49 protein-coding genes and 1 riboswitch are annotated in these 57,096 nt (G+C 73.0%); of the genes, 18 read left to right on the top strand and 31 right to left on the bottom strand.

Annotated features, from left to right (window positions below; translation table 11 throughout):
- Nucleotides 1-622 precede the first annotated feature (622 nt).
- Nucleotides 623-1,891: a tyrosine--tRNA ligase gene (gene tyrS / locus AB0I21_RS42870; RefSeq protein ID WP_360569420.1), complete on the bottom strand. Its 1,269-nt coding sequence runs from the start codon at nt 1,889-1,891 to the stop codon at nt 623-625.
- A 108-nt stretch (nt 1,892-1,999) separates the two neighbouring features.
- Here tyrS and AB0I21_RS42875 point away from each other — a divergent pair, with 108 nt between their 5' ends.
- From AB0I21_RS42875 to AB0I21_RS42885, 3 genes are all read left to right on the top strand, one after another.
- Entirely contained in the window at nt 2,000-2,320 is a 321-nt protein-coding gene (locus AB0I21_RS42875) for an antibiotic biosynthesis monooxygenase (RefSeq protein WP_344503638.1), read from the top strand.
- Nucleotides 2,321-2,323: 3 nt separating this feature from the next.
- Complete coding sequence (locus tag AB0I21_RS42880; RefSeq protein ID WP_360569422.1) at nt 2,324-3,829, top strand: class I SAM-dependent methyltransferase; 1,506 nt, start codon at nt 2,324-2,326, stop codon at nt 3,827-3,829.
- A 95-nt stretch (nt 3,830-3,924) separates the two neighbouring features.
- On the top strand, nt 3,925-4,827 hold the full coding sequence (locus tag AB0I21_RS42885) for an NADP-dependent oxidoreductase (RefSeq protein ID WP_360569424.1): 903 nt from the start codon (nt 3,925-3,927) through the stop codon (nt 4,825-4,827).
- A gap of 705 nt (nt 4,828-5,532) precedes the next feature.
- On the opposite strand, the gene AB0I21_RS42890 is transcribed toward AB0I21_RS42885, so the two are convergent.
- Nucleotides 5,533-6,312 (bottom strand): SGNH/GDSL hydrolase family protein, encoded by a 780-nt coding sequence (locus AB0I21_RS42890; protein ID WP_360569426.1) that lies wholly within the window; start codon nt 6,310-6,312, stop codon nt 5,533-5,535.
- Nucleotides 6,312-6,683 carry a helix-turn-helix domain-containing protein gene (locus AB0I21_RS42895; RefSeq protein WP_360569428.1) on the bottom strand — a complete coding sequence of 124 codons (372 nt, stop codon included), beginning with the start codon at nt 6,681-6,683 and terminating at the stop codon, nt 6,312-6,314. The genes AB0I21_RS42890 and AB0I21_RS42895 overlap by 1 nt, the downstream gene beginning before the upstream one ends.
- Before the next feature lie 69 nt (nt 6,684-6,752).
- Between AB0I21_RS42895 and AB0I21_RS42900 the strand changes: the two genes are divergently transcribed.
- A complete protein-coding gene (locus AB0I21_RS42900) occupies nt 6,753-7,382 on the top strand; it encodes an NAD(P)H-binding protein (RefSeq protein WP_360569430.1) in 630 nt (209 codons plus the stop codon).
- A gap of 74 nt (nt 7,383-7,456) precedes the next feature.
- Here the strand turns inward: AB0I21_RS42900 and AB0I21_RS42905 are convergent, their stop codons facing one another.
- Nucleotides 7,457-8,071 carry a hypothetical protein gene (locus AB0I21_RS42905; RefSeq protein WP_360569432.1) on the bottom strand — a complete coding sequence of 205 codons (615 nt, stop codon included), beginning with the start codon at nt 8,069-8,071 and terminating at the stop codon, nt 7,457-7,459.
- Nucleotides 8,072-8,110: 39 nt separating this feature from the next.
- Complete coding sequence (locus tag AB0I21_RS42910; protein WP_360569434.1) at nt 8,111-8,746, bottom strand: hypothetical protein; 636 nt, start codon at nt 8,744-8,746, stop codon at nt 8,111-8,113.
- Between the two features lie 120 nt (nt 8,747-8,866).
- On the opposite strand from AB0I21_RS42910, the gene AB0I21_RS42915 reads away from it, so the two are divergent.
- The 3 genes from AB0I21_RS42915 (at nt 8,867) to recQ (ending at nt 12,285) form a co-directional block, all read left to right on the top strand.
- Nucleotides 8,867-9,949 carry a hypothetical protein gene (locus AB0I21_RS42915; protein WP_360569436.1) on the top strand — a complete coding sequence of 361 codons (1,083 nt, stop codon included), beginning with the start codon at nt 8,867-8,869 and terminating at the stop codon, nt 9,947-9,949.
- A gap of 71 nt (nt 9,950-10,020) precedes the next feature.
- The gene (locus AB0I21_RS42920; protein WP_360569438.1) at nt 10,021-10,371 is read left to right on the top strand and encodes a YciI family protein; all 351 of its coding nucleotides are present in this window, start codon (nt 10,021-10,023) and stop codon (nt 10,369-10,371) included.
- Between the two features lie 75 nt (nt 10,372-10,446).
- Entirely contained in the window at nt 10,447-12,285 is a 1,839-nt protein-coding gene (gene recQ, locus AB0I21_RS42925) for a DNA helicase RecQ (RefSeq protein WP_360569518.1), read from the top strand.
- Nucleotides 12,286-13,309: 1,024 nt separating this feature from the next.
- Here recQ and asnB read toward each other — a convergent pair.
- The gene (asnB, locus tag AB0I21_RS42930) at nt 13,310-15,229 is read right to left on the bottom strand and encodes an asparagine synthase (glutamine-hydrolyzing) (protein WP_360569440.1); all 1,920 of its coding nucleotides are present in this window, start codon (nt 15,227-15,229) and stop codon (nt 13,310-13,312) included.
- Between the two features lie 385 nt (nt 15,230-15,614).
- Between asnB and AB0I21_RS42935 the strand changes: the two genes are divergently transcribed.
- Nucleotides 15,615-17,780 carry a transglycosylase domain-containing protein gene (locus AB0I21_RS42935; protein ID WP_360569442.1) on the top strand — a complete coding sequence of 722 codons (2,166 nt, stop codon included), beginning with the start codon at nt 15,615-15,617 and terminating at the stop codon, nt 17,778-17,780.
- Between the two features lie 74 nt (nt 17,781-17,854).
- On the opposite strand, the gene AB0I21_RS42940 is transcribed toward AB0I21_RS42935, so the two are convergent.
- On the bottom strand, nt 17,855-18,709 hold the full coding sequence (locus AB0I21_RS42940) for a C39 family peptidase (protein ID WP_360569444.1): 855 nt from the start codon (nt 18,707-18,709) through the stop codon (nt 17,855-17,857).
- A 185-nt stretch (nt 18,710-18,894) separates the two neighbouring features.
- A riboswitch (cyclic di-AMP (ydaO/yuaA leader) is annotated at nt 18,895-19,037 on the bottom strand.
- A gap of 293 nt (nt 19,038-19,330) precedes the next feature.
- Here AB0I21_RS42940 and AB0I21_RS42945 point away from each other — a divergent pair.
- The 7 genes from AB0I21_RS42945 to AB0I21_RS42975 all read left to right on the top strand — a co-directional run bounded on the left by AB0I21_RS42945 (nt 19,331) and on the right by AB0I21_RS42975 (nt 25,817).
- On the top strand, nt 19,331-20,179 hold the full coding sequence (locus AB0I21_RS42945) for a hypothetical protein (RefSeq protein ID WP_360569446.1): 849 nt from the start codon (nt 19,331-19,333) through the stop codon (nt 20,177-20,179).
- A 109-nt stretch (nt 20,180-20,288) separates the two neighbouring features.
- The gene (locus AB0I21_RS42950) at nt 20,289-21,431 is read left to right on the top strand and encodes an Ig-like domain-containing protein (RefSeq protein WP_360569448.1); all 1,143 of its coding nucleotides are present in this window, start codon (nt 20,289-20,291) and stop codon (nt 21,429-21,431) included.
- A gap of 120 nt (nt 21,432-21,551) precedes the next feature.
- Complete coding sequence (locus AB0I21_RS42955) at nt 21,552-21,950, top strand: cupin domain-containing protein (protein ID WP_360569450.1); 399 nt, start codon at nt 21,552-21,554, stop codon at nt 21,948-21,950.
- 160 nt (nt 21,951-22,110) lie between these two features.
- Nucleotides 22,111-23,124 (top strand): LysR family transcriptional regulator, encoded by a 1,014-nt coding sequence (locus AB0I21_RS42960; protein WP_360569452.1) that lies wholly within the window; start codon nt 22,111-22,113, stop codon nt 23,122-23,124.
- Between the two features lie 7 nt (nt 23,125-23,131).
- Entirely contained in the window at nt 23,132-23,920 is a 789-nt protein-coding gene (locus AB0I21_RS42965; RefSeq protein ID WP_360569454.1) for a LysR family transcriptional regulator, read from the top strand.
- Between the two features lie 20 nt (nt 23,921-23,940).
- Nucleotides 23,941-24,138 (top strand): DUF3311 domain-containing protein, encoded by a 198-nt coding sequence (locus AB0I21_RS42970; protein ID WP_360569456.1) that lies wholly within the window; start codon nt 23,941-23,943, stop codon nt 24,136-24,138.
- A 38-nt stretch (nt 24,139-24,176) separates the two neighbouring features.
- Nucleotides 24,177-25,817, top strand: coding sequence for a sodium:solute symporter (locus AB0I21_RS42975; protein WP_360569520.1), 1,641 nt, complete (start codon nt 24,177-24,179; stop codon nt 25,815-25,817).
- Between the two features lie 6 nt (nt 25,818-25,823).
- Here AB0I21_RS42975 and AB0I21_RS42980 read toward each other — a convergent pair whose 3' ends face one another.
- The 5 genes from AB0I21_RS42980 to AB0I21_RS43000 form a co-directional block, all read right to left on the bottom strand.
- Nucleotides 25,824-26,435, bottom strand: a complete 612-nt coding sequence (locus tag AB0I21_RS42980) for a DNA-3-methyladenine glycosylase (protein ID WP_360569522.1) — start codon at nt 26,433-26,435, stop codon at nt 25,824-25,826.
- Nucleotides 26,417-27,064, bottom strand: a complete 648-nt coding sequence (locus tag AB0I21_RS42985; RefSeq protein WP_360569458.1) for a TetR/AcrR family transcriptional regulator — start codon at nt 27,062-27,064, stop codon at nt 26,417-26,419. Before AB0I21_RS42985 ends, AB0I21_RS42980 begins: the two co-directional genes overlap by 19 nt.
- A 7-nt stretch (nt 27,065-27,071) precedes the next feature.
- A complete protein-coding gene (locus AB0I21_RS42990; protein WP_360569460.1) occupies nt 27,072-28,574 on the bottom strand; it encodes an MFS transporter in 1,503 nt (500 codons plus the stop codon).
- Between the two features lie 98 nt (nt 28,575-28,672).
- Nucleotides 28,673-29,551: a GNAT family N-acetyltransferase gene (locus AB0I21_RS42995; protein WP_360569462.1), complete on the bottom strand. Its 879-nt coding sequence runs from the start codon at nt 29,549-29,551 to the stop codon at nt 28,673-28,675.
- Nucleotides 29,548-30,663, bottom strand: coding sequence for a M20 family metallopeptidase (locus tag AB0I21_RS43000; protein WP_360569464.1), 1,116 nt, complete (start codon nt 30,661-30,663; stop codon nt 29,548-29,550). The genes AB0I21_RS42995 and AB0I21_RS43000 overlap by 4 nt, the downstream gene beginning before the upstream one ends.
- Before the next feature lie 165 nt (nt 30,664-30,828).
- On the opposite strand from AB0I21_RS43000, the gene AB0I21_RS43005 reads away from it, so the two are divergent.
- Nucleotides 30,829-33,612 carry a BTAD domain-containing putative transcriptional regulator gene (locus AB0I21_RS43005; RefSeq protein ID WP_360569466.1) on the top strand — a complete coding sequence of 928 codons (2,784 nt, stop codon included), beginning with the start codon at nt 30,829-30,831 and terminating at the stop codon, nt 33,610-33,612.
- 27 nt (nt 33,613-33,639) lie between these two features.
- Here AB0I21_RS43005 and AB0I21_RS43010 read toward each other — a convergent pair whose 3' ends face one another.
- From AB0I21_RS43010 to AB0I21_RS43020, 3 genes are read right to left on the bottom strand one after another with little or no spacing between them, the layout of a single operon-like run.
- Nucleotides 33,640-34,335, bottom strand: a complete 696-nt coding sequence (locus AB0I21_RS43010) for a hypothetical protein (protein WP_360569468.1) — start codon at nt 34,333-34,335, stop codon at nt 33,640-33,642.
- A complete protein-coding gene (locus AB0I21_RS43015; protein WP_360569470.1) occupies nt 34,332-35,207 on the bottom strand; it encodes an ABC transporter ATP-binding protein in 876 nt (291 codons plus the stop codon). The genes AB0I21_RS43010 and AB0I21_RS43015 overlap by 4 nt, the downstream gene beginning before the upstream one ends.
- On the bottom strand, nt 35,204-35,563 hold the full coding sequence (locus AB0I21_RS43020; RefSeq protein ID WP_360569472.1) for a GntR family transcriptional regulator: 360 nt from the start codon (nt 35,561-35,563) through the stop codon (nt 35,204-35,206). Before AB0I21_RS43020 ends, AB0I21_RS43015 begins: the two co-directional genes overlap by 4 nt.
- A gap of 102 nt (nt 35,564-35,665) precedes the next feature.
- Between AB0I21_RS43020 and AB0I21_RS43025 the strand changes: the two genes are divergently transcribed.
- Nucleotides 35,666-36,148: a hypothetical protein gene (locus tag AB0I21_RS43025; RefSeq protein WP_360569524.1), complete on the top strand. Its 483-nt coding sequence runs from the start codon at nt 35,666-35,668 to the stop codon at nt 36,146-36,148.
- Nucleotides 36,149-36,266: 118 nt separating this feature from the next.
- Here AB0I21_RS43025 and AB0I21_RS43030 read toward each other — a convergent pair whose 3' ends face one another.
- Nucleotides 36,267-36,452, bottom strand: coding sequence for a DUF4236 domain-containing protein (locus tag AB0I21_RS43030; RefSeq protein WP_344503610.1), 186 nt, complete (start codon nt 36,450-36,452; stop codon nt 36,267-36,269).
- Between the two features lie 83 nt (nt 36,453-36,535).
- On the opposite strand from AB0I21_RS43030, the gene AB0I21_RS43035 reads away from it, so the two are divergent.
- Nucleotides 36,536-36,907, top strand: a complete 372-nt coding sequence (locus AB0I21_RS43035) for a PH domain-containing protein (protein WP_344503609.1) — start codon at nt 36,536-36,538, stop codon at nt 36,905-36,907.
- A gap of 61 nt (nt 36,908-36,968) precedes the next feature.
- Here AB0I21_RS43035 and AB0I21_RS43040 read toward each other — a convergent pair whose 3' ends face one another.
- The 15 genes from AB0I21_RS43040 to pheS all read right to left on the bottom strand — a co-directional run bounded on the left by AB0I21_RS43040 (nt 36,969) and on the right by pheS (nt 57,035).
- On the bottom strand, nt 36,969-37,865 hold the full coding sequence (locus AB0I21_RS43040) for an NADP-dependent oxidoreductase (protein WP_360569475.1): 897 nt from the start codon (nt 37,863-37,865) through the stop codon (nt 36,969-36,971).
- Nucleotides 37,866-37,887: 22 nt separating this feature from the next.
- Nucleotides 37,888-39,327: an argininosuccinate lyase gene (gene argH, locus AB0I21_RS43045; protein WP_360569477.1), complete on the bottom strand. Its 1,440-nt coding sequence runs from the start codon at nt 39,325-39,327 to the stop codon at nt 37,888-37,890.
- A 29-nt stretch (nt 39,328-39,356) separates the two neighbouring features.
- Nucleotides 39,357-39,863 (bottom strand): arginine repressor, encoded by a 507-nt coding sequence (locus AB0I21_RS43050; RefSeq protein WP_344503606.1) that lies wholly within the window; start codon nt 39,861-39,863, stop codon nt 39,357-39,359.
- 43 nt (nt 39,864-39,906) lie between these two features.
- Nucleotides 39,907-40,815: an ornithine carbamoyltransferase gene (gene argF / locus AB0I21_RS43055; RefSeq protein ID WP_360569479.1), complete on the bottom strand. Its 909-nt coding sequence runs from the start codon at nt 40,813-40,815 to the stop codon at nt 39,907-39,909.
- A complete protein-coding gene (locus AB0I21_RS43060; RefSeq protein ID WP_360569481.1) occupies nt 40,815-41,981 on the bottom strand; it encodes an acetylornithine transaminase in 1,167 nt (388 codons plus the stop codon). The genes argF and AB0I21_RS43060 overlap by 1 nt, the downstream gene beginning before the upstream one ends.
- Before the next feature lie 85 nt (nt 41,982-42,066).
- Complete coding sequence (gene argB, locus AB0I21_RS43065) at nt 42,067-42,951, bottom strand: acetylglutamate kinase (protein WP_360569483.1); 885 nt, start codon at nt 42,949-42,951, stop codon at nt 42,067-42,069.
- Between the two features lie 46 nt (nt 42,952-42,997).
- Entirely contained in the window at nt 42,998-44,173 is a 1,176-nt protein-coding gene (gene argJ, locus AB0I21_RS43070; protein ID WP_360569485.1) for a bifunctional glutamate N-acetyltransferase/amino-acid acetyltransferase ArgJ, read from the bottom strand.
- Nucleotides 44,170-45,180 carry an N-acetyl-gamma-glutamyl-phosphate reductase gene (gene argC, locus AB0I21_RS43075; protein WP_360569487.1) on the bottom strand — a complete coding sequence of 337 codons (1,011 nt, stop codon included), beginning with the start codon at nt 45,178-45,180 and terminating at the stop codon, nt 44,170-44,172. Before argC ends, argJ begins: the two co-directional genes overlap by 4 nt.
- A 550-nt stretch (nt 45,181-45,730) precedes the next feature.
- A complete protein-coding gene (locus AB0I21_RS43080; RefSeq protein ID WP_360569489.1) occupies nt 45,731-48,448 on the bottom strand; it encodes an AAA family ATPase in 2,718 nt (905 codons plus the stop codon).
- Nucleotides 48,449-48,550: 102 nt separating this feature from the next.
- On the bottom strand, nt 48,551-49,807 hold the full coding sequence (locus AB0I21_RS43085) for a hypothetical protein (RefSeq protein ID WP_360569491.1): 1,257 nt from the start codon (nt 49,805-49,807) through the stop codon (nt 48,551-48,553).
- 92 nt (nt 49,808-49,899) lie between these two features.
- Nucleotides 49,900-50,925: an NAD-dependent epimerase/dehydratase family protein gene (locus AB0I21_RS43090; RefSeq protein ID WP_360569493.1), complete on the bottom strand. Its 1,026-nt coding sequence runs from the start codon at nt 50,923-50,925 to the stop codon at nt 49,900-49,902.
- A 9-nt stretch (nt 50,926-50,934) separates the two neighbouring features.
- Nucleotides 50,935-51,777 (bottom strand): glycosyltransferase family 2 protein, encoded by an 843-nt coding sequence (locus tag AB0I21_RS43095; RefSeq protein WP_360569495.1) that lies wholly within the window; start codon nt 51,775-51,777, stop codon nt 50,935-50,937.
- Nucleotides 51,778-51,862: 85 nt separating this feature from the next.
- A complete protein-coding gene (locus tag AB0I21_RS43100; protein ID WP_360569497.1) occupies nt 51,863-53,032 on the bottom strand; it encodes a nucleotide sugar dehydrogenase in 1,170 nt (389 codons plus the stop codon).
- A 405-nt stretch (nt 53,033-53,437) separates the two neighbouring features.
- A complete protein-coding gene (pheT, locus tag AB0I21_RS43105; protein ID WP_360569499.1) occupies nt 53,438-55,924 on the bottom strand; it encodes a phenylalanine--tRNA ligase subunit beta in 2,487 nt (828 codons plus the stop codon).
- A 1-nt stretch (nt 55,925) separates the two neighbouring features.
- Nucleotides 55,926-57,035 (bottom strand): phenylalanine--tRNA ligase subunit alpha, encoded by a 1,110-nt coding sequence (gene pheS / locus AB0I21_RS43110; protein ID WP_360569501.1) that lies wholly within the window; start codon nt 57,033-57,035, stop codon nt 55,926-55,928.
- Nucleotides 57,036-57,096: the final 61 nt, after the last annotated feature.

Here is a 57,096-nt window from a genome sequence, read left to right on the forward strand (position 1 = left end):
CCTCGGACACGACAACAAAGCCATGTCACGGGGTCAATCAATTGGCACTGGCTTAACAAGCACCCTGTTGAGTTCTCAAACAACCAACACACACCGCAGACCCTGACCGCTATCCGGTCCCGATCTCCCGGGGCATTTTCCTTGCCGTTCTATCCTAGCATCTCCGTTTTGCGGTGTCAAGTCCGGCTCGCCGTACTTTGTCCCGTTTCGCGGACACACAACTGCTCTTCCGGTAACCCGGTCGAGTGTCGTATGGTTTCGGCAGGACGTCCGCTGCGGCTCGTGTGAGCGACCCGCGTGCCTCGTCCGTGTCCCTGCCGGGGTAAAACCTTACCCGCTCTGCGTCCCGCATCCAAATCGACCGTGTCGACTGGATGTCGTCCGCCTTACGGGCACGACCTTCGGCCGGTCACCCGGTCTCTGGCCGATCAAGCTTCCGGTAGGCCGTCCGACGCGTCTCGCGCGCCGCCCGTTTCCCTGCCGGTCATCTACATTACCCCGGCTTCCGATCTCCACCAAATCGATCACTCGCTTGGTGTGAAACGGGGCTCGGTCGTGCAGAGCGCCACCGGGCAGGTGCCCCGTGGCGCTCGCAAAAGCTACGTGGAGCGCGGCGACAGAGTCAAATCGCGCCGAGCTCGACGCCGGCGAACGTCCGCTTCCCCTTGCGCAGCACCAGCAGCCCGCCGGCGAGCGCACGGTCCGCGGCGACGACCTCCTCCGCGTCGCCCACCCGCTCGTTGTTCACGTACGCGCCGCCCTCCGCGACCGTCCTGCGTGCCTCGTTGCGGCTGCTCACGAGGCCCGCGGCGATGAAGAGGTCCGCCACGGACGTCCCGGGCGCCGCCCGTACCAAACCTGCCTCCGCCAACGCGGCGCGCAGTGTCGACGCGGAAAGGGTCGCGAGCTCGCCACGGCCGAAGAGCGCCTGCGACGCGGCGATCACCTGCTCGGTCTCGTGCGCCCCGTGCACGATCCGGGTGACCTCCTCGGCCAGCTTGCGCTGCCCCAGCCGGGCCGCGGGCCGGTCCGCCGTCTCCTTCTCCAGCACCTCGATCTCCTCCCTGGACAGGAACGTCAGGCGGCGCAACAGCCCGCCCACGATCGAGTCCTCGAGGTTCACGAGGTACTGGAACAGCGCGTACGGCGAGGTCATCGACGCATCCATCCACAGGCTTCCGCCGCCGGTGGACTTGCCGAGCTTCTCCCCCGCGCTGTTGGTCAGCAGCGGCGTCGCCAACAGGTGGACCGACTGCCCCTCGATCCGCCGGATGAGGTCGGTCCCGGCGGTCAGGTTGCCCCATTGGTCGCTGCCGCCCGTCTGCAGGCGGCACCCGTACCGGCGGAACAACTCCAAAAAGTCCATGCCTTGCAGGATCTGGTAGCTGAACTCCGTGTAGCTGATCCCCGCGTCGGAGTTGAGCCGCGCGCTGACGGCGTCCTTGGTCAGCATCTTGTTGACCCGGAAGTACTTGCCGATGTCGCGCAGGAAGTCGATCGCCGACATCGGCGCGGTCCAGTCCAGGTTGTTGACCATGGTCGCCGCGTTGTCGCCAGTGAAGTCCAGGTAGGGCTGGATCTGCCCGCGGATCTTGTCGACCCACTCCGCGACCTGGTCACGCGAGTGCAGCTGCCGCTCGGCGGTCGGCCGCGGGTCGCCGATGAGGCCGGTGGCGCCGCCGACCAGGGCGAGGGGACGATGGCCGGCCAGCTGGAGGCGGCGCATCGTCAGCACCTGGAGCAGGTGCCCGATGTGCAGGCTCGGCGCGGTGGGGTCGAAGCCGCAGTAATAGGTCAGCGGCCCCTTCGCCATCTCGGCGCGCAACTCGTCGAGGTCCGTCGAGAGCGCGATCAGGCCCCGCCACTGCAGATCATCAAGCACATCGGTCACGTCGCGATTCTCGCACCCGCCCCCGGACGCCTCCCACCGCATTGTCGGCGGCGTCGACCCCTCGCTGATGGGGAAGAACTGTCGGTGGGGGTCGCTAGTGTGGTTGGCATGGCGGTTGTGAAGATCAACGCGATCGAGGTTCCTGAAGGTGCGGGCCCTGAGCTGGAGCGCCGGTTCGGTGCGCGGCACGGTGCCGTGGAGGGGTCGAAGGGGTTCCTGGGCTTCGAGCTGCTGCGCCCGGTGGCCGGCGAGACCCGCTATTTCGTCTACACACGGTGGGAGACCGAGGAGGACTTCCAGGCGTGGGTGAAGGGCCCCGCGATGGAGGCGCACTCGGGTGAGCGGGCCAAGCCCGTGGCGTCCGGGGCGAGCCTGCTGGAGTTCGAGGTCGTGCAGAGCACCGGCCCGGCACCGGCAGCCGAGGGCTGACCTGTGGAGCGCTTCGTCCTGTTCCCCGGCCGACACCACCTGCTGACCAGGTTCCAGGCCGGTTACCTGCGCGAGCTCGCCGCCCCGACGGATGAGGACGGGCGCACGGTCGTGTGGGCGGTGACGAGCGCCAACCATCAGAACACCAAACGCAACCCCGTCGGCTATGACCGGCGGCAGGCGGCGATCGAGCGGTTCAGCGTCCAGGAGGGGCTGCGGTCCCTCGTCGTGCCGGTGTTCGACACCGCGCACACCGACCGGTTCGCCGAGGTCACCCTCAAGAGCGTCGAGTCCGTGCTCGGCCGCACCCTGACGCCGCACGACACCGTGGTGGCGTGCTCGACACCCGAGGTAGCGGCGATGTATGCCGAGCTCGGTTTCGCGATCGCCGGCGTCGAGGCCGAGCGGGACCCGGTGCCCGACCGGCCGTGGGACGTGCTGCTGCGGCTCGCCACCGGCGACCCCACGTGGCGGGAGCTGGCGCACCCCGCGACGCTCGACGTCTTCGACCGGTATCGGCTCGGTGAGCAGGTCGCCCAGGTCGTCAACGATCCGGTCGTCGGCGAGGAGGGCGGCCTCACCACGACCCGTGACTACCGCACCTATGCCGAGGCGTTCGAGGCGAGCGCCGAGCGCAAGTGGGACCTGGTCCGCCGGCACGTGCGGCCCGGCAGGATCGTCGACGTCGGCTGCGGCGCCGGCGCGGTCCTCGCCCTCGCCGACCGGGAGCCTGCGCTGCGCGAGAGCGACCTCATCGGCGTCGAGGTCGCCCGTCACCTGTTCGAAGAATGCATGCACCGCAAGGCGCAGGGCTGGTTCACCAACCCCAACGTCTACTTCTACTGCCGCAACGTGCTGGGCGGGGCCGTCTTCGCGCCCCGGTCGGTCGACACGACGCTGACGTTCGCGCTGACGCACGAGATCTGGTCCTACGGGCAGCGGATGGACTCGCTGCGCCGCTTCGTCCAGGCCATCTACGACCACACGGTCCCCGGCGGCGTCTGGATCAACTCCGACGTGTCCGGCCCCGACAACCGCGACCTGCGGGTGCGGCTCGCACTGCAGGGCGCTGCCGGCGGTCCGCTCGTCGACCTGGGCGACCTGACCCGCGAGGAGATCGCCGCGCACGTCGAAGGGCTGCCGACCAGGGCGCGGCTGGACCGGTTCGCCGCCGACTTCCACTTCCCGTTACCGTTCGACGCCCGGCCCGACGGCACCGTCGACATCGCCCTCGGCGACGCGATGGAGTTCCTCACCCACAAGGACTATCCCGACAACTGGCTGTCCGAGGCGCACGAGCAGTTCTGCGGGCTGGAGTTCGCCGACTGGAAGGCGCTGCTGACCGACGTGGGCTTCGAGGTCGACGCCGCGTCGCACTCGTGGCGCAACGACTGGATCGTCGAGCACCGGCTCGCCCCGGTCGCGGCGCTCTCGGACCAGGACGGGACGCCGCTGCCGTGGCCCGACACGCACGTCCTGCTGGTGGCCCGCCGGCCGCTCAACACCTGACCCGCCGGACGGGCCGTTCGACCATTGAACCGGCGGTTGCGGGGTATCGGGCCCAGCGGCCGCGCAGCACGTACACCACCATCGGAGGGGCACCCGTGAAAGCGTTGCGGTATTCCGAATACGGGCCGTCGAGCGTCCTGCACGTCGTCGACGTCGACCCGCCGCAGCCCGGGCCGGGGCAGGTCAGGATCGCGGTGCGGGCGGTGGGCATCAACCCGTTCGACTGGAAGGTCCGCAGCGGCCTGTTCGGCGACACGACACCGACCCGGCTGCCGGTGATCCCGCACGGCGACGTGTCGGGTGTCGTCGACGCCGTCGGCCCCGAGGCGGACGCGCAGGTCGGCGACGAGGTCTTCGGGCTCGCTGCCGGTGGCGGCGCCGCCGAGCACGCCGTCATGAAGCTGTGGGTGGCCAAGCCGGCGGCGATGTCGTTCGAGGAGGCGGCCGGGCTGCCCGGTGTCGTCGAGTCGGCGGGCCGCGCGCTCGCGCTGCTCGGTCTCGAGAAGGGGCAGACGCTGGTCGTCAACGGCGCCGCCGGTGGCGTCGGTATCGCCGCGACCCAGCTCGCGGTCGCCCGCGGGGCCGCGGTCATCGGCACCGCCAGCGAGCGCAACCACGAGTTCCTGCGCTCGATCGGCGCCATTCCCGTCACGTACGGCGAAGGCATGCCCGACCGCATCCGCGCCGCCGCGCCGCAGGGCGTGGACGTCGCCCTCGACACCGCGGGGCGCGGCGCGGTCGCGCAACTGATCACGCTGACGCCCGCGCCGTCCGACGTGGTCAGCCTCGTGGACTTCGACGCACCGACGCTCGGCGCCCGGGTCACGGACGGCTCGGAGGGCCGCGCCTGGCACACCCTGGAGGAGGCCGCCGACCTGTACCGCCAGGGTCGCTTCACGATGCCGGTCGAGCGGGTGTTCCCGCTGTCGGAGGCCGCCGCCGCCCACGACCTGAGCCAGTCCGGCCACGTCCGCGGGAAGGTGATCCTGGTCCCTTGACCGAACCCGCTCGGCGCGGCAGGTGCCCCGGCCGGCCGGCGCTGCCCACCGGGCACTCCGACTGTGCCGTCCGTCCGCTCGTGAGCACCACCAACCGCTCCGCATGCGCCGCGGTGCCGGCCGCGCCGGGCCGGTTGCTCAAGGCTGCACCGGGCCCGCTGGAGCGGTTGCTCAAAGGCTGCACCGGGCCGCCCGACCGGTTGGTCGAGGCTGTACCGGGTCGGTTGGTCGAGTCGAGCCAGGTCGCCGGTCCGGTTGGTCGAGGCGAGCCGGGTCGGGACGGTTGCTTGAGGGCGAGCCGAAGGGGTGAGCCGCGCCGGCGGTGGCTGATTGCGGCGACATCGGCCGGGTGGCCGGCGGCGCTTCTTGTTGTCCGTGGGTGGGTGCGATCCGCAGCCACATCGTGAACCGCTCCGTGGGAGGTGGTCCGGCCGGTGGACGCCGGCACCGCTCCCCAACGCGCCCGGAGTCACCGTGCGGCGTACAGACCGCGAGACGACGATGCGGCAGCTCGGGCGCGGTTCACGTCTGTGACGGGTCAGACGCCGGGAGGATCAAGCCGGGGATCTTGGCTGGAGCACCGGAATCCAGGGGCCCGGGGGAGAGAAACTTGACCAGAGTCAAGTCGATGTTGCGGCGCGTCACAGCGGCAGAAAGCTCGACCGCGGACCGAACGCCCCAGGCCGCCGCCACGGACGCGGCGGGTCAGGCGTCCGGGAGGTCGACCGGGGACGGGTCGGGGCGTTTCGGGAAGCGGTCGTCGCCGGAGGACTTGCCGCGCAGGTGACGGCCGAGCCAGGGCAGCAGGTGGCGGCGGCCCCAGGCGAGCTCCGCCCGGACCACCTCGTGCCGGCGGCGCGGCGGAGGGGACGGCAGCGGCGAGGTCCACGTCTCGTCGGTGCCGGGCAGGCCGGCGGCGTGGGCGAGGGCGGCGGCGATGCGTTCGTGGCCGGCGCTGTTGGCGTGCAGGCGGTCGTCGCTCCACAGCCGCGGGTCGGACGCGACCGGGTACGCGCCGAGGTCCAGCAGGATCGCCCCGCTGGCGGCGCACGCGTCGCGGATCGCGGTGTTGAGGGCGAGGACCCGGCCGCGCAGCGGCTTCGCGATCGGCATGACCGGGGCGGGGTCGGGCAGCGTGAACGTGATGACCGTGGCGCCGCCGCCGATCAGGGCCTGCTGCATGGCGAGGAGGTCACCGGCGACGGCGGCGACGTCGAAGGAGCCGCGCAGGATGTCGTTCATGCCGGCGACGACGGTGGCGAGGTCGGGCGCGAGGTCGAGGGCCGGCTGGAGCTGCTCGGCGCGGATGCGGGCGGTGGTGCGGCCGCGGATGGCCAGGTTCGCGTACTCGAGCCGGTGGCCGGGTTGTGCGCGGGCGACGTGCGTGGCGAAGCGGTCCGCCCAGCCCCGGTAGCCGCCGGCGCCGTCCGGGTCGTCCATGCCTTCGGTGGTGCTGTCCCCGATCGCCACGTACCGGTGGAACATCACGCGCTCCTGCTGGCGTACTGCTCGCGGGCGTCGAGCACCGCCGGGAGGTGTTCGGCGGCCCAGGCCCGGCAGGCGGCCATCGCGGGGAACAGCGTCCGCCCGAGCGGCGTCAGCGCGTACTCGACGCGCGGCGGCACCTCGTCGTATGCGGTACGGGTGATCATGCCGTCGCGTTCGAGAGCACGGAGGGTCTCGGCGAGCACCTTCGCGGAGACGCGGTGCATCGGCACGCGCAGCTCGGAGAAGCGGCGCGGCCCGTCCTCGAGGCAGACGAGGACCATCCCGGCCCACTTGTCGCCGATCTGGAACGGCGTGGCGTTCGACGGGCACGCGGGGTCGAACAGGTCGCGCGGCAGTGGCTCGCTCACGCAGCCGAACGTAGCGCACGCCTCGGTTACGTTGCAGTTACCGAGGTCTCCCGCCCTATGGTCGCCGGCATGACCTCATTGGTGGTGTTCGGAGCGGGTGGGCGGGCAGGCCGGCGGATCACGGCGGCGGCGCGGGATCGAGGGCTGCGGGTGACGCCGGTCGTGCGGGATCCGGCACGGCACCCGGACGTCGCGGGCGCGGTCGCCGGCGACGTCACGGACGCGGACGCGGTGGCGGCCGTCGCCGCGGGGCACGACGTCGCGGTCAGCGCCGTCTACACGGCCGACATCGACCCCACGGACCTGTACGGCGCCGGCACCCGCTCCCTCCTGGACGGCCTCACCCGGGCCGGCACGAAGCGGCTGCTGGTGGTGGGGCTGGCGACGACCCTCGACGGTCCGGACGGTGTGAAGTTGTACGAGGCGGCATCGTTCCCCGACGCCTACCGCCCGTTCTCGCTGGGCCGGGTGGCCGAGCTGTCCGCGCTGCGCGAGGGCTCCCTGGACTGGGTGGTGTTCACGCCGACGATGGAACTGGTCGACACCCCCGGCACCGGCGCATACGAGGTCACCACCGACGGCCGTGTCGCGGAAGGCACGACGACCTACGCGGACCTGGCCACGGCCATCCTCGACGAGGTGACCTCCCCGGCCCACCACCGCACCCAGCTCACCATCCGGACCCGAACCACCCCCTGACCCGGCACCGGCCGGCCCGCCCGCATCCCGCGGGCAGGGCTGCGCCGGCGGTCAGGTCGGGCGACCACGACGGCTCACGCCTGAGCGAAGGCCTCGAACCGTTCGGCGACGCCGGCGAGGTCGTCCTGCACCGTCTCGCCCCGCTCCTCGCCCACGACGGTCTCCAGCTTCCAGCTTCGCCGGCCCGGCACGTACGTGACGCGGATCGACGACCCGTCCTCCCGCCACAGCACGGCGGACCGGTTGTCCGCGTCGAGCCGGCCGAGGAAGTCGCGGATGTCGTCACCGGTCGGGTGGTGCGCGAGCGAGCCGTCCTCGCTCGAGAGCCGGGGCACCGGCACCCTCAGCAGCCTGCGCGGCTGCCACAGCGCCGCGGGCTGGTGCCGGCCGGGGCGCTGGAAGCAGAGCAGCTCGCACTCGTCCGCCACCCGGTGCACGAGGTCGAGCGCGGCCTCCGGCGTCTCCGGCTGCAGGCTGAGCAGCACGTGCGTGTCGGTCGCGACGACCGGACCGGCCCACCACGCGGCGTCGACGCCGGCCAGCACCTCGCGGTGAAACTTCTCGATCCCGGGGTCCGCCGCGGCCCATCCGGTGTCGCCGCGCCGCAGCGCCTCGAAGCGGTCGACGCCCTGCTCAACGGTGATCGGCCGGGCCTCGAACCAGACACCGACCTCGATCAGCTCTGCCATGGAAGACCACCGTACGGAAGCGCCAGAAACCGGCGCAACTCAGCCACGCAGAGTCTCCGGTCGATCACCCGGTCGTTCGTCTCCCGAGCCCGGCCCGGCGGCGGTCCGCAGTGCGATCAGGTCGGCGAGTCCGGCCGCGTCCGGCGTGGCGAACGGCAGCACCCCGCCGTCGCGCAGCACCACCTCGATGACGTCGAATGGCAGTACACCCACCTTGCCCCAGTCGGTCACCCTGGTCGGCCGGGCCTGCCGTACCGACGCGATGTCCACCCACGAGACGAGGATCGGCGCCCGGCCCGGACGGCAGCCCTCCGCCCGGTGCCCGGCCACGCCCTCGCGCAGCCGTGACCGGCGCACCTCGACCAGGAGCCCGAGCGGCTGCGGGGTGAGGCGCACCGGCACACCCGCGCCGAACAGGAACGCCGCGCCGACGCCGACCTCCCACAGCCCGACGGCGCTGTCCAGCGCCAGGTGCCCGGCCCACACCTGCGCCCCGCCCGCATGCGCCGCCCGCTGCCGGTGACGGCGCCACCACTGTCCGGCCAGCACCGGCGTGACCATGCCGGCGCACACGATGGCGAACAGCGCGATCGCCTTCCACAATCCGGCGAGCAGCAACACCACCGGGACCGCCAGGGCGAGGGCGGCCCACCGCGGACGCCCCCGGTCCCCCACCCCGCCATGGTGACGCACTCCGGACCCGTCCCGGCCTCGGCGAACGCTCCCGCCCCGGCCACCTCACGTCAAATACCGCCCGGGGTTTGTGCTCCGGCAGGCGGGGCGTGAGGATGGACCATGCTTTCGACCCGGGTCACCCTGCCGGCGGCACCGCCCAGCACCGCGTCGACGCCCCCGCCGGCGCGGGACGTGACCGGGGTCCGGCGGGTGAGGCTCGTGCTCGGCGCCGTGGTCGCGGGCATCGCGCTGCTCGTCCTTACCGGGTGCGGGTCCGAGGACCCGGGCGCCGCGCAGACCGCCCAGCCCGCCCGGACGGGCAGCGGCACCGTGGACAGCGCCTCGGCGGGACTCTCCACGCCCTCCGCGGCGGCCAGCCCGTCCCCGTCGGGCGCGGCCACGGTCGCGGTGCCGGCCGGGGTGACGGCGGGGATCGTGATCTTCGACCGGCAGCAGGGGGCGTTCGTTGTACAGCAGAAGGCGAGCTGGCGGTTCAGGTCGGCGTCACTGGTGAAGCTGCTGATCGCGCTGGACTACTTCTGGGACAAGGGTCCGTCGTACACCGTGCCGGCGGCCGACAAGCCGAAGCTCGACGTGATGCTGCGCAGCAGCGACGACAGCGCGGCGACGGGGCTGTGGAAGGCCAACGGGCAGCGGGAGATCGTGACCCGGATGGTGCAGCGGCTCGGGCTGCGGGACACCGCGCCGCCGCCGGTGAGCCAGCCGGGCTACTGGGGGTACACCGCCGTGAGCGCGGGCGACCTGGTGCGCGTCTACCAGTTCATCCTCGACAAGGCGCCGGCGCCGGTGCGCGACTACATCATGGGCAACCTGCACGCGTCGACGAAGTGCGGCACCGACAAGTACGACCAGTCGTTCGGCATCCCGAGCACGTTCCGCAAGCCGTGGTCGGCGAAGCAGGGATGGTCCGGTTTCGGTGACAACCCGGCCACGCCGTGCGCCGCGCCGGCCGCGTATCAGCCCTCCGCGCCGGGGCAGTTCGTCGGTGTCGCAGCGCCGCCGAACGCGCCGGACATGAGCGGCGAGGTGCTGCACACGACGGGGACGGTCGGCGACGGCGACCGGTACATCGTCGCGGTGCTGTCCGTGCACCCGAACGGCACCCAGTTCGCGAAGGCGGCGACGACCCTGACCAAGCTGACCCAGTCGCTGCCCCTGCCGGCCGCGGTGAAAAATTCCTGAGAGACGTGTAGAGCACCGCGCGGCGGCTCCGACCAGTCGGTGCGAGCACCCGACGACAAAGGAGCGTTCCCGTGAAGTACCTGCTGCTGATCCACATGAACCCGGACGTCTGGGCGACGCTGACGCAGGCGGACGTCGACGAGGTGATGGCCGGGCACGAGCGGTTCATCGCCACGATCACCGAATCGGGTGAGATGGTGAGCACCCACGCCCTGGCCGACCCGAAGGACAGCGCGGTGGTCCGGATCAGGGCCGGCGCGGAGACGGTGACCGACGGGCCGTACGTGGAGGCCAAGGAGTTCCTCGCCGGCTTCTACCTGGTCGAGTGCGAGTCGAAGGAGCGGGCGGTGGAGCTCGCCGCGATGATCCCCGACGCGAAGTGGAACGCCATCGAGGTGCGCCCGATCGTGTTCAGTCAGTAGTCACATCATCCACCGGCCGTCACGGCGGCGATTCTTGTCGGTCGCCGCTCGTAGAATCGCCGCGTGGACAGCACCGTGGGGGTTGAGACGGCCGGGCCGGCGATCGAGGTCCTGCGCCGGGTGTTCGGTTATGACACGTTCCGGGGCAGCCAGCAGGAGATCATCGAGCACGTCATCGGCGGTGGCGACGCGCTCGTGCTGATGCCGACCGGCGGCGGCAAGTCGCTGTGCTATCAGATCCCGGCGCTGGTCCGCGAGGGCACGGCGGTGGTGATCTCGCCGCTGATCGCGCTGATGCAGGACCAGGTCGACGCGCTGACGGCGCTGGGTGTGCGGGCCGGGTTCGTCAACTCGACGCTCGACTTCGACAGCCGCCGGGCGGTCGAGGCCGCGTTCGTCGGCGGCGAGCTCGACCTGCTGTATCTCGCGCCGGAGGCCCTCGCGTCCCCGCAGACGATGCGGCTGCTGGAGCGCGGGAAGATCGGCCTGTTCGCGATCGACGAGGCGCACTGCGTGTCGCAGTGGGGGCATGACTTCCGGCCCGACTACCTCAACCTGTCGGTGCTGCACGAGCGGTGGCCCGACGTGCCGCGGATCGCGCTGACGGCGACCGCGACGACGGCCACCCACAAGGAGATCGCCACCCGGCTGGGGCTGACCGGGGCGCGGCACTTCGTGTCGAGCTTCGACCGGCCCAACATCCAGTATCGGATCGTGCCGAAGCAGGAGCCGCGGCGGCAGCTGCTGGAGCTGCTGCGCACCGAGCACCGCGACGACGCCGGCATCGTCTACTGCCTGTCCCGCGCCAGCGTGGAGAAGATCGCCGAGTTCCTGAAGGACAACGGCATCCCGGCGCTGCCCTACCACGCGGGGCTCGACGCGCGGACCCGCGCCGACAACCAGGCCCGGTTCCTGCGGGAGGACGGTCTGGTCATGGTCGCGACGATCGCGTTCGGGATGGGCATCGACAAGCCCGACGTGCGGTTCGTCGCGCACCTGGACCTGCCGAAGTCGGTGGAGGGCTATTACCAGGAGACGGGCCGGGCCGGGCGGGACGGCCTGCCGTCCAACGCGTGGCTGGCCTATGGCCTGCAGGACGTCGTCCAGCAACGCAAGATGATCGAAGGCTCGGAGGGCGACGCGGCGCACCGGCGGGGGCTGGGCCGGCACCTCGACGCGATGCTGGCGCTGTGCGAGACGGTCGAGTGCCGGCGGGTGCAGCTGCTGGCCTATTTCGGGCAGCAGAGCCAGCCGTGCGGCAACTGCGACACGTGCCTGAGCCCGCCCGAGTCATGGGACGGCACGGTGCCGGCGCAGAAGCTGCTGTCGACGGTGTACCGGCTGCAGAAGGAGCGCAACCAGAAGTTCGGCGCCGGGCAGTGCATCGACATCCTGCTCGGCAAGAAGACCGACAAGGTCGTGCAGTGGCACCACGACGAGCTGACCGTGTTCGGGGTCGGCGCCGACCTGCGCGAGGCGGAGTGGCGAGCGGTGGTGCGGCAGCTGCTCGCGCAGGGCCTGCTCGCGGTCGAGGGTGACTACGGCACGCTGGTGCTCACCGACGACAGCGCGGAGGTGCTCGGCCGGCGGCGGCAGGTGATGCTGCGCCGGGAGCCGGAGCGGCCCGTGTCGGCGGCGAAGGTCGCCAAGCAGCGAGGCGCGGCCGCGGCGACGGAGCTGCCGGCGCAGGCGGCGCCGCTGTTCGAGCGGCTGCGTGCGTGGCGTTCGGCGACGGCGAAGGAGCAGAGCGTCCCGGCGTATGTCATCTTCCACGACGCGACGCTGCGGCAGATCGCCACGGAGGCCCCGGCGACGCTGGCGCAGCTGTCGACGATCAGCGGTGTCGGGGAGAACAAGCTCGCCAAGTTCGGCCAGCAGATCCTCGACGCCATCCGCGAGCCGGACCCGTCGTGATCGGCGCTGCGGCCCGCGTCTCCCCGCGGACGACACCCGATCTGCTGCGGGGAGGTGCGGTGGCGGACCGGCGGGCGGACCGGCGGTGGCTCGCCACGCGGGACCAGGTGGTGGCCCGATGCGCGTGTGATGCCGCCGGCCTGACATGGGGCTGAGGCCGCCGCGAGACCACCGGGAGGAGCGTTTCCCGCTGGTCTGCTCCCGCTGGTCTGCTCCCGCTGGTCAGCTCCCGCTGGTCTGCTCCCGCTGGTCTGCGGTCGCCCGGAGCGATGCCGATGCCCGCGCGGCACGCGGTCCAGCGGCACGCGGGTCGGTGACATACGGGTCGGTGACACGCGGGTCGGTGACATACGGGTCGGTGACACGCGGGTCGGTGACATACGGGTCGGTGACACGCGGGTCGGGCCTTTATGCGGTCGGCGCCACGCAGTCAGGCTTCATGCGGCCCAGCGCCATGTGGTCGGACGTCATACGGTCTAGTGTCATACGGTCATAAGTCATAAGGCCAGGTGCCATGCCGTCCAGCACCGTGCCGTCCAGCACGCACGCGATCGGGCGCCGCACACGATCGGACAAAACACACGGTCCAGCGCACGCTGTCCACACGATCCAGCGTCCACACGATCCAGCGTCCATGCGGTCCAGCGCACATGGTCCGTCGCGGGCACGGTCAGCGCGCACAATCCAGCGGCCACACGGTCTGGCGTGCACGGTTCAGCACGCGTACGCAGTCGGCACGTGCACGGTCCAGCGCCGCACACGGTCTGGCGTGCACGGTTCAGCACGCGCACGCAGTCGGCACGTGCACGGTCCAGCGCCCCACACGGTCCAGCGCGCACGCAGTCAGCACGCGCACAGTCCAGCGCCTCACACGGTCCGGCACGTGCACGGTCCAGCGCCCCGCACGGTCCGGCACGCACGTGGTTCAGCGCGCAGGGCGGCGGCCGCTCGGGTGAGCGCGCACGCGGGCCGGTGCGCGCAGGGCAGCGCGCACGGTCCGGCGTGTGTGTCGCGGTGGTTGGCGTCAGACGGCGCGGACGGGGCGGGGGCGGCGTTCGGGCAGTGTGGGGACGACCGAGCCGTCGACGAAGATGCCGTGCCACAGGCAGAACGTCAGCAGGATCCACAGTTTGCGGGCGTTGTCGGCGTCGCCGCGTTCGTGCTGGGTGAGCAGCTCGTGGGCGTACTTGAGGTCGATCAGGTGGCCGGCGCCCGACGTGGACAGGACGTGGTGGGCCCATTCCGCGAGCTCCGTGCGCAGCCAGCGCCGGGCCGGGGTCGGGAAGCCGAGCTTCGGACGGTCGGTGATGAAGTCAGGCACGATGCCCGCGAGGGCCCGGCGCAGCGCGTACTTGGTGGTGCGGCCGCGGGGTGGCACCTTCAGGCGATCGGGCAGCCGGGACAGGACCTCGAACACGCCCTTGTCCAGGAACGGCACGCGCAGCTCCAGCGAGTGTGCCATCGACATCCGGTCGGCCTTGGTCAGGATGTCGCCGGGCAGCCACGTGTTGATGTCGATGTGCTGCATGGTGGTGACGTCGTCGAGGTCCGCGGCCTCGGCGTAGAGCGCCGCGGTCACGTGCGGGTGGCCCACCCCCGGGCCGCCCAGGAGGATCCGGGCCTTCTCCTCGTCGCCGAGGACGCGGGCGTTGCCGAAGTACCGTGTCTCGATCGGCGTCGTGGCCCGCAGCAGGTAGCTCTTGCCCTTGACACCGTCGGGGACCGCACGGGCCAGGGCCCGTAGGCCGCGCTGGATCGGTGCGCCGAGGCGGCGCACCGGTGCGAGGGAACGCGGCTCCCCGTAGATGGTGTAGCCGCCGGCGAGCTCGTCCGCGCCCTCGCCCGACAGCACCACGGTGACGTGTTCGGCCGCCGTCTGCGCCAGGAAGTACAGCGGGACGATCGACGGGTCGGCGACCGGATCTCCCAGGTGCCAGATGATGCGCGGCAGCGCCACCATCACCTGCTCGGGGTTGACGATGGTGGGCACCAGGTCGACGCCGAGGTGCCGGGCGGACTGCTCGGCCACGTCGAGCTCGGAGTACGCGGTGGCGGTGTCGAAGCCGGCCGTGAAGGCGCGCAGGCGGGGGTGGACCTCGGCGGCGAGCGCGACGATGGCGGTCGAGTCGATCCCGCTGGACAGGAACGCGCCGACCGGGACGTCCGCCCGCAGGTGGCATCGCACGCTCTCCCGCAGCGCGTCGCGCAGTTCGTCCACAATGGACTGCTCGGTGACCGCCGGATCCGGCCGGAACTTCGGCCGGTTGAGACGCCGGACCACCGGCGGGTAGCCGAGGGCGCGGGTGAGCAGCCCGCCGCTGGGCAGCCGCGCGATGTGCCGGTGCAGGGTGTACGGCTCGGGCACGTACTGCATCGTCAGGTAGAGCGACAGCGCGGTCTGGTCGAGCTCGCCGCCGGCGACCCCCAGCAGCGGCGCCTTCTCGCTCGACAGCCACAATCCGTCGACGGTCGGCAGGTAGTACAGCGGCTTGATCCCGAACTGGTCCCGCGCCGCGTGCACCGTCTCGGTGGCCTCGTCCCAGAGGGCGAACGCGAACATGCCGCGGAGCCGGCCGAGCGCGGCCTCGCCCCAGTAGTGATAGGCGGCGGCGACCACCTCGCTGTCCCCGCCCGTGGCGAACTCCGCGCCGTGCACGCGGATCAGTTCCTCGCGCAGTGCCTCGAAGTTGTAGATCTCGCCGTTGAAGACCAGCGTCCACCGGCCCGCGTCCGGCCCGCTCGGCGGGTACCGCAACGGCTGCCGGCTGCCTTGCACGTCGATGATGGCGAGCCGTTTGAAACCGGCCGCCACGCCTTGTCCGGCCTTCTCCAGGGCCATGTCGTCGGGGCCGCGGTGGTCGAGCAACTCGAGTTGCCGTTCCACCAGTCCGAGGGTCTCTGGGGAGATGGCGAAGTCCCCCACGTACATCAGGAAGCCGCACATGGCGTCGTTTCCCTTCGGTCGCCTCGCGTGGCAGCGGTGTCGGGCCGCGGACCGCTCTGTCGGCGGTCGCCCGTGAGCCGTCGCCGGTGAGCTCCCGCCGGCACCGGCTGAGCCCCCGCTCGAACGGCCACAGTGCGCCGCGCGATCCAGCCGAACAGAGGCTGCCGGGTCCGGGCGCCCGATTGCCCGGCCGTCATCCGATCCCTCCTCACCAGGGGGATCGCCGGCCCGCGGAGGGGTGAACCCCGCCCCGGGGTGACCATCGGGGCGGGCGGGCGCCCCCGCCGTTTGGCCCCGCACCCCCCGGGTAGCGGCGCGCCGGTCACATCGGTCCACGTCGGATCGGCGGCTAGCGAACCACCCGTTGTCTCCTGGGGAGAAGCCAATGCGCCTCGTCCGCGCCCGAAGCCGACCCGCGCACAGCGCCAGCGGCCGCCGTGCGAAAGCCGGGGCGCCGAGCCGCTCGGCACGCTGGCTCCGGGGGCTCGGCCGGCTCCTGCTGTGCGGCGTCATCTCGGGTCTGGTCGTGGCCGCCGGTGTACTGCCGCTCGCGTTCGTCGGCGGCTCCACGGTGAACGCGAGCCGTGACGTCTGGATGAACCTCCCGGCGGACCTGGCGCTGCCACCGCCGCCGCAGGCCACCTACGTCTACGCCAACGACGGCAAGACGCTCATCACCACGTTCTACGACGAGAACCGCAAGGACGTGCCGCTGGACCAGATCGCACCGGTGCTCCAGCAGGCCGTCGTCGCGGCCGAGGACACCCGCTTCTACCAGCATCAGGGTGTCGACGGCAGGGGCGTCCTGCGCGCGCTGGTCTCCAACGGCAGGGGCAACGCCCAGCAGGGCGCCTCGACGCTGACGATGCAGTACGTCCGCAACGTGCTGAAGAACGACCCGGCCCTGTCGCCGCAGCAGCGGGTCGACTCGCTCGCCGACACGCCCGCCCGCAAGGTGCGCGAGATGCGCTACGCGACGAAGCTGGAACAGCACCTGAGCAAGCAGGACATCCTCCAGGGCTACCTGAACATCGCCTACTTCGGTGCCGGCGCCTACGGCATCTACGCCGCCAGCCAGACGTACTTCGGCAAGTCGGCCCTGGAGCTGACGCTGCCCGAGGCTGCGCTGCTCGCCGGGCTGCTGCAGTCCCCCGACGGCGACAACCCGATCAGCGGCGACCGCGACGCGGCCCTGCGGCGCCGCGCCTACACGCTCGACTCGATGACGAAGATGGGGATGATCAGCGCCGCGGACGCCACCGCGGCGAAGGGCCAGGAGCTGAAGATCAACGAGCGCGACCTGCCCAACAACTGCGTGTCCGTCCCGCGGGAGCACAACGACTGGGGCTTCTTCTGCGACTACTTCCGCCAGTGGTGGGGCAGCCAGCCCGAGTTCGGCGCCACCCGCGCCGACCGCGACGAGGCGCTGCGCACCGGCGGCTACACGGTGGTCACCTCGCTCGACCCGGGCATCCAGGCGGCCACGCTCAACCAGTCCCTGAGCGTCTACGGCTACGGCAGCGCGCGGTCGATGCCGACGGCCGTCGTCACCCCCGGCACCGGCCGGGTCCTGGCGATGGCCGTCAACCGCCACTACAGCCTGGAACCCAACCCACCGCAGCATCCGCTGTTCCCGAACACCGTCAACCAGCTCATCGCGGGCGGCGGTGGCGTCGCCGGGTATCAGGCGGGTTCGACGTTCAAGATGTTCACCATGCTCGCCGCGCTCGACGCGGGCATGCCGTTGAGCACCAATTTCAACTCGCCGAGCCGGATAGCGACCGTGTGGCCGGCCAGCGGCCCGGGCAGCTGCGGGGGCAGGTGGTGCCCCGGGAACGACTCCCCGAGCTGGATGAACGGGAACCGGACGATGTGGAACGGCTTCGGCCGTTCGGTCAACACCTACTTCGTCTGGCTCGAACAGCAGATCGGCGCGCGCCGCGTGGTCGAGATGGCACAGCGGCTCGGCATCACGTTCCGCTCCGCCGAGGACGCGGCGATGGCGGCCAAGGCGGACCAGTGGGGAGCGTTCACCCTCGGCGTCGCCTCGACCACACCGCTCGACCTCGCCAACGCGTACGCGGCGGTCGCCGCCGGCGGCCTGTACTGCCAGCCGCTGCCGGTGCTGTCGATCACCGACTCCAACGGCAAGCCGGTCGACGCCGCCGCCCCGAAGTGCCGGCAGGCGGTCAGCGCCGACGTGGCGGCCGCCGCGACCGACGCGGCACGGTGCCCGGTCAGCCGGGCCTCGGCGTACGGCAGGTGCGACGGCGGCACGGCGGAGAACGTGTCCGGCATCCTGGGCGGCCGCCCGGTCGCGGGCAAGACCGGCAGCTCCGAGTACAACTCGACCGAGACGTTCGTCGGCTTCACCCCGCAGATCGCGGCGGCCGGCATCGCGGTGAACGTGGACAACCCGAACGACCACGTGGGCAGCGGCGTCTCCGGCTCGGTCAACGCCGCCGTCGCGCAGGCCATGGCGAGCGCGCTGCGCGGCCAGCCGGCCCAGGCGTTCCGGCCACCCAGCCGGGTGCGCGCGCTGGGCCGCTGACCGCGAGCCGCTGACGGTCGTGTCAGGCGGAGTATCCGCGCAGGGCCGCTGACCGCGAGCCGCTGACGGTCGTGTCAGGCGGAGTATCCGCGCAGGGCGGTCCAGTGCGCGAGCTTGGCCGTCGTCAGCGTGTAGTACCCGACGCCCAGGGCGTCCGCGGGGTCGGCGATCTTCACCGTCTTGCCGCCGTCGAGGTACCCCACCACCGTGAGGTAGTGGCCGCCCGGATACGAGTGCGAGTTGCCCTTGTCGTCCACGGTGGAGCCGGCGATGTTGGCGACCACGGCGTAGCCGTTGGTGATCGCGTTGACGACGTCGGCCTGCATCTGGTCGATCTCCGCCTGGGTGGCCGACTGACCGGGGATGAAGTGCGACTTGTAGAAGGAGCTCTTCGTGTACTCGTTGAGCGACCGGGTGGTGTCGTCGGCGGAGTTGGTGCCGTTGACGGTCGTGTGCAGGCTCTGGGCGACCTCGGACTGGGACGGGTACATCGACCGCGCCGTCAGCGCGATCCGGGTCGCCGCCGGGCCGCAGTAGTAGAAGTTCTCCTGCCAGGCGAACCGGTACGCGAGCTCCTTCGCCGCCGGGGCCGCCGGTTGGGTGGGGCTGGCCGGGGCGGCGGGCGGGGTGGGCTTGGCGGGCTTGGACGTCGCCGTGCCGGCGGGGGCCTTCGACGGGGCGGAGGCGGCGTCGGGCGCCGCCTGTGTCCGCTGCCGGTCACGCCCGGCCGGACCGGCGCCGCTTCGGGACGGATCCGCGGCGGTCACCGACTGCGCGTCGGCCACCGGTGCGGGGGTCGAGGCGTGCACGGCCACGCCGACGGCCGCCGTCACCCCGAGGACCGCCGCAGCGGCCGCGATCGGCAGCACGCGGAAGCGTGGCGGGGCGGGGCTCTGGCTCTGGTGCCTGGGTTTGTACAGGTAACTCACGGGTACCTCGACAGACATGCTCGATGACGGCTGCTGTTGCCGGTGCCGGACGTGATCCGGGCAGGGGGGTGCCACGCCGGCCGAGGGCCGGTGCGGTGACGGTCGGCGACTACCGGGCCGGGCCGAGGGTCGAGGTGCCCGAGGTGCTGCGGCACGGGCGATGCCGGGTCAGTGGCTGCACGGAGTGCTCCTTCCGGTGCCGCCTACCGGGTTAGCTGACGGGTTCGGGCGGGAGGATCGCCCTACCTCGAGGCGCTGGCCCCGTGGATTCACCCCGGTGGTGCTCGGTTCCCCGGCTCGCGCGGACGCGACTCAGCGGATCCGCCGCGGTGTCATCCGAGGTGGGTGACGGCAGGCCGGGCGGATGCGAGGACCATATCGGGGGCGCGGGAGGACCCCTGAAACCCCCACGCTGGTCGGCTACCTTGCGTGACGACGACGTGGCGAACGGACCGGGTGCACGCCACGGGCCTACGGGCCACCAGCCCGCCGGTCGGATGCGCCGTGCCCCGGTGCACCTCGCCGACCGCGCCCCGGCCCCGTGCGGCCCGTCCAGTGTCCGGTCGGCAGGTTCGCAGGCCCGGCACCACCCCGGATCCGGGGCCTCCCTAGGCTCGCCGGATGCTTCCGGGCGCCGATGATGACCAGCAGCTCAACGGTGCGACCGCACGCGGTCCCCGACACCTGCGCCGCTCCCGGCGGGGGCGGCACGCGACCCGATTCCGGCTGCGCGCACCCGTGCCGGCCGAGATCCGCCGCTACGCCGTGGGCGCCGTCGCCGTCGTGGCGGTCGGCCTGTCCGCGACGCTGTCGGCGTCGGCCGGACCCGCCGCCGTGCCGGCGGACAGTGCGGCGTTCGCCGTCGACGCCGAACGCCCGGCGACCGGCGGGCAGGCCTCACGCAGCCGCGCCCGGAAACCCGCCGACGGCGCGAACAAGGCCGCGCCGGCACCGACGAAGGCAGTCCCGGCACCGGCGAAGACCACCCCGGCACCCGCCGCCACGCCACCGGCGTCGACGGCTGCGCCGTCGCCGACCGTGCACGCGCCCGTCGGTGGGCTGACCCAGGCCGAGATGAACAACGCCGTCGCGATCATCGACGTCGCCCGGCAGCTGAACCTGCCGCGGCGCGCGGCCGTCGTGGGGATCGCCACCGCCCTGCAGGAGAGCCACCTGCGCAACCTCGCGAACCCGAACGTGCCGGGGTCGTTGCAGCACCCCAACGAGGGCGTGGGGTACGACTACGACTCGGTTGGCCTCTTCCAGCAGCGGCCGAGCTGGGGTTCGGTCGACCAGCTGATGAACCCGCACGAGTCCGCCCGCAGGTTCTACGCGGCGCTCGCCCAGATCCCGGGCTGGGAGCGGCAGGCCGTCACCATCGCCGCGCAGATGGTGCAGCGGTCGGCGTTCCCGGACGCCTACGCCAAGTGGGAAGGGCTCGCAACACAGATCGTCGACGCCGTCATGTAGGAATTCCACGGCGCGGGCCCAGGTCCCTCGCATTGTCACTCGTATTGCCGCCCCGGCCTCGCCCTGATGCGCACGACGATGCCCCCATGTCCATGCACAGGCAGAACACATGAGAGGGCCCAGCCGGACCGCGGCGGCGCTGGTCGCGCTCGCAGTGGGAGCGCAGTTGGGCCTGTCGGCGTGTCACAGTTCGACGAAGAAGCCCACGGCGGCGAAGTGGACCGCTCCGCCGCCGGCGGTCGGGCTGGCCGTCAGCCCGGCGGCGGGCGAGTCGGGGGTGGCGATCAGCACCGAGATCGGCACGAAGGTCAACGACGGGAAGATCACCGAGGTCGTCCTGACCGACGCGGCGGGCCAGCGGGTCGCCGGCGAGTTCCGCGAAGACGGTACGTCGTGGGTGCCCGCCACCGCGCTGCGCTACGGCACGGCGTACACCGCGAAGGTCACCGCCGTCGGTGCCGACAACAAACCCGTGACCCGGGAGACGGCCTTCACCACGGCGGCGAAGGCCAGCGGACCGGTCGTCACGTCCGACCTGATGTTGACCAACGGCGGGACCTACGGCGTCGGCATGCCGATCGTCGTGGAGTTCGGCTCCGACGTCCCGCAGGAGTCGCGCGCCGCCGTGCAGCAGCGCCTCTTCGTGAAGAGCGATCCGCCGCAGCCCGGTGCGTGGCACTGGTTCGGCGGCCGGCAGGTGATGTACCGGCCGGAGAAGTACTGGCAGCCCGGCACGAAGATCACCGCGCGGAAGGCGCTCAACGGCGTGCGGATCGGCTCCGGTCACGCCGACGAGGACTTCGCGGCGACGGTCACGATCGGCCGGAAGCTGACCATCGACATCGACAACGCGACGAAGCAGATGAACGTCTACCAGAACGACGCGCTCGTGCGGACCATGCCGGTGAGCCTCGGCAAGCCGTCGACGCCGACGTCGAGCGGCGCCACCGTCATCATGTCGCGGGAGGCGTCGACGGTGTTCCGCACCCCGGAGTACACCGTCGCGGTGCAGTACGCCATGCGGCTGACGTGGGGCGGCCAGTACATCCACGCCGCGCCGTGGTCGGTCGGCGACCAGGGCCAGCGCAACGTCTCCCACGGCTGCACCAACGTCTCGACCGCGAACGCGCAGTGGCTGTACGAGCAGACGCTCGTCGGTGACCCGGTCACCACACGCAACACCGGGGTGCCGCTGGACCCGGGCGACGGCTGGACCGCCTGGGACCTGTCCTGGGCCGACTACAAGGCCTGACGCGAGACCGTTCACGACGAACACCCGATCCGGAGCATCGATCAGGAGAGGAAGTCCATGGAAGTCGTCCGTGCCCCGAGCCGAGGCCGGCAGGGCCCGCAACAGTGCTATTCCGGCGTCGTGTGGATCGACGGGGACGTCGACTGCCCGGAGCCGTCCCGCCTGCGGACGCTCCGTGCGCAGTTCAGTCCCGGCGCGCGGACGGCCTGGCACCGCCGCCCGTACGCGCGGATCCTGACCATCCTGCACGGCGTGGGCCGGGTGCAGCGCCGGGGCGGCCCGATCCACGAGGTGCGCGCCGGGGACACCGTCGCCGTCGCGGCCGGCGAGTGGCACTGGCACGGCGCCGCGCCGAACGCGTCCCTGGCGGTGGTGGAGATCCACGAGACCGGACCGGACGACACCGGCACGGAATGGGGCGAGCACGTGACCGACGCCCAGTACCGGCTGGCACCGCTCACCGCGATGATCCGCCGGCCGGACGCGGACCGGGTCCCGCAGCGCGAGGCGTGCTGGTAGCGGTCCCGGCATCGATGGCAAGCCCGGTCCCGCGGCCGTCACGGCGGCGGGGGCCGGGCCGCCGCGAAGTCCGGCGCCCGGATCCTGGACACGCTCGGCACACGCGCGTAACACTGTCGACATGATTTCTGCACGAAGCGTGCTGAAAGACGTGTGACCCGTGGACACCCGGCAGATCAGGTACTTCCTCGCCGTGGTGGAGCACGGTGGGTTCGGCAGGGCGGCGACCGCGCTCAACGTCGCCCAGCCGACCATGTCGCAGTCGGTGAAGGCCCTGGAGCGCGACCTCGGCACGGCCCTGTTTCACCGGGCGTCGCACGGGGTGACGCTGTCCGCGGCCGGGCGGGCGTTCCTCGGGCCGGCCCGGGTGCTGATCCGCGACGTCGCCATGGCCGGCGAGGCCGTCGGCGGGCGGCCCGAGCACGACAGCCTGGAGATCGTGGCGTCGGCGCCGCTCGGGGCGCACCCGGGCGCCGAGCTGGTCGGTGGCTTCCTGCGGGCGCACCCGGGCGTGTCGGTCAACCTGGACCGGGACACCGACGAGGCGCTGCTGGCCCGGGTCCGCGACGGGGTGAGCGAGCTCGGCCTGGTCCACCTGCCGGCGGCCAGGCTGGGGCTGTGCGAGGTGGCGCTCGGCGCGCACGACCTGGTCCTCGTGTTCCCGCCGCCGCACACCGCCCGCCCCGCGACCCGCGTCCCGCCCTCCTCCGCCTCCGCCGCCGACACCGCCGCGGCCGTGCGGCTGGCGGATCTGGCGGGGCTGGAGCTGCTCGGGGTGCCGCGGGGCAGCGCGTCGCGGCTGCTGGTCGAGTCGGCGCTGCGGGCGGCCGGGGTCAGGACCAGGGTCGTGGTCGAGAGCGGACAGCGGGACCTGATCACCGACCTGGTCATCGCCGGGGCCGGGGCGGCGTTCATGCCTGACGTGGCCACGCCCGCGGCGGTGGCCAGAGGGGCCGTGGTCAGGCGGGTCGTGCCGGCGTTGCGGCTGCCGTACGGCATCGTGCACCGCCCCGGCGAGCTGTCCGCGGCGGCCCGGGCATTCCTCGACCACGCCCTGCGAGAAGCCGGCCACCCCCTGCGAGAAGCCGATCACGGCCTGCGAGAAGCCAACCACGCCCTGCGAGAAGCAGACCACGGCCCGCGGGAAGCCGACCACGCGCTGCGGGAGGGGTGACGACGGCATGGACCTGCGCAGGCTCGCGTACTTCGTCGCCGTCGCCGAGCACGGCAGCGTCACCGCGGCGGCCGCCGCGCTGCACGTGGCGCAGCCGTCACTGTCCCAGTCGATCCGGGCGCTCGAACGGGACATGTCGGTGGAGCTGTTCGACCGGCGGCAGCGCCCCCTGGCACTGACGGACGCCGGGAAGGCGCTGCTCGACCCGGCGAGGAAGGTGCTCGCCGACCTCGCCGACGCCCGGGCCGCCGTCGGATGCGTCGTCGGCCTCGCCGCCGGCTGGCTCGACGTCGCCGTCCTCGACCCCCTGGCCGTGGACGTGGCGCCGGCCATCGCGGCGTTCCGGCGGCGGCATCCTGGGGTGCCGGTGCGCGTGCACGGCCCGCGCGACGAGGACGACCTGGTCCGCCACGTCGTCGACGGGCGCTGCGAGCTCGGCGTCACGTACCTGCCGGTCGAGCACCCCGCCGTCCGCGTCGAGCCGCTCGGCCGGCAGGAACGGTTCCGCGTCGACGGCGCGGACGTCAGGACCCGGCACAGCGAGGCGGTCCTGCCGCTGCTGCGGGCGGGCGCGACGGCGGTCGTCGCCGGCGGCTACGCGCGGCGGGCGGAGGCGGCCGGGGCGGTGCTGCACCGGTTCGACCCGCCGGCGACGGTCGAGGTCGGGGTGGTCAGCCGGCTGTCCCGCCCTTCCGGCAGCTCCCGGCACCAGCACCGATCACCGGCGGCGCGGCGGCTCGAGACGATGCTGCGCACCTATGGGGTCGATGGCTTTTCGTCTTTGCATTCTCGATGATCGCGCACTGTTATCAAGCGATGCCCGAGCCTGATCAGCGCCACCGCCCCCTGTACTGGCTGCTGGTGCTCCCGACCGTCGCGCCCCTGGCCGTGCCGTTCTACAACCGCCTCGAACCGACGCTGCTGGGGGTGCCGTTCTTCTACTGGTACCAGCTGGCCTGCGCCGTCCTCGCGACCGTGGTCATCTCGATCGTCTACATCGGGGTGCGAAGGTGAGCGACCGGGACGTCGAGATCGCCGTGTTCGTGCTGCTCATGACCGTGATGATGGGGCTCGGCCTCGCGGCGGCGCGGTGGCGGCAGCCGCAGAGCATCCACAGCCTCGAGGAGTGGGGCGTCGGCGGCCGGGCGTTCGGCAGCTGGGTCACCTGGTTCCTGCTCGGCGGCAGCATGTACACCGCCTACACGTTCGTCGCCGTGCCCGCGCTGACCTACGGGGTGGGCGCGCTGGGCTTCTTCGCGGTGCCGTTCGCGATCGCCACGACCCCGGTCGCGTTCATCCTCTCCGCCCGCGCCTGGTCGGTGTCGCACCGGCACGGGTTCGTGACGCCGGGCGAGATGGCCGGGGCGCGGTTCGGGTCGCCGGGGCTCGCGGCGCTGGTGGCGGTCACGGGCATCGTGGCGACCATGCCGTACGTGTCGGTGCAGCTGCTGTCGCTGCAGGCGGTGTTCAAGACGCTCGGCGTCGACGGCGAGTGGCCGCTGCTGGTCGCCGTCGGCCTGGTGTCGGTGAGCACGTTCCGCTCCGGGCTGCGGGCGCCGGCGCTGCTGTCGATCGCCAAGGACATCCTGCTCGTGTGGGTCGTCGTGTCCGGCGTGCTGATCGTGGCGATGTCCGGCGGCTGGGGCACCACGTTCCGGCGCGCCGCGGAGCACTTCGCGAAGACGCCGTCGCCGGCGGACGGCCTGCTGCTGTCCGGCCCGGGGCAGATCGGCTACCTGACCATGGTGGTCGGCTCGGCGCTGTCGATCTTCGCGTACCCGCACGCGGTCATCGCGATCATCGCCGCCCGGGACCGGTCGACCGTGCAGCGCAACACCGCCGCCCTGCCGGTCTACTGCCTGGCGCTGGGCCTGATGGGGCTGCTCGGCCTGTTCGCGGTCGCCAACGGCGTCGTCCCCCTCGGCCGCGACCTCAACACCATCACCCCGCAGCTGTTCCACAAGCTGCTGCCCGGCTGGTCGGCGGGCATCGCCTACGCCACGCTCGGCGTCGCCGCGCTGATCCCGGCCGCGGTCATGTCGATCGCGGCGGCGAACGCGTTCACCCGCTCGATCTACCGCCAGTACCTGCGCCCCGACGCCGGCCCCGCCGAGGAGGCCCGCGTCAGCCGCTGGGCGTCGCTGGTCGTGAAGTTCGGCGCGGTCGCGGTCATCCTCCTGCTCGACCCCGCGTACTCCGCGGAGCTCCAGCTCATCGGCGGCGCCGTCATCCTGCAGACCATCCCCGCGGTGATGTTCGGCCTGACGACGGCGTGGCTCCACCGCGCGGCGCTCATCGCCGGCCTGGTCACGGGCCTGGTCACGGCCGTCGCGATGCTCTACCGGATCCCGCAGCTCGGCCCCGGCGGCGTCGTGGTGAAGGCCCACTTCGGCGGCTCCAGCTGGTCCTTCGGTGACGGCGTCATGGTGTACGTGGGGCTCATCGCCCTCCTCGTCAACCTGGTCGTGTCGGTGGCCGGGACGGTGCTGCTCCGGCTCGCGAAGGTGCCCGCGGGGATCGACCGGACGCGCCCGGAGGACTACACAGCCGACGTCGGCGACCCCATGGTGAAGCGCCTCGACGACCTCCTCGACGGCCTGCCCCGCACCCCGGGCGGCGCCCACACCCGGCCCTTCGCCCCGCCGCCGCACCAGCGGGGCGTCACCACCCCGCGGCGGCGCACCCGCTTCTGACCACCCTCACATCGCCTGTTTCGGCGTGTGGCGCCGGTACGCGCTGACGGTCGCGTCACCGGTGACCCAGAAGCGCCACGGGACGTCGTGCGCGCCGGTGACGCCGACGCGGGGGCCGGTCGAGACGGCGAGGGCGGGCACCGCGGCGGCCGGGGCCCGCAGCAGGGGCGGGTCGCCGAGGAGGTAGGTGCCGTAGAAGGACTTGTCGATGCCGAGCGCGGAGCACAGCCTGGCGGGGCCGCGAGCCAGCTCGGCGTCGGTGCGCGCGGCCGGCCGGCGCGCCCTGGCGACCGGCAGGCCGTCGACGACCTCGCCGGCCCGCAGCAGCACCGCCGACGCGGTGCCGTCGGTGCCGGTGACGACGTTGACGCAGTAATGCATGCCGTAGGTGAAGTAGACGTACGCGTGGCCGGCGGGGCCGAACATGATCTCGTTGCGCGGGGTGCGGCCGCGGTGGGCGTGGGAGGCCGGGTCCTCGCCGGTGCCCGAGTACGCCTCCACCTCGGTCAGGCGGACCGTCACCCCGCCGGCGGTCAACGTGCAGCCCAGCAGGGCCCGCGCGGCGGTGTCGACCGGGCCCGCGAGGTCGTCGGCGAGGGTCACCGCGAGATCCGGCAGATGCGCAGGACGACCGCGTCGACGGACTCCTCGAACGGCGGCCACGGGAAGCCCGGCACGAACTGGCGCATCATGACCGCGCCGTGCAGCGCCGTCCACACCAGCGCCGCGTCGGCGAACGGGTCGGTGCTGGCGGACCGGCCGGCGGCGACGCAGGCGGCGAGCGCGTGGACGAGCACCTCGAAGGACTGCAGGCGGGACCGCCACTTCGGGGGCACGTCCTCCAGCTTCAGCGGCATCTTCAGGTCGGGCCGGCCCTCCCGGAGGCGGCCGAACAGCACCCGGTAGCGCGCCGGCTCCCGCATCGCGAAGTCGACATAGGCGTGGCACCCGGCCAGCAGGGACGCGACGCAGTCGTCGTCGGCGAGCGCCGTGGTGGTGTCGATGACGATCTGCCGCAGCCGGTCGAACGCGATGTCGAGCACGGCCTCGATGACGGCGTCCCGGTCGGCGAAGTGCGCGTAGATGGACGGCGCCGCGATCCCGGCCTCCCGGGCCACGGACCGCAGCGTGATCGCGGCCTCGTCGCCCTCACGCTCCAGGATGCGTTCGGCGGCGGCGACGATCTCGTCACGCAGGAGGCCGCCCTCGCCCCTGCGGTTGCGAGTGCGGCCTCCCGATGTCGTCATCGGTCCATCATGCCGGTTGGGCGACGAGCTGCGCCTCGGCGGGCGCGGTGCGGGCGGCCGCCGGGCGGATCACGGCCACGGCGATGGCCATCAGGGCCGCGATGCCGGCCGCAACCAGGGCGCCGCGGTCCATGGCGGCGGTGAAGGCGGCGTCGGCGGCGGACAGGACGTGCTGCGCGTCGGCGGGCGGCATGGTGGCCGCGGCGGCATGGGCGGCCGGCAGGTCCGCGCCGGGCAGGACGAGGGCGGGGTCGCTCCGGTACGCCGAGGAGACGACCGTGCCGAGCACCGCGATGCCGAGGACGCCGCCGAGCTCGCGGATGACGCTGTTGAGGGCGCCGGCCATGGAGCTGTACTCGGGCGGGACCGAGCCGCTGATCTGCAGGCTGGCCGGGGCCATCATCATGCCCATGCCGAGCCCGACCACGCCGGTGCCGAAGGCGACCTTCCAGAACTCGGTGCCGACCCCGGTGGTGGACAGCGAGAGCAGCCCGGCGACGGCGAGGGACAGGCCCAGCACGAGGGTCCAGCGCACGCCGAGCCGCTTCGACAGCAGCGCCGAGGTCGCGGAGGTGGTCGCCATCGCGACGGCGAAGGGCATCGCGCCCAGGCCGGCGACGAGCGGGCTGTACCCGTGGACGAGCTGCAGGTACTGCGACAGCTCGAACAGCGTGCCGAAGAGGACGAAGAACACGACGGCCAGCGACAGCGCGGCGAGCAGGAAGGTGCGGTTGGCGAACAGGTCGAGCCGCACCAGCGGCGACGCCGCCCGCAGCTGCCACGCCACGAACAGCGCGGCCAGGACGACGGCGGCGCCGAGCTCGGCGAAGCCGAGCGGAGCGGTCCAGCCGCGGGCCGGGGCCTGGATGACGAAGTCCACCAGCAGCGCGACCGCGGCCGTGGACAGCAGGGCGCCGAGGATGTCGAGGCGGCCGGTGCGCACCACCGGGACGGCCGGCACCAGCCGGACCACCGCGACCAGCGCGCCCGCGACCAGCGGGACGTTGATCCAGAAGGCGCTGCTCCACGAGTAGTGCTCCAGCAGCGCGCCGCCCGTGACCGGGCCGATGAGCACGCCGATGCCGGCCGCCGCCGACCAGGCCGCGAACGCCTTCGGCCGCTCCGCCGGGGAGAAGATGCGGGTGATGATGGCGAGGGTCGCCGGCATGACGAACGCGGCGCCGAGCCCCATGACGGCCCGCCACGCGATCAGCTGGCCGGGCGTGCCGGCGAGGGCCGCCACGGCGGAGCCGCCGCCGAAGACCACGAGGCCGCCGATCAGGGCGCGCCGCGAGCCGAGCCGGGCGCCGAGGCTGCCGGCGAGGATCAGCGCGGAGGCGAAGACGAGGGTGTACGCGTCGGTGATCCACTGCAGGTCGGACGTGGTGGCGTGCAGCCCGTGCGCCAGGGACGGCAGGGCGGTGTTCAGCACGGAGTTGTCGAGGGTGACGGCGACCAGGGTGAGGCTGAGCACCGCGAGCGCGGCCCACCGGCGCGGATGTTCGGACATCGGAGACCCCTTACGGACGTTTGTTTACGCCCGTAAGGTTAGACACGTCAGCTAACGCTTGTAAAGTTATCGGCGGTCGATCCGCGACGTGGCGGCCGTCACCCCTCCTTGGTGAGCAGGTAGTAGCCGTCGCGGGAGAACCCGGCGATCCGCCAGCCGGCGGCGAGCCGTGCGGCCATGACGTCCCGCACCGCGAGCCGCCACGCCGCCGCGCCCGCCGGGTCGCTGGCCCGCAGGCCCTCGACGTCCGGCGGCACGGCCACGAGCACCCCCGGCGCCGGGACGGCGGGCAGCCGCAGCGGCGTGCCGTCGCCGGCACGGTCGAGGAGCTTCGCGGTGCCGGCGACGTCGACACCGGCGGGAGTGCCGTGGGCGGCGGCGACGGCCTCGGGCGCGGCGAGCCGCCACACGAGCAGCAGGCGGTCGCTGAGGTCGCCGCTGTTGATGCCGTCGGCCATCGCGCCGTAGAACTCGGGCAGGTAGCGGACCGCGTGGCCGCCGAGCTTGCGCAGGTTGAAGGAGGCGTTGCGCAGCACGAGCGGGTCGTAGGTCCAGCGGACCTCGGGCACGTCGCGGGCGAGCGTCCAGGCCCGCTGGTGCTGCTTGAGCGCGAACCCGACCCCCGCGCCGAGGCCGCCGGGCTCGACCCCCGCGACGAACGAGTGCAGGTGCGGCGTCCCCCGCTCGTCCCGGCCGAAGAAGCCGACCGCGGCACCGGTCAGCCGGCCGCCACGGTAGGCCCCGGCGACGTAGTTGCCGGAGTGCGCGTAGGTCCGCAGCAGGCCCGGCGCGGCGATCTCGGCCCGGTGCTCGGCCCGCCACACCCGCTGCAGCAGCGCCGACACGTCGTCGAACGCGGCCCGGCCGGGCACGTCGGCGGTCTCGACGATCTCGACCCCGGCCCGCTCCGCGGCCGCCGCCGCGCACTCCCACGCGTCCGCCACCGGGGAGGCGGCGCCGGCGGCGGCCAGGTTCACCGTAACCGGCCGATCGCGTCGACGAGGCCGGCGACGAGGGCGGCCCGCTCCGGCATGGTCGCCAGGTCGGACCACTCCCCTTCGGCATGCGCGTTGCCGCCGATGACGCCGAGCCCGTCGAGGGTCGGCACGCCGATGCCGGCGGTGAGGTTGCCGTCGGAGCCGCCGCCGACCGCCTCGCCCGAAAGCGGCGGCAGGCCCAGCTCGGCGCCGATCCGGCGGGCCAGGGCGAACAGCGACGCCGACGCCGACTCGGGCATCGCGGGCCGGGACGGGCCGAGCTCGACGGTCAGCTCGGCACCCGGCAGCACCGGCCGCAGGCCGCGCAGCGCCGTGTCGACCCGGGTCAGCTCGGCCGGGTCGAACGCGCGGACGTCGACGCTGACCCTGGCGGCGGCCGGCACCGTGTTGCTCGTGGTGCCGACGACGGCGTCGGTGGGGGTGACGGTCGTGCCCGGTGGGGCGCCGAGCGCCGCGACCCGCAGCACCTGGTGCGCCAGCTCGACCCCGGCGTTGATCCCGAGGTGCGGGGCGACCCCGGCGTGCGACGCGCGGCCGGTGACCCGCAGCGAGTAGTGCGCGATGCCCTTCCGGGCGATCTTCAGCCGGCCGTCGGAACTGCCCTCGAGGATCAGCGCGCCCGCCGCGCCGGCGGCCGTCTCCTCGATGAGCGCCAGCGAGGTCGGTGAGCCGATCTCCTCGTCGGAGTTGCACACCACGGCGACGCCGTCGAGGTCCGCGACCGCCGCCAGGGCGTGGAAGAGCACGACCAGGCCGCCCTTCATGTCCACGACGCCGGGGCCGGTGCACCGGTCGCCGTCGACGGCGAACGGCCAGCGGGCCAGGGTGCCGACCGGCCACACCGTGTCGAAGTGCCCGACGAGCACCACGCGGACCGGCCCGTCACCGAAGCGCCACCGCAGGTGCGGCCGGTCGGCGACGACGACCCGCTCCGGCGCCAGCCCGGTGCACCGCCGGCCGAGCCCGGCGACGACGTCGGCGCATCTGGCCAGTGCGTCGAGGTCGGCGGACGGCGACTCGACGGCGACGAGCCCGGCAAGGTCCTCACGCATGACGGGCGCGGCGGCCCGCAGCTTCTCCAACGCGCTCATCGATCCAACCTATCCGGACCACCGCGGCGACACCCGGGGGCGGGCGGCGAAGACCGCCGGCGCGCCGGTTCGGTTGCGTCGTCAACAGTCGGACACCCGGCGGTCAGCGCCCGGGTTCATCGATACGTTCGAGGGAGTCAACCGTTGGGGGCGGCGGCGTTGCGGGTGAGGCTTCTCGGTCCGGTCGACGTGCTCGTCGACGGTGCCGCGCGCCCCGTGCGGGGGCAGCGGCGCAAGGCGGTCCTCGCGGTCCTCGGCCTGCACCCGGGCGAGGTCGTCAGCACCGGGCGCCTCGTCGACCTGGTGTGGGGCGACGCTCCCCCGCCCAACGCCGTCAACGCGTTGCAGAGTCACGTGTCGTACCTGCGACGCACCCTCGGCGACAAGGCCGTCATCGCGTCCCGTCCACCCGGCTACCTGCTCGACGCGGGCGGCGACGGCACCGACGTCGCGGTCGCCGAACGGCGCATCGCCGCCGGCCTGCGGGAGGCCGACCCCGCGGCCCGCGCCCGCCACCTGCAGGCCGCGCTCGAGCTGTGGCGCGGCACGCCCCTCGCCGACACCGGCGGGCTGCCGTGGCTCGACGAGCAGGCCGAGCGGCTCGGCCAGCTGTGGCTGCGCGGCCGGCGCGCCCTGCTGGAGGCGCGGCTCGGGCTGGGGCAGCACGCGCAGCTGCTGCCGGACCTGGAGCAGCTGACCCGCGAGCACCCCTTCGACGAGCAGCTGCACGGGCTGCTGATGCTCACGCTGTACCGGCTGGGCCGCCAGGCCGACGCCCTCGCGGCGTTCCGGCGGCTGCGCGGCACGCTCGACGACGACCTCGGCATCGAGCCCGGCGCCGCGCTGCGCGACCTGGAGGCGGGGATCCTGCGCCAGGACCCGGAGCTGGACGCGCCCGCCCCGGTCGCCGCCGCCGCCCCCGCGGTGCCGGCCCAGCTGCCCTTGGCGGTGGGCACGTTCGCCGGCCGGACCGGCGAGCTCGCCCGCCTCGACTCGCTCCTCACCGGAGCCACCGCAGACACCGCAGACACCGCCGGCGGGGTCGCGGTCGCCGCGGTCACCGGGACCGCGGGCGTGGGCAAGTCGGCGCTGGTCGTGCACTGGGCGCACCGCGCCGCCGGGCGGTTCCCCGACGGCCAGCTGTACGTCAACCTGCGCGGCTTCGACCCCGGCGGCCGGCCGGTCGACCCGGCCGACGCGGTCCGCGGGTTCCTCGACGCGTTCGGGGTCGCCGCCGCCCGCGTCCCCGCCGGGCTCGCCGCGCAGGCCGGCCTGCTGCGCAGCCTCCTGGCCGGCCGGCGGGTCCTGATCGTGCTCGACAACGCCCGCGACGCCGAGCAGGTCCGGCCGCTGCTGCCCGGCACCCCCGGCTGCCTCGCGGTCGTCACCAGCCGCGACGCGCTCACGTCGCTGGTCGCCCTCGAAGGGGCGCTGCCCGTCGCCGTCGACCTGCTCAGCGCCGGCGAGGCCGGTGACCTGCTGGTCCGCCGGCTCGGCGCGGCCCGGGTCGCGGCCGAGCCCGCGGCGGTCGCCGAGATCGTGGCCCGCTGCGCGCGGCTGCCCCTGGCGCTCGCGGTCGCCGCCGGGCGGGCCGCGACCCGGCCGGAGCTGCCCCTGGCGGACCTGGCGGCGTCGCTGCGCGCCGCCGGGACGCCGTCCGGCACGCTGGACGCGATCGCCGGGGACGACCCGGTGTCCGATCCGCGGGCGGTGTTCTCCTGGTCCTACCGGGCGCTGCGACCGGCGGCCGCCGAGCTGCTGCGCCGGATGAGCCTCGCCCCCGGCACGGACCTCGGCGCCGGCGCGATCGCCAGCCTCGCCGGCGTCCCGGCGGCCGCGGCCCGGGTCCCCCTGGCGGAGCTGGTGCGCGCCAACCTCGTCTTCGAGGACACGCCCGGCCGGTTCTGCCTGCACGACCTGCTGCGGGCGTACGCCGCCGAGCAGGCCGCCGTCCACGACGCGGCGCCGGGCCACCGGCTGGCCGTACACCGGCTGCTGGACCATTACCTGCACACCGCCGACGCGGCGGCCCGCCTGCTCGACCCGGCCCGCGGCCCGCGGCGCCTCGGCGACCCGCAGCCCGGCACGACCGTGCCCCGGCCCCAGACCCGCGGCGAGGCCCTGGCCTGGTTCGACGCGGAACGCGACCCGCTGCTCGCGGCCGTGCGCCTCGCCGCCGACGCCGGCTTCGACGGGCACACGTGGCGGCTCGCGGCCGCGGTCACGACGTTCCTCGACTGGCGCGGGCGGTGGCACGAACTCGCCGCCGTCCACGAGACCGCGCTGCGGGCCCAGCTGCGGGGCCGGTCACGAACTCAGCCGCCGGTTGTGGACCACGCGGGCCTCGGTGACACCGCGTGCGCGCTGGGTCGCACGTACGCCCGGATCGGCCGCTACGAGGACGCCGAGCACCACCTGGGCGCCGCGATGTGGGTGCACGAGCAGGCCGGCGACACGGCGGGGCTGGCCCGGGCCGGCTACCACCTGGGCGGGCTGGCGCTGCGCCTGCGCCGGTTCCCGCAGGCGCTGACCCTGACCGAGGAGGCGCTGCGCCGCTTCGACCGGCTCGGCGACCGGATCTGGCGGGCCCGAGCCCTCAACGCCACCGGCTGGATCCACGGCCACCTCGGCGAGCACCGGCAGGCCCTGCAGCGCTGCCGGGAGGCGCTCACCGAGACGATCGAGCTCGACGACCGGCACGGCGAGGCGGGCGCCTGGGACGCGGTCGGCCACGCCCACCACCGGCTCGGCGACCCCCGCCAGGCGATCGCCTGCTACGGGCACGCGCTGCGGGCGTACCTGGAGCTCGGCGACCGCTCCGGCGAGGCCGCGGTCCTGGCCCACCTCGCCGATGCCCACGACGACGACGCAGACCCGGTGACCGCCGCCGAGCACCGCCGCCGCGGCCTGTCGATCCTCAGCACGCTGGATCCCGCACCGGGGGTATGACGGGGGCGTGACGCCCGGCGCCGCGGGTCAGGCGGTCGCCTTGCGCAGCGCGGTCCAGGACAGCGCGGTCAGCAGCACGACGGCGAGCGAGGGCCAGCCGGCGAACAGGGACAGCGCGCTCTGGTCGAGGAACCAGTCGCCGACCGCCGGCCACCTGCCCGTCCTGGTGATGAGGGCGGCGGTGAGCCCGAGGACGACCATGACGGCGGTGATCGCGCCGAAGACGCCGTTGGTGCGCCAGCGCACGTACACGGCGCCGAGCGCGATCCCGATGAGGCTCATCAGCAGCAGCGGCACGCCGTACATGAGCAGCTGGGCCGGCACGCCGTAGGTGTCGAGGGAGCCGATGCCGAAGAACCGCATCCGCAGGCCCCACCCGCCGGTGGCGGCCTCGACCGCCTGGAGGACGACGAGGAGCACGGCGTAGATGACGGTCTGCGCGAGGGTGAACAGGCCGATCGCGGCGCCGAACTCGCGCCGGGTCACGCTCATCCCGAGCGCGAACGGGAACTGCTGCGCCATCGCGACCGCCCCGAACACGAGCGCGGTGATGTAGACGCTGGCCAGGCCGCCGGTCACGGGACGGTCGCCCATCTCGTCGCCCATCGAGCCGAACAGCACCAGGTTGGTGGCGAACGCGATGCCGAGGATGACCAGGGGCCAGACGAGGCCGTCGCGGCGGCCCGCGGCCTGCATGCGGACGATGGCGAAGACGCGGTTCATGAGGCGGCCTTCCGTGCGGTGATGCGGACGACGAGCTGCTGCAGCGAGACGGGTTCCAGCTGGACGCCGGCCTCCCGGGCCGCGCCGGCCGGGACGGCGCCCCGGACGGTGGCGCGGGTGAGCGGCCCGAGCTGCTCGCGGTGCAGCTCGTCGGTGTTCACGGTGAGCCGGTCGACGGCCGGCGCCGGGCCGGTGACGGTGACGACCTGCCCGCGCAGCGCGTCGGCGGCCTCGTCCAGGACGATCCGGCCGCGCTCGATGAGCAGCACGTGCTCGATGAGGTCGCCGACCTCGTCGATGAGGTGGGTGGAGAGCACGACGGTCCGCGGGTGCTCGGCGTAGTCGGCGAGCAGCCGGTCGTAGAACAGCTGGCGGGACACGGCGTCCAGGCCCAGGTACGGCTCGTCGAAGAACGTCAGCGGCGCCCGGGACGCGAGCCCGACGGTGACGCCGAGCGCGGACAGCATGCCGCGGGACAGCTTCTTCACCAGCCGGCCGACGGGCAGCTGGAAGTCGGCGACGAGCGACCGGGCGAACGCCTCATCCCACTCGGGGAACAGCAGCCGGCCGGCGAGCAGGACGTGCCGCACCTTGAACGTGTCCGGGTAGCGCTGGCTCTCCTTGACGAAGCTGACCTGCCGCAGCACCTGGCTGTTCTCGACCGGGTCGGCGCCGAGGACGCGGATCGTGCCGGCGGTGGCGAACTGCTGGCCGGTGAGCAGCTGCATGAGCGTGGTCTTGCCGGCGCCGTTGCGGCCGAGCAGGCCGTAGATGCCGTTGCGGCGCAGGTCGAAGCTGACGTCGTCGAGCGCGGCGACGGAGCCGAACCGCTTCGAGACGCCCTGCACCGACACGACGGGGGTGGTGGTCATCGCTGCTCCTCGTGGCGGTCGATCATCGTCTTGAGCTCGTCGGCGTGGATGCCGAGCTTCGCCGCCTCGGCCAGCAGCGGCTGCAGGTACAACTCGCTGAACTGCTCCTTGCGGCGCTGCCGGAGCCTGGCCCGCGCGCCCGGGGAGACGAACATGCCGATGCCTCGCTTCTTGTAGAGCACGCCGTCGTCCACCAGCTGGTTGACGCCCTTGGCGGCGGTGGCGGGGTTGATCCGGTGAAACGCCGCGAGCTCGTTGGTCGACGGGACCTGCGCCTCCTCGGGCAGCGAACCGTCGACGATCGACGTCTCGATCTGCTCTGCGATCTGCAGGAAGATCGGCCGACCCTCATCCATCGGCTTGGTTCGTCGGTTCATTACTCATGTAACTAACCATGCAACCTCGCCGCCGCCGCGTCAAGCCCCGCGTCGCCGGGGTAGCGTCGAAGCGTGCAGAAGATGGCATGGATGGCCGTGCGCGACCGGGACCCGGCGGCGGCGCTCGGGCTCACCGAGCTCGGCGAGACCGGCTGGCGGGCCGGCGTCGACCTGGCGTACTTCACCGACGACCGCCTGATCGTGACGCCCCCGGTCGACGGGTGGGTCCTGGTCCTGGGCATGGCGCTCATGAAGGACCGGCCGGACGTGACGGGGCTCAGCGCGGCCCTGGAGACCGAGGTGCAGTTCTTCTCGTCACATCGAGGGCTGCAGGTGTACCGGTGGCAGCGCGCCCGGTCGGGGGATCTGCTCCGGTCGTTCGCCGCCACCGACGGCGAGATCGACGAGATCGGCGAGGCGTCGGACCTGGAGCGGTCCTTCGGTCAGCTCGTCGACGACGGCGACGTGCACCGGGTCGCGGCCCAGTGGAGCGTCGACCCGGGCACGGTGAACGTCCCGGTGCGCGTGTTCAGCAACGGGTCGTCCTCCCGCGGCGACCGGTAGGCGGTTTCGGCCTCCGCGGGCTTCTTCGACTGCGGCTGCTCAGCCTCAGCTTCGGCTTCTCAGCAACGGCCTTCGACCGCTGCCGAGCTGCGGCTTTGCTTCAGCTGCCGCGGGGCTTTCAGCTGCCGCTGCGGCGGCCGCGGCTGCGCCACGAGAACGGGCCGGGCAGGTCGTAGCGGTGTGCCCTGGTCTTCGAGTTCCACGACCACTTGCCGATCTTCAACCCCCACGAGGACAGGCCCTTCGGGGTGAAGTTCAGCACCAGCGGGCCGAAACGCATCGCCTTGCGGAACAGGATCGGCACGGGTCCTCCTCGACGTGATGTGCCGTCCAGGATGACCCATGCGCGCCACCGGCCGGGTTGAGGGGTCGGTCTACGTTGGACACATGGCCCAACAGGTGAAGTACGACCGCCGTGAACAGTTCGAGCAGATCCAGTCCGGCCTGCTGCCCGGCGAGACCATCATCGCCGTCTACGACGCCGTCGGCATCGGCACCGGGTTCATCGGCCTGACCGACCGCCGCGTGATCCTGCAGGACCGCTCGTTCGTCGGCAAGCGGCTCGCGCTCACGTCGATCCCCTACCAGAAGGTGACCGCCGTCTCGATCGTGAGCAACAAGTCGTGGGCGGGCAACTTCTTCAGCAGCGGCAACATCGCCGTCCACGTCGGCGCCCACACGTATGAGATCGAGGTCCGCGGGGTCGAGAAGACCCAGCACATCCACAACGTGATCCTGCACTACGCCGTGTCCCACTGACCCACGGCCGGGCTGCGGCGGGGCTGCGGCTGGGCTGCGGCTGGGCTGGGCTGCGGCCGGCTTACGGCGTCAGGACCACCTTGCCGGTCGTGTGGCCGAGCTCGCCGTACTCGTGCGCGCGGACGACCTGGTCGAGCGGGAAGACCCGGTCGACGTGGACGGTGAGCCGGCCGTCGAGCACGAGCGCTGTGAGATGCTCGAGGCCGGCGCGGTCGGGCTCGGCGAGCAGGAACACGCCGCCCGCCTCGATCACGGCGGCCTCGTCCGCGCCGTTGAGGGCGACGAGCGCCCCTTCCGGCCCGAGGGTCGCCACCAGCTCCGGGATCTGCCCCGCGATCGTGGCGACGGCCACGTCGATGTCCTTCACGCCGGCCAGGTCGCCCGGCCGGTGGTCCAGGACCTCGTCGGCGCCGAGGGACCGCACGAAGTCATGCTTGGGCGCCGACGCGGTGCCGATCACGTACGCGCCGCGGGCCTTCGCGATCTGCACGGCGAGGTGGCCGACGCCGCCGGCCGCGGCCGGGACCAGCACCCGCTGCCCGTCGAGGACGCCGGCCGTCTCGACGAGCACCTGCCAGGCGGTGAGGCCGGCGAGCGCGAGCCCGCCGGCCTGCTCGTGGCTGAGGTTGAGCGGTTTCAGCGCGAACTGCCGGGCGGGCCCGGTGACGTACTCGGCGTAGGCGGCCGCCTCCCCGGGGAAGCGGGGCATGCCGAACACCTCGTCGCCGACGGCGAACCTGGTGACGCCGGTGCCGGTCGCCGCGACGACCCCGGACAGCTCCCAGCCGACGGTGAACGGCGGGGTGCCGAGGAAGCCGCCGCCGGAGCGGACCTTCCAGTCGACCGGGTTGACTCCGGCGGCGTGCATCTCGACCAGGATCTCGGTCGGGCCGGGGTGCGGGACGTCGGCCTCGGTGACGCGCAGCACCGACGCGTCGCCGAGCACGTTCTGCGTCACCCGTCGCACTGTGTCACCCGCATCATTCGGACGGTAGCACCGTCTCCGCCGCCCAGGACCGCCAACTGTCGAGCTTGCCACCGGCGACCGCGAGCTGGTCGGCGACCGGCCCGGGGCCAGTCGACCCGGGCGTGGTGCGCGCCGCCAGGGCGCCGGGGACGGAGAACACCTCGCGGACCGCGGGCGTCAGGTGCGGGCTGACGGCCTGCAGGTCCTCGTCGGAGACCTCGTCGAGGCCGACGTCGCGGGCCGCGGCGAGCACGACGAGCTTGCCCGTGATCTCGTGCGCGTCGCGGAACGCCACGCCCTGCCGGACGAGCCACTCGGCGACCTCGGTGGCCAGGGTGTAGCCGACGGGCGCCTGCTCGGCGAGCCGGTCGACCCGGACCGTCATCGTGGAGACCATCCCGGCCATCGCGGGCAGGACCAGCTCCAGGGTGTCGACCGCGTCGAACACCGGCTCCTTGTCCTCCTGCAGGTCCCGGTCGTACGCCAGCGGCAGGCCCTTGAGCATCGCCAGGACACCGGTGAGACCGCCGATGAGCCGGCCGGACTTGCCGCGGGCGAGCTCGGCGATGTCGGGGTTCTTCTTCTGCGGCATGATCGACGACCCGGTCGCGAACGCGTCGTCGAGCTGCACCCAGCCGAACGCGGGGGTCGTCCACAGCACGACCTCCTCACCGAGCCGCGACAGGTGCACGCCGGTGAGGGCCGCGACGAACAGGAACTCCGCGACGAAGTCCCGGTCGGAGACGGCGTCGATCGAGTTGGCCGCGGCGCTCGCGAACCCGAGCTCCTTCGCCACCTGCGTCGGGTCCAGCGGCAGCGACGACCCGGCGAGAGCGCCGGCGCCGAGCGGGCTGACCGAGGCGCGCGCGTCCCAGTCGCGGAGCCGGTCGAGGTCGCGCAGCAGCGACTGCACGTGCGCGAGCAGCTGGTGGCCGAACGCGATCGGCTGCGCCGGCTGGAGGTGCGTGAACCCGGGCGCGGGCGTGTCGACGTGCCGGGCGGCCTGCTCGACGAGCGCGTCGGCGAGCTCCACGATCCGGGCGGCGACGCCGCGGGCGTGGTCACGCAGGTACAGCCGCAGGTCGGTGGCGACCTGGTCGTTGCGGGACCGGCCGGCGCGCAGCTTCCCGCCGAGCGCGCCGAGGCGCTCCAGCAGACCCCGCTCGAGGGCGGTGTGCACGTCCTCGTCGTCGACCGTGGGCCGGAACTCGCCGGCGGCGCACGCCGACTCCAGGTCGTCGAGCGCGGCGAGCATCCGGCCGAGCTCGTCGGCGTCGAGCAGCCCGGCCCGGGCGAGGACCCGCGCGTGCGCCCGCGACCCGGCCAGATCGTAGGGCGCCAGCCGCCAGTCGAACTGCACGCTCACCGACAGCCGGGCGAGGGCCTCGGCGGGCCCGCCCGCGAACCGGCCGCCCCAGAGACGGGTCGGGGACTCAGAAGACGAAGTTGCCACGCGACGATCCTTCCATGTGCAAGATCGCGTTATTTCGACGGGCCGTCGAGATGGGCCCATTCGGTGAGTTTCGCCGCGAGCAGCTCTCCGGCGGTCGGCTGCCCGAGCGGGTCGGGCCCCTGCCGGGCGACGACCATGATGGTGTCGTCGCCGGCGATGGTGCCGACGATGTCGGGCAGCCCGGTGCGGTCGATGGCGCTGGCGAGGAACTGCGCGGCGCCCGGCGGGGTGCGCAGGACGACGAGGTTGCCGGAGCTGTCGGCGCCGGTGAGCAGCTCCCGCAGCAGCCGGATCAGCCGGGTCGGGGCCTCCTCCGCCGGGCGCAGCGCCCGCTCGCCGTCCTCGGGGATGAGGTACTCGCCGCGGACCTTGACGGCCCGCAGCTCCTCGAGGTCCCGCGACAGCGTCGCCTGCGTCACCTGGATCCCGTCCGCGGCCAGCAGCTCCGCGAGCTCCGTCTGCGACCGCACCGCCGACCCGCGGATCAGCGACGCGATCCGGTCGTGCCGCGCGGCCTTCGAGACGGGAACGCTCATGACGTCGCCCCGGCCGCGCCGCGGCGGTCGCCCTCCGCGCCGCTCACGAATGGTCCAGCAGCCAGGCCAGCAGCGCCTTCTGGGCGTGCAACCGGTTCTCGGCCTCGTCCCAGATCGCGCTCTGCGGGCCGTCCATCACCTCGGAGGTGATTTCGTCGCCACGGTGCGCGGGCAGGCAGTGCAGCACGATAGCCTCGGCATGGGCGTTCGCGAGGAGCTCCGCGTTCACCTGGTAGGGGCGGAAGGGCGTGATCCGGTCGAGCCCGTCGCCCTCCTGACCCATCGACGTCCACGTGTCCGTGACGACGACGTCCGCGTCCTTCACGGCCTCCGCAGGGTCCGGCACCCATTCGACGCTGCCCCGCCGGCGCGCGGCGTCCACAATGGACGCGTCGGGCTCGAAGCCGGCCGGGCCGCTCAGGCGCACCCGCATGCCGGCGGTGACCCCGGCGAGCGCGTAGGAGTTTGCCATGTTGTTCGCGGTGTCGCCGAGGTACGTGAGGGTCCGGCCCTCCGTCGAGCCGAGGCGCTCCCGTACCGTCAGAAGATCCGCGAGCAGCTGACACGGGTGGAAACCGTCGGTGAGCGCGTTGACGACCGGCACCGTCGCGTGCTCGGCCAGCTCCGCCACGCGGGCGTCCACATTGGACCGGATGACGATCGCCGACACGTACCGCGACAGGACCTTCGCCGCGTCGCCGATCTCCTCGCCCCGGCCGAAATGGGTGCTGACCGCGTCGATGATGAGCGGGGTGCCGCCGAGCTCGGCGATGCCGACCTCGAACGAGACCCGCGTCCGCAGCGACTGCTTCTCGAAGATGACGGCGACGGACCGCGGACCGGCGAAGGGCTTGAACCCGTGCCGGTCGGCCTTCATCGCCGCGGCCAGGTCGAGGATCTCCGCCTGCTCGGCCGTGGTCAGGTCGTCGTCCCTGAGCAGATGACGAGGCATCAGGCCCGCACCGCGTCCAGGGCCGGGCCGAGCGCGGCGAGGAACGCGTCGGCCTGCTCGTCGGTCAGGATGAGCGGCGGCGCGATGCGCAGCACGTCCGGCTGCGCCGCCTGGGCGAGGAACCCCGCGTCGCGCAGCACGGCGGCGAGCGCGCCGGCGGCCGGCCCGTTGAGGACGATGCCGAGCAGCAGCCCCGCCCCGCGGACCTCCCTGACCAGCGGGCTCTCGATGGCCTCGACGCCGCGGCGGATGCGCTCGCTGAGCTGCTTGACGTGCTCGAGGAGTTGCTCGGACTCGATGGTGTCGAGGACCGCGAGGGCGGCGGCGCAGCAGACCGGGTTGCCGCCGAACGTGGAGGCGTGCTGGCCGGGGCCGAGCAGGGTGGCGGCGCCGTCGAACGCGATCATCGCGCCGAGCGGCAGCCCGCCGCCGAGACCCTTCGCGAGGGTGACGACGTCGGGGCGCACACCCTCGGCCTGGTGGGCGAACCAGTGCCCGGTCCGGCCGATGCCGGTCTGCACCTCGTCGAGGGCGAGCAGCGCGCCGTGCCGGGCGGTGACCTCCCGCGCGGCGGTGAGGTAGCCGGCGGGCGGGACCACGACCCCGGACTCGCCCTGGATCGGCTCGAGCAGCACCATCGCCGTGTCTCCGTCGACTGCCGCCTCGAGCGCGGCGACGTCACCGTACGGGACGTGCACGACCTCGCCAGGGAGCGGGCGGAACGGCTCCTGCTTCGCGGGCTGCCCGGTGAGCGCGAGCGCGCCCATGGTGCGGCCGTGGAACCCTGCCTGCGCGGCCACGATCTTCGTGCGGCCGGTGCGGCGGGACAGCTTGAACGCGGCCTCGTTGGCCTCGGCGCCGGAGTTGCCGAAGAACACCGCGCCCGGCCGGCCGCCGAGGTCCAGGAGCCGCTCGGCGAGGGCGACGACCGGCGGCGACGCGAACAGGTTGGACACGTGGCCGAGCGTGGCGATCTGCTGCGTCACGGCGGCGACGACCGCGGGGTGGGCGTGGCCGAGCAGGTTGACCGCGATCCCGCCGAGCAGGTCCACATAGGACCGTCCGGCCTCGTCGACGACGACGGATCCGCTGCCGCTGACGAGTCCCAGCGACGGCGGCCCGTACGTGTTCATCACCGACGCCTCGAACCGCTGCACCAGCGTCATGCCGTCACCTCCGCTGCGCTCCGGCGCCGGCCTGACTGAAGCCCGCAATACCGATTCGCGGCCACTCCGCTCCGCTCCGGCCCGCTCATGAGCTCACCACCATGGTCCCGAACCCTTCCGATGTGAAGACTTCCAGCAGCAGGGAGTGGGGCACCCTGCCGTCGACGACGTGCGCGGCGGGCACGCCGCCCTTGACGGCGCGCAGGCACGCCTCCATCTTCGGCACCATCCCCGACTCGAGCGTCGGCAGCAGCTCGGTGAGCTCGTCCGCGGTCAGCTGCGAGATCAGCGACTCCGGGTCCGGGTAGCGGGCGTAGAGGCCCTCCACGTCGGTGAGCACCACGAGCTTGCGGGCCTTGAGCGCGATGGCGAGCGCCCCGGCGGCGGTGTCGGCGTTGAGGTTGTGCAGCACCCCGTCGGCGTCGGGCGCGACCGTCGACACGACCGGGATCCGCCCGGCGGCGATGAGGTCGGCGACGGCGCCGACGTTGACGTGCTCGACGTCGCCGACCTGGCCGATGTCGACCGGCGAGCCGTCGACGATCGCGGGCCGGCGCACCGCGGTGAACAGGCCCGCGTCCTCGCCGGACATGCCGACGGCGTGCGGGCCGTGCTCGTTGATGAGACCGACGAGCTCCCGGCCGACCTGCCCGACGAGCACCATCCGGACCACGTCGGCGGTCTCGGGGGTGGTGACGCGCAGGCCGCCCTTGAACTCGCTGGTGATGCCGAGCCGTTTGAGCATCGCCGAGATCTGCGGGCCGCCGCCGTGCACGACGACCGGCTTGATGCCGACGTGGCGCAGGAACACCATGTCGGCGGCGAACGCGCGCTTCAGCTCGTTGTCGAGCATGGCGTTGCCGCCGTACTTGACGACGACGGTCGAGCCGGAGAACCGCTCCAGCCAGGGCAGCGCCTCGATGAGGGTGTTCGCCTTGCCCAGCGCGATGCCGAGGTTCCGCCCGTTCATGAGACGTTCGCCTTCGCCGTCGCCGTCACGACGTTCGCCTTCGCCGTCATGACGAGTACGCCGAGTTCTCGTGCACGTAGCCCATGGACAGGTCGTTGGTCAGTACCGTGGCCGCCGCCGCACCCGCGTGCAGGTCGACGGTGACCGTGACCTCGCGGGCGCTGAGGTCCACCTTGGAGCGGTCCTCGCCGGCCGCCCCGCCCTTGCAGATCCACACGCCGTTGATGGCGACGTCGACCTCGTCGGCCTCGAACGCGGCCTCCGTGGTGCCGATCGCGGCCAGGATCCGGCCCCAGTTGGGGTCGTTGCCGAAGAACGCGGTCTTCACCAGGTTGTTGCGGGCGATCGACCGGCCGACCTCGACCGCGTCGTCCTCGCTCGCCGCGCCGGTGACCTCGATCGCGATCTCCTTCGTCGCGCCCTCCGCGTCGGCGACCAGCTGCGCGGCGAGGTCCTTGCAGACCGCGGTGACCGCCTCGGCCAGCTCCTCCTGGGTCGGCTGGATCCCGGCGGCGCCGCTGGCCATCAGCAGCACCGTGTCGTTGGTCGACATGCAGCCGTCGGAGTCGATCCGGTCGAACGAGACCCTGGTCGCGGCTCTGAGGGCCGCGTCGAGCACGTCCGCGTCGGCCACGGCGTCGGTGGTCAGCACCACGAGCATCGTGGCGAGCCCCGGCGCGAGCATGCCGGCGCCCTTGGCCATCCCGCCGACGGTGAACCCCTGCCCGTTGCGGGCGGCCGTCTTCGGCACGGTGTCGGTCGTCATGATGGCCTTCGCGGCGTCCGCCCCGCCGTCGCGGGCCAGCCCACGGGCGGCCGCGTCGACGCCGGACAGCAGCTTCTTCAACGGCAGCCGCTCACCGATCAGGCCGGTCGAGCAGACCGCGACGTCGCCGGCCCCGACCGGGAACCGCGACGCCCGCCCCGACAGCACGGCCGCGGTGTGCTCGGCGGTCGCGTGCGTGTCCTGGAAGCCCGACGGCCCGGTGCACGCGTTGGCGCCGCCGGAGTTGAGGATGACGGCCCGCACGATGCCGGCCCGCAGGACCTGCTGGCTCCACAGCACCGGCGCCGCTTTGATCCTGTTGCCGGTGAACACGGCCGCCGCCGTCCAGTCCGGCCCGTCGTTGACGACGAGCGCCACGTCCAGCGCTCCGGCGGTGGCCTTGATGCCGGCGGCGACCCCGGCGGCCCGGAAACCCTTCGGTGCGGTGACACTCATGGCGCGATCCCATCGGCGGTGAGCCCGGCACCCTCAGGCAGCCCGAGCATCAGATTCGCATTCTGTACGGCCTGGCCCGCGGCACCCTTGACGAGGTTGTCGATCGCCGAGACCACGATGATCCTGCCGCTGTCGACGTCCACGGTCGCCTGCAGGTGCGCGGCGTTGCTCCCGAACGTCGACGCCGTGTGCGGCCACTGCCCTTCCGGCAGCACCTGGACGAACTGCTCCCCCTCGTACGCCTGCCGGAGCACCTCGGCGGGGTCCGCGGTGGTCTTCGCCTTCGCCGTCACCGTCGCCAGGATGCCCCGCGGCATCGGCGCCAGGACCGGCGTCATCGACAGCGACGTCGCCCCGGTCGCCTGCTTGATCTCCGGCACGTGCTGGTGCGCCCCCACCTTGTACGGCGACAGCGACCCCATCACCTCGGACGCCAGCAGGTGCACCTTCGCGGACCGGCCCGCCCCCGACGTCCCCGACGCCGCGACCACCACGACGTCCTCGGGGCCGGCGACACCCGCGGCGATCAGCGGCGCGAGCGCGAGGACCACCGACACCGCGTAGCAGCCGGTGTTGGCGACCCGGCTGGACGCCGTGATCCGCTCCCGCTGCCCGGGCAGCTCCGGCAGCCCGTACGTCCACGTCCCGGCGTGCTCGCCGGGGTAGTACCTCGTCCAGTCGGTGGCCGCCGCGAGCCGGAAGTCCGCGCCGATGTCGACCACCTTCACCGACTCCGGCAGCTGCGCCGCGAGCGCCGCGGACTCCCCGTGCGGCAGCGCCAGGAACACGAGGTCGGCGCCGGACTCGGCGAGCACCCCGGCCTCGGTCGGCGCCAAGACGACATCACGCAGCGACCGCACGTGCGGGTGCACCGCTCCAACCTTCGACCCTGCCTGCGCAAACCCGGTTGCCACCCCCAGGTCGAGATGCGGATGCCCGGCGATCAGCCGCAGCAACTCCCCACCCGCATACCCTGAAGCCCCCGCAACAGCGACTCGTATTCCCATGCGTCCAACTGTATCTCTATGCATGCGTTGGTTTCAAGCAGATTGCGGACCCCGTCACTCCCGCCTCGGCATTCCCTTCAACTGATACACTGCGTAGCCCTCTGACTGCACCACCCAAGGTCAATTAGGTGGATGGAGTTAGGATGCTGGAGACCGGAACGCAGCGGCCATCACGGGTCCCGTAACCGCTCGCCGACCCGACCACCGCTTTCGCCTCCCAGCCCGCCAACCCACCACAACCCGTCCCGCCTTCACGCGCGCGAACACAGGAAGCAAACCTCGGCGCTGCCCGGTCGAGCGATCACGCGGGTCGAGCGGTCCACGGCCGTCGTGCCCTGGTGGCCCCGGCAGAGTCGACTGGCCACGCGCTCCGCACTCCAGCACGGGCCCGATGGGTGCGACGACGGCGGCCGACCACCGGATGCGGCGCGCACGCGCGATCCCAGCCAGCGCGGCACGCGCGGCTGTGCGCCGCGCAGCGGCGCATTGGGGTGCGGGTGAGAATCCCCGCCGGGACCCGCCGCGCCAGCGGTGGGGCGGAAGCACAGCGCTATTCAGGGTCTAGGACGCGGGCCAGTTGGGCGCGGTTGCGGACGTTCAGGCGGCGGTACAGGCGGGTCAGGTTCGCCTCGACGGCCTTGATCGACAGGAAGAGGGCGCGGGCGATCTCGCGGTTCGTGGCGCCGGCGCGGACGAGTTCCACGATGCGGCGTTCGGTCTCGGAGAGGCCTGCGCCGCGGCCGCCGTCGAGGCGGGCCAGGTCGGCGGCGGCGACCTCGCGCCAGGGGTGTGCCTCGGCGGCCGCGTAACGGCGGACGGCCTCGGAGAGGGCGGCCCGGGCGGCGCCGCGGCGGTGGGCCCGGCGTTCGAGGCCGCCCAGCGTGTAGTACGCCCGCGCGACCTCCAGCGGGTACGGGTGGTCCTGCCACTCCTCGATCGCCTGGTGCAGCGCCTCGGCGCCCTCGCGGGCCTCGCCGGTGGCGGCGGTGAGGACGGCGCGGGCGCGGGCCAGGCCGAGGAAGACGACGGTGCGGTCCAGGTGCCGGGCGTGCTTGTACACCTCCTCGAGCACCTCGGCGGCCTCGGCCCGGGCGCCGGCGCCGACGAGGGCCTCGATGAAGTCGGCGTGCCAGGGAAGGATGCCGGGGTCGAGGCGGCCGAGGCGCTGGTCGAGGGCGTACGCCTCGCGCAACGTCTCGGCGGCCGCGACCGGGTCGCCGCGCAGCATGTGCACGAGGCCGGAGGCGGCGTAGGCGAGCTTGATCCAGTCCTCGTCGCCGGCGGCGAGGCAGGCCGCGAGGCCGCGTTCGGCGTAGCCGGCGGCGGCCGTGGCGGTGCCGCCGCCGCTCTCGGCGAGGGCGGCCACGAGGTAGCCGGGGCCGGGGGTGGTCTCGACGTCGACGTAGAGGCGGACGCATTCGCGGCCGGCGGCGACGGCGTCGGCGCAGCGGCCGGCGCGCCAGTAGACGCCGGCGACGGACACGAGGACGGAGGCGAGGTCGCGGACGGTGCCGGCCCGTTCGACGGCGATGCGCAGGGCCTCGATGCGGCGGACGGCCTCGCCGGTCTCGCCCTTGAAGAGGCGGCTCATCGCGGCGACCTGCCGGGCGGCGACGGTCGCCGGGGTCAGGGAGAGGCCGCGGGCGAGCTTGCCGGCGCGTTCCAGGTATTCGTCGCCCTGGGTGCCGAGCAGGATGTTGCCCTTCCAGCTGAGCACCTCGACGAGCCGCTCCATGTCACCGCACAGCTCGGCGGCCTCCTCGGCGCGCTTGAGCTCGGCGAGGGCTCCTTCGCCGTCGCCGTCGTAGTAGGCCTTGACGCCTTTGTACAGACGGACGTGGGCGAGCAGGTCGGGGGCGTCGACGGCCTCGACGAAGGCGGCGTCCAGCAGCGGGCCGGAGTTGGAGTGGTCCTCGCCGGACATCTCGACGAGCAGGAGCCGGGCGCCGATGCGGGTGCGGCGGTCGGCGGCGTCGCGCAGCGCGGCGGTCGCGTGCCGGCGGGCGGCGGCGGGCGATCCGGCGGCATACGCGTACTGCGCGGCGCTCAGCCGGCGGACCGCGCCGACGCCGGGGGTGTCGCGCGGTGTGCGGTCGGCCGCGAGGGCCGCGAGGTCGGCGGCGACGGCCGGGGCACCGCGGAGGCGCGCCGCGGACGCCGCGTCGGCGAGGCACTCCGCGAGGGCCTCGTCGGGTTCGGGCCGGGCGGCGGCGAGGTGCCGGGCCCGGTCGACCGGGTCGGAGACGGTGTCGGCAAGGCGTTCGTGGGCCTCGCGGCGGGCGGCGGCGGTCGCGTCGGCGTACACCATCTCGCGCAGCAGCGGGTGGCTGAACCGGATCGCTCCGTCGGCGTCGGCATCCAGCACCGACGACGCCAACGCCGCGTCGAGGTGGTGCTCGGCGAGGCCGCACCGCTGCAGGAGGGCGAGGCTGGGACGGGCGGCGGCCGCGACGACCAGCAGCGCGGGCCAGTCCGGGGCGGGCAGCGCCGCGAGCCGCGCGGCCAGCAGCGAGCGGAGACGGTCGGGCACGGGCAGCGGGTCGGTGGTCGGCACCGGTGCCACGCCGAGCGCGCGGCCGAGCTCGACGGCGTACAGCGGGTTGCCGGCGCTGGCCTCGTAGATCCGGTGCAGGTGCGCGCGTCCGGCCTCGGCGCCGAACCTGGCCCGGAGCAGGTCGGCGACGTCGCTCTCCGGCAGCGGCGGCACCAGCAGCGTCGTGCCCGGCGGTGGGCACAGGTCGAGGCGGGTGGGGCGGTCGCCGTCGGTGATCCGCTCGGCGGCGAGGATGCGCACGGGTGCATCGCCGAGCCGGCGGGCGACGAACCGGAGGACCTCGGCGCTCGGCTCGTCGATCCACTGGACGTCGTCGAGGACGAGGAGCAGGGTGCGGTCGGCGGCGAGGGCGCGCAGGAGCTCGAGCACGGCGAGGCGCACGGCGAGCTGGTCGTGCGGGGTCGCGGGCAGGGCGCTGCGCAGCAGGGCGCCGTCGAGGGCGGCCCGCAGGTGCGCGGGCAGGTGCTCGGCGGCGTCGGGCGCGCCGTCGAAGAGGTCGACGAGCGCCAGGTACGGCAGGTCCGCCTCGGCCTCCGCGGCGGCGGCGCGCAGCACGAGCGCGTCGGTCTCGGCGCCCGCGATGGCGTCGAGGATGGTGGACTTACCGATGCCCGCGGGGCCGTAGAGCAGCACGCCACCGCCGCCCGCAAGGCGCTCGCGGGCGTGCGCCAGGAGATCGGCGCGGCCGAACGGTACAACCGGCCAGGTGCTCACCACCACTGTTCCACCACGACGCCGAGTCTCTCCCGAACGCCACGCCGCCGCAACGGCTGCCCAACGCGGGTGAGCGTCCAGGCGTCGCGATGTTGAACACCGTCAGCGGAGCCGGTCGCAGGGCAGGACGGCCTCCCAGCCGAGGACCGGCCACTGTGCGGTATGGACCGTCACCCTCCGCAAACGGGGCTCCGCTTGGCATTGGGCGCGGGCGTACGACACGGTGGTGTCCCAGCGCGGGAGGCCGTCGGTGTAGCCGCCCGGTCGCAGACCGGCGACGCTCACCGCCGCCACGAGTGTCGCCAACGCGACAAACGGGACGGCCCCGAACCGGCCGTCCGGACGATCGCCGGGGAGTGTCAGAGCTACGGCCGCGGCGATGTTGGGCAGCGTGATCAGCACCAGGTACCGGCCCTCGGGGGCGCCGTGCACGGCGAGCTGGAACGCGCCCGCGAACGCGGCGAACCCGGCCAGGAGCGCCGCGAGCCGCCACTGCGGCCGGGTCTGGCGCAGCAGCGCGAGCGCGACGCAGGCGGCGGGGACCGCCAGGCCGAGCAGCACGACGGCACGGTGCGAGAGCCATGCGTCGTCGAAGGCGTCGAGGAAGCCGAGGAACGAGCGCGGCACGCCCCAGCGCAGGTAGGTGCCGGCGACGGAGACCGGGTCCAGGTCGGGCCGCTCCCCCACGTCCCGCCGGGACCCGCCCGCCAGCAGCGGCACGAGCTGCAGCGCCGCACCGGGCAGCAGGGCACCGGCCCGCAGCAGCGCGTCCCGGTCCCGGCGGAGCCCGAGCCGCAGCAGCGCCACCGGCACGAGCAGCAGCCCGAGGATCGAGTTGAGCACCGCGAGGGCCGGCAGGGTGTACGCGACCACCCGCGGGAAGGTCCGCGACGGTGACCACAGCAGCATCCACAGTCCCGCGTACACGAGGGGGAACTGCAGCTGCGCGAGGGTGTTCGGCACGTACCCCACCGGCACGGCGGCGGCCCCGGCGACGACCCAGGCGCCGGCCCCCAGACGGTCCCGGGCACCGGCCCCCAGACGGTCCCCGGCGCCGGCCCCCAAGCGGTCCCGGGCGGCGGCGAACACGGCGGTGGCCAGCAGCGCGGTGAGGGCGGCGGCGAAGGTGGCGTTGAGCGCCGCGGCCCAGGAGACGGGGAAGAGGGCGATGACGGCGAAGCACCCGCGGGCCACGGTGTGGAAGTAGCCGTTGAAGGGCGTCGCGAAGGGTTCGTACCAGGGCAGGCTCAACGCGTCGGTGAGGAACTCCTGCCCGTCCTCGGCCCAGACGCTGTTGAACCCGCCGCGGAGCAGGCCGGCGGCGAAGAACAGCGGCAGGGCCCAGCGGACAGCGTTCACACCGGGTCAAACGAACGGGCGCCCCGCACCGCAGTGCGAGGCGCCCGCCGCATTAACAGCCGGCCCGCCGGAAAACCGAGCGGGAGCGGAACCTACAGCTTGCCGTCGGCCACGGCCTGGGCCACCCACGGGATGACCTCGTCGAGCATCTCGTCGAGCGAGGTGGTCGCCTCGTAGCCGAGGACCTCCTTGGCCTTCGACACGTCCGGGACGCGCTTCTGCACGTCGTACTCGTACGGGTCGTCGGACACGACGCTGAACGGCACGCCGTCGCCCTTGATCTTCTTCCAGATCACCTCGGCGAGCTCCAGCACCGTGGTCGACTCGGCGGTGGAGATGTTGAAGTCCTGGTTGAGGGCGTCGTCATGCTCCATGACGGCGATGATGCCCTTGGCGAGGTCGCCGCCGTAGGTGTAGTGGCGGACCTGCTCGCCGGTGCCGAGGATGTGCAGCGGGTCCTGGCCCTTCACGATCTTCTGCACCAGGTCGGGCACGACGTGCGACATGGCGAGCTTCACGTTGCCGGACAGGACCTCGACCTCGCCGAGCGCGCGGCCCTCGCCGACGCCGACGCAGTTGAACGGCCGGACGATCGAGTAGGGCAGCTTGTACTGGTCCCAGGCCGCCTTCGCGTAGTACTCGACGGCGAGCTTCTGGAAGCCGTACGACGACAGCGGCGGCGGCACGAGACGCTCGTCGCCCTCCTTCGACGGCCAGTGCGTGGTCGACTCGAAGACCATCGACGACGACAGGTAGGTCATCTTCTTGAGGTTGCCGTCGCGGTGCGCCTTGATGGCCGCGTCGCAGGAGGAGGCCATGATCCGCTCGTTGGTGGCGAGCAGGTCGTAGGCGTAGGCGTGGAAGTAGGAGATGCCACCGATCATCGCCGCGCCGGCGATGAAGTGGTCGCAACCGTCGAGCAGCTCCGTGACGAGGTCGACGTCGCGCGCGTCGCCCTCGACGAACCGGTAGTCGGGGTGGGAGTCGTAGCTACGGGTGACCGGACCGTACTTCGAGTAGTTGTCCAGGCCGACCACCTGGTAGCCGCGGGACAGCAGCTCCTCGACGACATAACCACCGATGAAGCCGGCCGAGCCGGTGACCAGGACCTTTGGCACAGACACTCCTTAGTTCTGAACTGCTTCGTGATTGCTGGAAAAGGTGTCGCGGACCTCGGCGGGGGCCACCGTGGACGCCGCGCGGGCCGCCTGCGCGTCGTCGCGGGCCGCGGACGACGCCGGACGCTTCGCGAGCTGTTCCATGGTGAGCCTGCGGCCGAACGCGAACCGGTACCACTTCAGGTAGCTGGGCAGGAACCGGCCGACGTCGAAGCGGGACTCGCCGAGCTGGCGGTCGAGCCAGATCGTCGGGATCTCCGCGACGGGCAGCCGCAGCCGCGCCGCCTTCGCGGTCAGCTCGATGCCGATCTCGAACCCGGTCTTGCTCTCGATGCCGACCTGCCGGACGTACGCCGTCGAGTACGCCTTGAAGCTGTTGGTCGCGTCGCGGGTGCCGACGCGGGCGAACATGTACAGGGTCCGGCCGGCGCCGCGGGACAGCGCCCGCTTGAACCGGGGGCCGCCGACCTGCTGCCCGCCGGGCATGTACCGGGACGCGGCCGCGACGACCACGCCACGCTCGACGAGCCGGGCGAGGTCCTCGATCTGGCGCGGGTCGTCGGAGCCGTCGGCCATCGTGACGACGGCGACCGGGGCGCGGGCGACGTCGATGCCGAAGCGGATCGCGTTCGCCGGGCCGCGGCCGTACGTGTTCAGCACGGTGCGGACGCGGGGGTCGCGGGCGGCGACGCTGTGCGCGAAGGGCACGGTGGTGTCCTCCGGCATGTCGTGCACGACGAGGACCTCGGCCGGCATGAGCACGGCGCGGAGGATCCGTTCGAGGCAGGGCACGATCGCCTCGCCCTCGTTGTACACGGGGATGACCACAGAAACCTGCGGCGTAAGAGTCATGCAGGCACCTCCGCTACGCTACGGCGCCTGCCTGACCGGTCGCTGCGACACTGTATGCCCAGACCTCCGCTGCGCTCCGGTCCGGTCATACCCGCACGCCCTTGTTGGTGATGCCCCACATGTCCGCGACCGGGATGTCGGTCTGCAGGTCGCGGTACTCGGGGTGCGGCGCGGCGATGATCAGCAGGTCGGCCTTGGCGAGGACCTCGTCCTGCGACACGAACCGGTCGTCCTTGACGTACGGGTCGCTGCAGAGGGTCTCCTTCGCCTTCAGCATGACGACCTTGCGCAGCTTGTAGGCCAGGGACTCGCGGATGTCGTCGCTGCCGCCCTTGAACGCCATGCCGAGGATGCCGACCGTCATCTCCGACAGGTCGAAGCGCTCCTGCAGCTTCGACACGACGTACAGCGGCAGTCCCTCGTTGATCAGCATGGCGCTGTGGCCGAGGACGAACGTGTTGTTGGTGAACGCCGCCAGCTGCATCGTGTCCTTGAGCAGGCACGGACCCGCGGCGAAACCGGCGCCCGGCATGTCGTTGGCGCGCGGGTACTGGAAGCGGATGGCGTGCCGGATCCGCTCGAAGTCCAGGCCGAAGTCGTTGGACATCATCCAGAACTGGTTGGCGGCGGCGAACTTGATGTACCGCCACGTGTTGGTGAACAGCTTCGCGAGCTCGGCCTCCTCGGGCTCGAGCCGCACGATGTCGCTCGCCAGGTTGCGGAACAGCTTCTCGGCCCGCTCCATCGCCGCGGGGTTGCGGGCGGCGACGATCTGCGGCAGCTCGAACAGCTCGGTCATCGCCTTGCCCTCGGCGATGCGCTCGGGGCAGAAGGCCACGTCGGCCTGCACGCCGAGGCGCGTGATGAGCTTCTCGGTGAGGGCGGTGACGCCGGGGTGCACGGTGCTGCGCAGGACGATGAGCTGGCCGTCGCGCAGGTATTCGGCGCAGCGTTCGATCGCCGCGGGGACCGCGCCGATGTTGGGGTTGAGGTGCTCGTCGACGGGCGTGCCGACGATCACGACGAGGTGCTCGGCCGACGCGACGGTCGCCGGGTCGGTGCTGGCGGTGAGCCTGCCCTCCTTGACGGCGGTGGCGAGCGGCTCGGCCGCGCCCTCCTCGTCGAACGGCAGCCGTCCGTCGTTCACCACCGCGACCGCGGCGGCGTTGATGTCGTACAGGGTGACCTGCAGGCCGCGGGAGGCCATGGCGATGCCGAGCGGCAGTCCGACCCGGCCGCAACCTCCGATGATCACGACGTCGGTCGTGAAACCTGCCGATGCACTATCGTCTGACACGCGCTGCCCCTCCAGGAGAGCCGAGATCGAAGCCGGCGCTTGGCGCGGGCCGAGCCTTCAGGATGACCTCACGCCACGTGACAAGACGGAGGATGGCTCGGCGCCGTGACGGTACCACTTCTGCACTTGCGGCTCCCGACCCGTTCAGGGTGAAGCGTCCCGCCCCACACCTTTCCCCCGCCTTTCCCGCCAGCGGAAATATCGCTCGGTCCGATATCTGACCGTCGCCTGGCAGGGGCCTCGACCGTTGTGACCAACCGTTCGGGCGGCCGCATCTGTCCGATGCGGCCGCCCGTGTTCGGCTGTGCGGAGGGTCACCTCCGGCAGGCGCGCCGCCCGGGCGGTCACGCCGCGCGTCTGCGGTCACGCGCCCCTGAGGGTCGCGCCGAAGCGGTCGGCGGCGACGGCGACGGCGGCGTCGCGGGCTGCGAGGGCCTCCTCGCCGGTGAGCGTGCGGTCCGGGGCGCGGAACGTCAGCTTGTACGCCAGGGACTTGCGTCCCTCGCCGAGCTGCTCGCTCTCGTACACGTCGAAGAGCCGCACCGATTCGAGCAGCGCACCCGCTCCGTCGGTGAGCGCGGCCTCCACGTCGCCGGTCGGGGTCGCGGCGTCCACGACGAGCGCCACGTCGAGCAGCGCCGTCGGGAAGCCCGACAGCCGCGGCGCGGTGGCCACGTCCGGCAGCGGCAGCGCGTCGAGGTCGAGCTCCATCGCCACGGTGCGGCGGGGCAGGTCGAGGTCGGCGCAGACCGCCGGGTGCAGCTCGCCGGCGTGCCCGACGACGGCGTCGCCGACGAGCAGCGCGGCGCAGCGGCCCGGGTGCCACGGCGCGACCGCCGCGGATCCAGTGGCGGCCTTGACGGTGATCGTCACCCCGGCCGCCTCGGCGGTGATCCGGGCGGCCTCGACGGCGTCGGCCCAGTCGGCGGGGCGGCCCGCGCCCCACCAGCCCGCCGGGTCGGCGTCACCGGCGATGACGGCGGCGACGTGCCACGGCTGGTGCGGCAGCAGCGCCTCCGCGGCCCGCAGCTCCTCGGCCGGCGGCGGCCCGTCGACGCCCGCGGCCGGCGCGACCTGGACGGGTCCGCCGGGCAGGAAGACGGTGCCGAGCTCGAACAGCGCGACGTCCCGCAGGCCGCGGCCGAGGTTGCGGCGCAGCGCGCCCAGCAGCGGCGGCAGCAGCGTCGTGCGCATCCCCGGCTCCTCCTCGGAGAGCGGGTTGCGCAGCAGCACCATGTCGCGGCGGGGGTCGCCGGCCGGGATCCGCAGCGCGTCGAGGGTTGCCTCGCCGACGAACGGGTAGCACAGCGACTCGACGAACCCGGCGTCGGCGAGGGCGCGGCCGACGGTGCGGCGGCGGCGCTGCGTGACGGACAGGCCCGCGCCGGGCGGCGCGATCGGCAGGACGCTGGGGATCCGGTCGTACCCGTCGAGGCGCAGCACCTCCTCGACCAGGTCGGCCGGGTCGACGAGGTCGAGCCGCCAGCTCGGCGGGGTCACGACCGCGCGCCCGTCCTCGACCTCGACCGCGGCGCCGATCATCGTCAGCACCTCGACGACCCGCTCGGGCGTGTAGTCGATGCCGGCGAGCTCCGACGGCCGGGTGAGGGCCATCGTGACCGGCGCCGGCGGCGTGACCGCGTAGACGTCGGTGACCCGCTGGTCGACGGTGCCGCCGCCGTGCTCGGCGAGCAGCGCCGCGGCCCGCGCGCATGCGGCGGCGGTGATCTGCGGGTCGACGCCCCGCTCGTAGCGCTTGCCGGCCTCGCTGGGCAGCTTGTGCCGGCGGATCGTGCGGGCGACCGACAGCGGGTCCCAGTGCGCGGCCTCGAGGAGCACGTCGACGGTCGTCGCCGACACCTCGGTGGTGCTGCCGCCCATGACGGCGGCGAGCGACACGACACCGGAGTCGTCGGCGATGACGATGTCCTGCGGGTCGAGGGCCCGCTTGACGCCGTCGAGCGTCGTCAGCGTCTCCCCCGCGGCGGCGCGCCGCACGACGAGGGCGCCGGTGAGCCGCTCCAGGTCCCACGCGTGCATCGGCTGGCCGGTCTCGAGCATCAGGTAGTTGGTGATGTCGACGGGCAGCGAGATGGACCGGACGCCGGCGACGGCGAGGCGGGACTTCATCCACTGCGGGGTCGGCGCGGCCGGGTCGACACCGCGGACCGCGACGGCGGTGAACCGGTCGCAGGCGACGCTGTCGCGCACGTCGATGCGGTACGCGTCGGTGCCGTCGCCCTCGATCGGCACGATCGCCGCGACCGGGTCGCGGTACGCGCCGCCGAGGGAGTGCGACAGCTCCCGGGCGAGGCCGCGCACGGAGAAGCAGTAGCCGCGGTCCGGGGTGACGTTGACCTCGACGACGATGTCGTCCAGCCCCACGATCGGCCGGGCCTCGGCGCCGGGCGCCGCGGTGCCGGCGGGCAGCACGATGATGCCCTCGTGCTCGTCGGAGACGCCGAGCTCGCGGGCGGAGCAGATCATGCCGTTGGAGATGTGTCCGTACGTCTTGCGGGCGGCGATCGCGAACCCGCCGGGCAGGACCGCCCCGGGCAGCGCGACGACGACGAGGTCGCCCTCGGCGAAGTTGCGGGCGCCGCAGATGATGCCCTGCGGCTCGGGGTTGCCGACGTCGACGAGGCAGTACCGGATGGGCTTCTTCAGCCCCTGCAGCTCCTCGATCGACTCGACCCGGCCGACGACGAGGGGACCCTCGACGGACGCGCCGGCGTCGGTCATCTCCTCGACCTCGAGGCCGACCTTGACGAGGGCCTTCTCCAGGCCGTCGGCGGTCAGGTCCGCCGGCAGGTCGACGTGCTCACGCAGCCATGACAGGGGTACGCGCATCTCAGGCCTCCCATCCGAACGCCCGCGCGTAGCGCACGTCGCCCTCAACCATGTCCCGCATGTCGGCGGCCGCGTTGCGGAACATCAGCGCCCGCTCGATGCCCATGCCGAACGCGAACCCGGAGTACTCGTCGGGGTCGATGCCGCAGGCGCGCAGCACCCGCGGGTTGACCATGCCGCAGCCGCCCCACTCGACCCAGCGGGCGCCGTCACGGTGGTGCGGGAACCACATGTCGATCTCGGCGCCGGGCTCGACGAACGGGAAGTAGGACGGCCGCAGGCGGGTCTCCGTGCCCGGGCCGAACAGTCCCTTGACGAAGTGGTCGAGGGTGCCCTTCAGGTGCGCCATCGTGATGCCCTTGTCGATCACGAGGCCCTCGACCTGGTGGAACACGGGCGTGTGGGTCGCGTCGAGCTCGTCGGTGCGGTACACCCGCCCCGGGCAGACGATGTAGATCGGCGGCTTGCTGGTCGTCATCGTCCGCGCCTGCACGGGTGACGTGTGCGTGCGCAGCACGATCCGCGAGTCGACGTCCTTGGCGACCTCATGGGTGTGGTCGGGGCCCGCGCCGCCGGCGGCGACGAAGAACGTGTCCATCATCGAGCGCGCCGGGTGGTCCGGGTGCATGTTGAGGGCGTCGAAGTTGTACCACTCCCACTCGGCCTCGGGGCCTTCGGCGATCTCGTAGCCCATGCCGACGAACAGGTCGCCGACCCGCTCCATGATCTTGGTCAGCGGGTGCTGGGCGCCGCGGGGGCGGCGGCCGGTCGGGAGGGTGACGTCGACCGTCTCCTCCACCAGGACGCGCTCCTCGCGCTCCGCGGTCAGGGCGGCGAGCCGGGCGTCGAACGCCGCCTGCACCGCGACGCGGGCCTCGTTGACGCGCTTGCCCGCGTCGGCCTTGGCCGCCGGTGGCAGCGAGCCGATCTCGCGGCGGGCGAGGGAGATCGGGGCGCGGTCGCCGAGGTGCTGCGACTTCAGCGCGGCGAGGGCGTCGAGGTCGCTCGCGCCGGCGAATGCCTTGTCAGCGCTTGCCACGGCGTCGTCCAGGGCGTCCTGGGCGAGCAGCATCGCCTGCTTCGGGTCATACGGATCATTGCGGTACGTCATCGGACTCTTCCCACGGGAGGTTGGCCCCATTACAGGCCCCGGACAGTGTAGAGAAGGGCGC

Source organism: Dactylosporangium sp. NPDC050588, assembly GCF_040654975.1.
GTDB classification, from domain to species: Bacteria; Actinomycetota; Actinomycetes; order Mycobacteriales; family Micromonosporaceae; genus Dactylosporangium; species Dactylosporangium maewongense.

Excerpts from the sequence above, each read along its gene's own strand:
- AB0I21_RS42875 (WP_344503638.1), top strand. The coding sequence starts at position 2,000 with ATGGCGGTTGTGAAGATCAACGCGATCGAGGTTCCTGAAGGTGCGGGC.
- AB0I21_RS42890 (WP_360569426.1), bottom strand. The coding sequence starts at position 6,312 with ATGTTCCACCGGTACGTGGCGATCGGGGACAGCACCACCGAAGGCATG.
- AB0I21_RS42900 (WP_360569430.1), top strand. The coding sequence starts at position 6,753 with ATGACCTCATTGGTGGTGTTCGGAGCGGGTGGGCGGGCAGGCCGGCGG.
- AB0I21_RS42905 (WP_360569432.1), bottom strand. The coding sequence starts at position 8,071 with ATGGCAGAGCTGATCGAGGTCGGTGTCTGGTTCGAGGCCCGGCCGATC.
- AB0I21_RS42915 (WP_360569436.1), top strand. The coding sequence starts at position 8,867 with ATGCTTTCGACCCGGGTCACCCTGCCGGCGGCACCGCCCAGCACCGCG.
- asnB (WP_360569440.1), bottom strand. The coding sequence starts at position 15,229 with ATGTGCGGCTTCCTGATGTACGTGGGGGACTTCGCCATCTCCCCAGAG.
- AB0I21_RS42935 (WP_360569442.1), top strand. The coding sequence starts at position 15,615 with ATGCGCCTCGTCCGCGCCCGAAGCCGACCCGCGCACAGCGCCAGCGGC.
- AB0I21_RS42945 (WP_360569446.1), top strand. The coding sequence starts at position 19,331 with ATGCTTCCGGGCGCCGATGATGACCAGCAGCTCAACGGTGCGACCGCA.
- AB0I21_RS42950 (WP_360569448.1), top strand. The coding sequence starts at position 20,289 with ATGAGAGGGCCCAGCCGGACCGCGGCGGCGCTGGTCGCGCTCGCAGTG.
- AB0I21_RS42965 (WP_360569454.1), top strand. The coding sequence starts at position 23,132 with ATGGACCTGCGCAGGCTCGCGTACTTCGTCGCCGTCGCCGAGCACGGC.
- AB0I21_RS42970 (WP_360569456.1), top strand. The coding sequence starts at position 23,941 with ATGCCCGAGCCTGATCAGCGCCACCGCCCCCTGTACTGGCTGCTGGTG.
- AB0I21_RS42975 (WP_360569520.1), top strand. The coding sequence starts at position 24,177 with ATGACCGTGATGATGGGGCTCGGCCTCGCGGCGGCGCGGTGGCGGCAG.
- AB0I21_RS42985 (WP_360569458.1), bottom strand. The coding sequence starts at position 27,064 with ATGACGACATCGGGAGGCCGCACTCGCAACCGCAGGGGCGAGGGCGGC.
- AB0I21_RS42990 (WP_360569460.1), bottom strand. The coding sequence starts at position 28,574 with ATGTCCGAACATCCGCGCCGGTGGGCCGCGCTCGCGGTGCTCAGCCTC.
- AB0I21_RS43000 (WP_360569464.1), bottom strand. The coding sequence starts at position 30,663 with ATGAGCGCGTTGGAGAAGCTGCGGGCCGCCGCGCCCGTCATGCGTGAG.
- AB0I21_RS43010 (WP_360569468.1), bottom strand. The coding sequence starts at position 34,335 with ATGAACCGCGTCTTCGCCATCGTCCGCATGCAGGCCGCGGGCCGCCGC.
- AB0I21_RS43015 (WP_360569470.1), bottom strand. The coding sequence starts at position 35,207 with ATGACCACCACCCCCGTCGTGTCGGTGCAGGGCGTCTCGAAGCGGTTC.
- AB0I21_RS43020 (WP_360569472.1), bottom strand. The coding sequence starts at position 35,563 with ATGGATGAGGGTCGGCCGATCTTCCTGCAGATCGCAGAGCAGATCGAG.
- AB0I21_RS43025 (WP_360569524.1), top strand. The coding sequence starts at position 35,666 with ATGGCATGGATGGCCGTGCGCGACCGGGACCCGGCGGCGGCGCTCGGG.
- AB0I21_RS43035 (WP_344503609.1), top strand. The coding sequence starts at position 36,536 with ATGGCCCAACAGGTGAAGTACGACCGCCGTGAACAGTTCGAGCAGATC.
- AB0I21_RS43050 (WP_344503606.1), bottom strand. The coding sequence starts at position 39,863 with ATGAGCGTTCCCGTCTCGAAGGCCGCGCGGCACGACCGGATCGCGTCG.
- argF (WP_360569479.1), bottom strand. The coding sequence starts at position 40,815 with ATGCCTCGTCATCTGCTCAGGGACGACGACCTGACCACGGCCGAGCAG.
- AB0I21_RS43060 (WP_360569481.1), bottom strand. The coding sequence starts at position 41,981 with ATGACGCTGGTGCAGCGGTTCGAGGCGTCGGTGATGAACACGTACGGG.
- argB (WP_360569483.1), bottom strand. The coding sequence starts at position 42,951 with ATGAACGGGCGGAACCTCGGCATCGCGCTGGGCAAGGCGAACACCCTC.
- argJ (WP_360569485.1), bottom strand. The coding sequence starts at position 44,173 with ATGAGTGTCACCGCACCGAAGGGTTTCCGGGCCGCCGGGGTCGCCGCC.
- argC (WP_360569487.1), bottom strand. The coding sequence starts at position 45,180 with ATGGGAATACGAGTCGCTGTTGCGGGGGCTTCAGGGTATGCGGGTGGG.
- AB0I21_RS43095 (WP_360569495.1), bottom strand. The coding sequence starts at position 51,777 with ATGACTCTTACGCCGCAGGTTTCTGTGGTCATCCCCGTGTACAACGAG.
- pheT (WP_360569499.1), bottom strand. The coding sequence starts at position 55,924 with ATGCGCGTACCCCTGTCATGGCTGCGTGAGCACGTCGACCTGCCGGCG.
- pheS (WP_360569501.1), bottom strand. The coding sequence starts at position 57,035 with ATGACGTACCGCAATGATCCGTATGACCCGAAGCAGGCGATGCTGCTC.